Here is a 56874-nt window from a genome sequence, read left to right as displayed (position 1 = left end):
TCGGCGGCGTTCTCGGCGGCCACCACGTCGGCCTCCGCCCGCAGCAGCGCCTCGGTGGGGTCGTCCGCCAGCCGTCGCAGGTCGGGGCATTCGGGGTGCAGGGGGTACGAGTACACGGTCTTCTCCATCGGGTGCCTCACCGGAGGTGGTGCTGGGGGGACGCGAGGATCGCCCGCGCGACGGCGGTGATGGCCCCGTTGAACGTGGCGTCGACCCTCGTGCCGGCCGACACCCCGGCGACGCCGAGGATCAGGGACTTCTCCCGGGCCGTCAGCTTCTGGTGGACGAGGCGCCGGGCCAGCGCGTCCACGTACGCCCCGGCGGTGGTCGGCGGCTTGGCGACCAGCCGTTCGGGCTTCACGTAGGAGAACTCCCGGCGGTGGCCGCTCAGCACGTCGCCGACCTCGTTCCAGCCGTTGACCATGGTGCCGGCGGAGGTCCAGGCGACGTAGACGTCGGGGTAGCCGTCCGGGGTGGGCTGCCCCATCGGGTAGTGGCCCAACTCCCGCAGTCGGTCGTGGATCCGGCGCAGCCCCCGGGCGTACGGGGTGCGCCTGTCGTCGCCGGCCTGGTAATCGGCGGACGCCTCGGGCGAGACGCCGAGCACCCGGTACGTGGCGATCAGGTACTCCATCGGGCGGCGGACCTTCTGCCCGACCGACGCCCAGAACTCCGACGAGCTGAACAGGGTCATCAGCACCGGCTTGATCAGGCCCTCGTTCGCCGCGTACGTCTTGGCGAGCCGGTCCACCAGGGTCTTCGGCGGGGTGTCCGAGACGAACCGGGTGGCCAGGCTCTGCGCGACGTACCGGGCGGTGGAGGGGTGCAGCGCGAGGTACCGGAGGTACGCGTCGATCGTCGCGTCCGCCTTCTTCGGGTCCCGGGAGCTGTTGGCGTGGGTGAACCCGAGGATCCTGACCTTGCCGACGTAGTGCCGGTCCTCGCGGAAGACGTACTCCCCGTCCCGGACGCCGCGTCCGGTCTGGAGCATGGCGGCCTGCCGGACGTCGGACTCGGTGTAGCCGCCGTCGACGCCGACCGAGTACAGCTCCAGGTTCTCCCGGGCGAGGTTCTCGTTGACCGCGTCGGCGCGGGAGTCGTTCTGGTTGAGGTAGAGCAGCAGCGCGGGGTGCCGGTTCGCGGCGACCAGCATCTCCGGGTAGCTGGTCAGGGCGTACTTGCGGACCACGTCGACGTCGAAGGAGTGCCGGTGTACCTCGCCGCCGTCGAAGTCGGCGGCGACGTGCAGGAAGTCGTTCCAGAAGTCGACCATCACCTCGAACAGTTGCCGGTCGGACCAGATCTGTCGGGCGATGGTGGCGTCCACCATCTCCTTCTCCGGTTGCGCCCCGCGCTCGTTGAGCTGGTCGCGCTGTTCCCGGAGCTGCGTGGGGGTCAGCCGCAGGGTGGGCAGTTCACTGAGCTTCAGTTCCGCCCTGGTGGGAGCGATCTTCTCCGGGTCGAGCTGCCAGCGCAGCCAGGCGTCGATGCCCATCCGCTCGATGTCGGCGAGCACCTTGGGCGTCGCCCCGAAGGTGGCCCGGGTGGCGAGGTGCCGGACCGGGTCCTTGGCCAGCACCGTCTTCACGGTCACCGTGGTGGCCGCCGCGGCGGCGGCCGGACCGGAGAAGGTACGGCCCCCGGCTGGGGTGTTCCGCTTCAGCGCGGTACCGGCCCGGGAGCCCATGTAGCTCTCGTTCTGCTCGGTGTAGGTGCGCACGGTGCTCGGCTGCCGGCCACTCGGACGGTTCGGGTTGCCGTCGGTGGCCCGGGGGGCGGTCGCGTCGCCGGCTGCGGCGTCGCCGAACAAGCCCCGTACCTGCGGGGTCATCGCGAGCGCCGCGCCACCGGCGATCACCGCCGCGGTGCCGCCGAACGCGGCGAGGGCGCGACGTCGGCTCCGGCGGCGACCGTCGCCCTCGTCGTCGTCCAGGTTGGGCAGTCCCAGGTCGCCGCCGTATCCCTGGGGACCGGGGCCGGCCGGGCCGATCCACTGCGGTCCCCGTCGCCTCGGCTCGCCGGAGCCGGACCGGGTGGCTGGTCCCGGCTGCGCCTGGCCCGGCCAGGGTCCGTACGACGTCTGGGAATCGTCCGGTCGTCCGGCGTACGTGTCGTCGTGGTACTGGTCGGCCGGCGCGTGACGGGACGGGGCGTACGGCCGGGCCGGGTCGCGATACCCGTCCGGGGTCGGGTGGGGTCGTCCGTCCCAGCGGCCGTCGTCCCGTGGGTGGCGTGGTGGCACGTTCTGGTCGGCCATGTACCAATCCTGTTTCCTTGGTCGCCGGCCGGGACCGGCGCCGGGGGCGGCGGGCCGGTGCGGGCGGCGGTTGCGGAGGGGGGTGCCACGGCACGGTAATCAAGGGGTGCAGGGCCATCAAGGTGCACGAACACCGCACGGAAGGCCACTTAAGACACCGCTCAGAAGGGTCCGGGGCCCGGCCGGACATCCGCTGGTCCGGCACCGGGCGTCCGGAGCAGGGCCGACTCGGTGGCGGACGGCCCGAACGCGACGTTTTCCCACCTTGGGGCGAGATCGGACCGGCTGGGCGGCACAGTGAAACTTAAGGTCCCACTAACAGGGTGCTGAGGTGGTCGATCCGCCGACGTCCGGTGCTCGCACGCGGGGCAAAGAAGCAGCAGCAGGGGCGTGAGTCGCCGTCGCAGCGGGTATGCCGCCGGACCGCTGAACCGCGTGAGGGGAAGGCACCGCCATGCTCAGCAAAGAGGATCAGCGCAGGTTCGAGGAGATCACCCGGAACCTCCGGGAGAGTGACCCGGCGTTCTTCGCCCGGCTCGACCAGCGGGCGCGAGCTCGCCGGGGCCGCTACCTGGTGCTGTTGACGATCATGTTGTGGGCCGCGCTGCCGGCGATGACCGTGCTCGCCGGACGGGTGGTCGGCGCGGTCTGCGCCGTGGTGCTCGTGGCCAGCTCCGCCCTGCTGTGGCGGTACCGACGGCGATGGCTGTGACGTTCCGCCGACCCGGTCGGCGGACCGGCCACCGACACCGCCGGGGCACGGGTCGCCGGCACCATCGGGGAACGAGTGGCCGACGCTGTCGGGGCACGGGGCGCGGCCGGCGTCGGGAGACGGATCGACGTCACGCCCGGTCGCCGACGCCGGGAACGGTGTCGGGCGGGTCGCTGTCGGGGCTGGTCCCGACCTCGACGGAGCCGAGGTCGGCCGCGCCGAACCGCTGGTACGCCCGGCGCAGCCGCTCGGTCAGGCCCGGGCCACCGAGGGCGCTGCCGGGCGGTCCGAGCTGGCGCAGCAGCAGTTCCGGATCGGTGGCCAGGGTCGGCGGCCGCTCGGGCAGCGGCACCGGCGGCAGCCAGAACCGGTCCACCAGGTCGGCCAGGGGTGGGGTGGGCAGGTCGCCGAGCACCCGCGCGGCACCGGCCGCCCGGGTCGGGGCCGAACGCTGCGCGGCCGGCTGGGTGCTGGCCGGGGCGGCCGGCTGGGGTCCGGACGTGCCGCGCAGGGCACGCAGCCGGTCGAGCAGTTCGTCGCGCTCCCGGCCGCGCCAGTGCAGCAGCCGGAACGGGTCGGCGTCGAACGCCTCGGCCAGCAGGTAGAAGGTGGCCGCCAGGTGCTTGCAGGGCACCGCGACGTCGGGGCAGGAACAGTGCTGGGCCAGGTCGCCCACCCCGGTGGGGAAGAGGGGCGCGCCAGCGGCGGCGAAGAGTTCCTCCAGCTCGGCGGGTAGGTCACCGGCGAGCAGCCGGGCGCTGAAGAACGCCTGCGCCGCCAGGGCCTCCTCCAGGCGCGTCCAGAGTGGCTCCGGGAACCGGTCCAGCTCGATACGGACCTGGTACGGCCGGGGCCGGGAGCCCTGCACCTCGGCGGTGACCGCGCCGGCCGCGACGTCCAGGGTGAGCACCTGGCCGGCGCGGGCGTACGCGCGTCCCCGGGTCAGCCGCGTGCCCAACGCGAACGACTCCAGCACCTCCAGGAACCGCCGGGACCACCAGGACTTTCCGATCGCGCCCCGCTCGCTGCGGGCGCGCAGTCCACCGGAGACCCGGCGGGGCCGGCCGTAGTCGGCGAACCGGCCACGCGCGGCGGGGCTCACCCGGCCACCGCCTGCGGGTCGAGGGTGAACAGGTCGCGCAGGTCGGCGGTGGACAGTTCGGTGAGCCACTGTTCGCCGCTGCCCACCACCCGCGCGGCCAGGCCGCGTTTGTCGGCGATCATCGCGGCGACCCGCTCCTCCACCGTGCCGGCACAGACGAACTTGCGGACCTGGACCCGTCGGCGCTGCCCGATCCGGAACGCCCGGTCGGTGGCCTGGTCCTCCACCGCCGGGTTCCACCAACGGTCCACGTGCACGACGTGGTTGGCGGCGGTCAGGGTGAGACCGGTGCCGCCGGCCTTGAGGGAGAGTACGAACAGCGCCGGGCCGCCCAGGGCCTGGAAGCCGGTGACCATGTCGTCCCGGTCGGCCTTGCCGACCCCGCCGTGCAGGAAGAGCACCTCCCGACCGAACCGGGCCGCCAGGTGTCCGCGCAGCATGCCGCCGAACTCGGCGTACTGGCTGAACAGCAGCGCCTTCTCCCCCGCGGCGAGCACCTCGTCGAGGATCTCCTCCAGCCGGGCCAGCTTGCCGGAGCGGCCGGGCAGCGCCGAGCCGTCGCGCAGCAGGTGGGCCGGGTGGTTGCAGACCTGCTTGAGCTTGGTCATGGTGGCCAGCACCAGGCCACGCCGTTCGATCCCGTCGCTGGACTCGATCTTGGCCAGCATGTCGTCGACCACCGCCTGGTAGAGCGCGGCCTGCTCGGCGGTCAGGTTGCAGAGCACGTCCATCTCGAGCTTCTCCGGCAGGTCGGAGATGATCGAGGAGTCGGTCTTGAGTCGCCGCAACACGAACGGGCCGGTGACCCGGCGCAGCCGCCCGGCGCTCTCCTCGTCGCCGTGCCGCTCGATCGGTTCGGCGTACTTCTTGCGGAAGGTCGCAGCCGGGCCGAGCAGGCCGGGGTTGGCGAACTGCATGATCGACCAGAGGTCGGCGAGGCGGTTCTCGACCGGCGTACCGGTGACCGCGATCCGGTGCCGGGCGGGCAGCGTCCGTACCGCCTCGGCCTGCCGGGTCGCCGCGTTCTTGATCGCCTGCGCCTCGTCGACCACCACCCGGTGCCAGTCGACGCCAGCCAACGCCATCGCGTCCCGGGCGGCCACCGAGTACGTGGTGATCATCAGGTCGGTCTCGTGCACCGCCTCGGCGAACCGCTCGCCGCGCGCCCGGTCCGTCCCGTGGTGGACGTGCACCCGCAGCCCGGGGGTGAACCGGGCGGCCTCCCGCTGCCAGTTGCCGACCAACGACATCGGGCAGACCAGCAGGGTCGGCCCGGCCTCCGGCGGGTCGGCGGCGAGCAGGGCGAGCAACTGCACCGTCTTGCCGAGACCCATGTCGTCGGCGAGGATCCCGCCCAGCCCGAGGGACTGGAGGAACGCCAGCCACGCCAGCCCCCGCCGCTGGTAGGGCCGCAGCGTGCCGTGGAAGGTCGGCGGCGGGTCCAGCGGGGTGAGCCGCCGCTCGGCCTGCCCGGAGAGCAGGTCACCGAGCGCGCCGTCGGCGCTGATCTCCAGCACCGGCAGGGACGCGTCCGCCTCGTCGGCGAGGCCCAGCCGGAGCAGGTCGGCCACGGTCAGCTCGCCGGAGGAGCGGAGCAGCCGCAGCCCGGCGGCGAGCCGCTTCGGGTCCAGCTCGACCCACTGCCCGCGCAGCCGGACCAGCGGGCTCTTCCGTTCCGCCAGCGCGGCCAGTTCCTCGGCGGTCAGCGGCTGGTCGCCGAGGGCCAGCTCCCAGCGGTAGTCGACCAGCGCGTCCAGGCCAACCCCGCTCTGGGCCGCCACGGTGCCCGGGGCGGTCCGGCTGCGCGCCTGCAACCGCGCGCCGAGCCGGGCGCCGGGACGCCGCCACCAGCCGGGCAGCAGCACCCCGAAGCCAGCGGCGTGCAGTACCGGGGCGCCCTCCCGGAGGAACCGGTGGGCGCCCTCGGCATCCAGGTCCAGGGTTTCCGGTGTCGCGGTGCGCAGCGCGCCGTCCAGTTCCGGCCAGAGCCGGCTGGCCCGGCCGAGTTCGGCCAGCAGCGTCTCCTGCGGGGCGTCGAGCCGGTCGGCGAACACCGTGGCGCTGGCCGGGTCGCGCCAGATCGGGCCGGCACCGACCAGCAGGCCCGGCTCGTCGGCGGCCTGCAACCCGAACTCGACCCGCCAGGTGTCCGGGTCACCGGGGGCGTCCGGGTCGATGGGCGGTTCGGTCAGCCGGAAGCTGGCCCGCACCGGGTTGCCGACCGCGTCGCGCTGCCAGGCGTCCAGTTCGGCGCGGAGCGCGTCCCGGTCGGCCGGGACGACGGTGAATCCGGGTCGGCGGCCGGTCAGCGCGGTCAGCCAGGCCGCGGCCGGGTCGCGTCGCCCGGTACCGGGCAGCCGGAGACCGTCCAGGGCGGCCCGGGCGGCGGCGTCGGTGAGCGCGTCGAGCGCGTCGGCGACCAGGTCGGCCGGGCTCGGTCCGGCCTCGGCCGTCGACCGCCCGTTGTCCGACCCGCCCTCGGCGGCCAAGACTGCCGGGGTCGATCCGGCGGCGGCGGTCCGGACGGCGCGGGGCGGCGCGCGGTGGGCGGTGGCGTCCGGCACGGCGGCGCGCACGGACGGCGGCAGGGCCAGGGTGAGCGCGCGGACCCACCCGGCGTCCGCGCCGGTGAGCAGCGGATGCCAGACGGCGACCGCCCGTCCGGTGGCCTCGGTACCCGGTCGGGCGTCGTCGGCCACCACGGGCAGCACCCGGCCCCGGGTCACCAGGTCCGTGGCGAAGGTGGCGAGCTCGGCGAGGTGCCGCAGACCAGCCCCGCGCACCCCGGCGTGCCCGTCGACCCGGCGGAGCAGGGCGAGGGCGTCGGCTGGCGCGTACGCCAGGATGGGCACCCGCCAGCGGGCCAGGGTGACCGGCCCACGGACCGGTTCCACGGCGGCGGTGCGGACCAGTTCCGGTGAGTCGAGTGGCGCGCCGCCCCGGGTGGGCAGGGCGAGTACCACCGTGCCCGGGCTGGCGGACGTGGCGGCCGGGCCGAGCACGGCGGCCAGTACGGCGTCGTCGGCGGCGAAGGGATGCGGGCGTTCCCGGGGCGGACGGCCGGGACGGCGGGGCGGGCGCGCGGGTGCGGTGCTCTCCTCGGCCCAGAGGGCGAGCCCGACGCCGACCAGCCACACCCCGTGGATGACCAGCACACGTCCCCCCTCGTCGTCGCCCCGGCACAGGATAGTGAGCCGCCCCCGGGTAGCGTCGGGCACCGTGTCCGACCTTCTGGTGATCGGTGGCCTCGGAGTGGACGTGCGGGTACGCGTGCCCGCGCTGCCGCTGCCCCTGGCCGACTCCCTCCCCGTCGACCCCGTCGACCTGCGGATCGGCAACACCGGGTCCGGGGTGGCCCTCGCCGCGCACGCGCTCGGCCTGCCCGTGACGGTGGTCGACGTGGTCGGCGATGACCCGCCCGGCGACGTGATCCGGGCGGCACTGTCCCGCACGGATGTGACGGCGGTGCTGCGGACCGATCCCCGGGGTACCCGACGGTCGGTGAACCTGGTCGATCCGACCGGCCGACGCATGTCGCTGTACGACGCCCGCCCGTGGCAGGGGTCGCCGCCGTTCACCGCCGCCGAGCTGGCCGAACTGGTCGCACGGGCGTCCCACGTACACCTGTCGATCATGGATTGGACGCGCGACCTGCTGCCGGCCCTGCGCGCCGCCCTCCCCGAGGGGGTCACGCTCTCGACGGACCTGCACGACTGGGACGGCCACAACCCCTACCACCGGCCCTTCGCCGAGGTCGCCGACCTGGTCTTCGTCAGCGGGGTACGCCTCGGCGGGGCGGCGGCCGACCTCGCCGCCACGCTGTCTCCCCGGACCGTGGTGGTCACCCACGGGGCGGACGGCGCCGTGCTGTACCGGCCGGACCGACCGCCGGTGCGGGTGCCGGCCACGGCACCGCCCGCGCCGGTGGTGGACAGCAACGGGGCGGGCGACGCCTTCGCGGCCGGGTTCGTCGCCGTCCGGCTGCGTGGCGCCGACCCGGAACCGGCGGCCCGGTACGCGGCCGAGGTGGCGGCGGCGGCCTGCACCCACGACGGCATGGAGTACCCGTCCGGGCTGCTCCCGCCGCCACGCTGACCACGACGCGGGTCGCCCGCCGGGATCGGGTCAGAGCGCTCCGGTGGCCCCGTCGGTCAGCTCCCGCAGGATGTCGGCGTGGCCGACGTGCCGGGCGGTCTCCTCGATCAGGTGGACGTAGATCCAACGCAGGTTCACCTCGCCGAGCTGCGGCTGGGGCACCACGTGGTCGAGGGGGAACCGGGCGGCGACCTCCCGGGACCGGACGCAGGCCGCCTCGTAGTCCGCGGTCAGCTTCTCGACGGTGTCCTCCGGACCGACGGTCCAGCTCTGCCGGCTCGCCTCGACGGAGAACACGTGCTCCTCGCCGGGCTCCGGAGCGAGCAGCCACGGGAACCAGTTCGTCTCCACCAGCGTCAGGTGCTTGACCACCCCGGCGACGGTGGTGTCGGAGGGCACCAGCCGGCGGACCGCGTCGGCGTCGGTGAGGCCCGTCAGCTTCCGGAGCACCACGCCCCGGTGCAGGTCGAGGAAGGCTTCCAGCACGGCGCGCTCGTCCCCGGTGCGGGCGACCACCGGGGCGAGCGTGGGGTCGATGGACACGTCGGTCGAGGTATCGGCCATGCGCAGACGGTAACGGGGAAGACCGACATCTGCTGCCTCTTTTGCCCGGACGCGTCCCGCCGCCCCGCCCCGACAGCCGTCCGGGGTGAGCCCCGGTCGCGGAATGGTCGTGCGGGTCGACGGTGGCCGGTGCAGGATGGGGCCATGGCATCCACGGCAGAGATTTCCCTGGTGGGCGGCGCCTTCGACGGTGAGACCATCACCGTCGAACTGGACCCGAACGGCCGGCCGCCGTTGACCCACCACCACCTCGCCGCGGGCAGCCTGGCCGGCGCGGAGATCTACGAACTTGAGTCTGCTGAGGGCGAACCGGCCTGGCGCTACTGCTGGCGCGGTCCCGCCACCTGAACCTCCCGCACGCTGCCGGTGGGTCGCTCACGCGGTGACCCGGGCAAGGGTGCGGGAGCGTAGGCCCTCCAGCACCGCCCGGGTCACCCGAGAGGTACCCCGGGCCTGCTCGCACACCTCGGCGACCCGCAGGGAGACGGACTCGGCGCGGGTGTCGCGTTCGTCCCAGAGGCGGTCGACCTCGGCCAGCAGCGGCCCCTCCACCTCCCGGGCCACCCCCTTGAGCGCCGGCACCCCGAGCCGCTGGGCCAGGTCGAAAACCTTCCCGGCGTACGGCAGGGGCAGGAACGGGATGTTCGCCATCGCGGCGAAGATCAGGAAGTGCAGGCGCATCCCGACGGCGAGGTCGAAGTGGCGCATCAACCCCAGCACCTGCGACGGTGAGTAGTCACCGTGCAGAATCCGCCCCCGGTCGGCGGCGGTCATGTGGGACATCACGCCGTGCGAGTGGCGGATGTCGTCGCGTTCCATCGGCACGAAGACCACGTCGGCGTCGATCCGGTGCACCAGGAAGTCACCGACCTGGGCGAGCAGGCGGTGGTAGGCGTCCACGTCCAGCCGCTCGGCGGCCCGGCCCGGTTCCCGTACGCTCATCCCGACCAGCCGCTTGCCGGCCCGTACGCCCTCCTCGCGCAACAGGTGGATCGGGAAGTCCGCCGGTTCGAGCAGGAACGCCGGGTCGGCGGTGACCGTGATCGGGGTGAGCAGTCCCGCCTCTTCTAGGACCACCCGGGACTCCTCGTCCCGGACGGTCACCTCGGTCGCGCCGGTCAGCGTCTCCCGGACCATGCCGCAGTCCACGCTCTCGGTCAGCGGCCCGACCCCGACCGCGTACGTGAGCAGCGGCAGCCCGCGTTCCTGGGCGACCCGGACCACCCGCAGGTAGCGGCGGGCCTCCCGGTCGTAGAGAATGCCGCCACCACCGAGGATGAGCAGGTCGAGCCGGTCGAGGACGGCCGCCGAGTCGACCCGGCTGACCCCCTCCCACGGCACCGCCTCCACGTTCGGGTGGTGGGCCAGGGTGTGCGCGGGGTTGCGGGAGAAGACGACCAGGCGGGCGTGCGGCTGCTGGTCGCGCAGGTCGGCCAGGAGCGCGGTCAGGATCGCCTCGTCCCCGAGGTTGCGCCCCCCGTACGAGCCCAGCACCCCGATGGTCAGCTCCCCCATGGCCGCCCTCCCTCGCCGGTTCCCCGGGCTACCCGTCCCCGCCCCGGCCATGCCTACCGCCCTGCGTCGGTTCGCCCGGTGCGGGTGGGACGGGGTCAGCCAGGTGGGCGTGCCGGGTGGGTGAGGAAGGGGACGACGGCCGCCGCCAGGGCGGGCGAGTCGACGATGTCGTAGTGGGTGAGGCCGGGCAGGACGGCCAGCCGGGCAGCGGGCCGGTCGGTGCCGTCCCAGCCGGCGTCCCGGTGACCGCCGCCGAGCAGCCCGAAGAACTCCACCATGTGCGTGGCCCGCACCGAGTCGGCGTCGGCGAAGACCAGCAGGGTCGGCACGGTCAGGGCGGCCACCTCGGCGGACCAGTCGTAGTCCCGGCGCAGCAGGTCACCCAGCTTGGTCCAGAGCACCGGCCAGTCCCGCGGTTCCGGCGCGACCCGGGCGTAGTGCGCGTACGCCGGTGCGGAGTGGGCCCCGGCGGCGGTCTCCTCCCCCATGGTGGCCATGCCGGCGAGCACCTCGGGATACCACCCGTCACGGCGGCACGGGGTGGAGACACAGACCAGCCGGCGGACCAGCCCGGGGTACTGGATCGCGGTCCGCAACGCGACCGCGCCGCCGAGGGAGTACCCGAGCACCTCGACCCCGGTCAGTCCAAGGTGGCGGACCAAGGCGGCGACGTCGTCGGCCAGGGTCTCGTGGCGCAGCGGGCGGTCCACGTCCGGCGTACGACCGTGGGCCTGGAGGTCGACGGTGATCACCCGGCGGTGCGCGGTGAGCGCCGGCAGGATCGGGGCGAACATCTCCCCGGAGCCGACACCGCCGTGCAGCAGCACCAGCGGAGCGCCCGCCCCGTGGCTCTCGTGGTACAGGTGCACCCCGTTGACGTCGGCGTAGCTCACGGCTCCCTCCTGGCTCGCGTCCACTCGGCGCGGAGCATCGCGTAGACGTACTCGTCCCGCCATTCTCCCTTGACGAACGCGCATTCCCGGAAGTGCGCCTCCCGCCGCATACCCAACCGTTCCGCCAGTCGGGCCGACGCGGCGTTCCGGGTGGAACAGCGGGCGACGATCCGGTGCAGACCGAACTCCTCGAATCCGTACCGGAGCATCGCGGCGGCGGCTTCGGTGGCGTAGCCGTGGCCCTGGTGCCGTGGGTCGAGGACGTACCCGATCTCGCCCTGCCGATGCTCGCGGCTGCGCCACACCAGTTCCACGTGGCCGACCACCCGGTCGGTGTCCCGCCGGACGACCGCCAGGGCCAGGCAGTCGCCCTCGGCGCGGAGCCCGTCCTCGCGGACCATCTGCGCCAGGGATCGGCGGGACTGCTCGCGGTCCCGGGCGGACCAGGACATGAACCGGGCCACCTCCGGCTGGCGCTGGTAGGCCCAGACGTCGTCGAGGTCGTCCAGGGTGAAGGTACGCAGGACGAGACGCGCGGTGGAGAACGGGCCGACCACCCGGTCGAGCCTACGCGCCGATCACGCGCCCGGGCGGACCCTGGGAAACCCTTCCCATACACGGTCGCGGATCTCTGATGCGAGACTCGCTGGGTTCACCGCACCGTAAGCCGGGAAGGAAATGCATGAGGCGGAAACTTCTCAGCGTGTTCGCCGCGCTGGCAATCACCGTTGGTGGCGGGACGCTGGCCACGGCGACCCCCGCCCACGCCACGGGCACGTTCGGCCTGCTCTGCACGATCAGCTCGAACGGATGGCTGTTCGCCTCGTACGACAGCTACGGCGGGGTCGGCTACCTGCGCACACTGCACGCCGGTCGCGGGTTCCGCTACCACCTGTCGAGCATCAGGGACGTCCACGGCCGCATCTGGATCTTCGGCCACGGCGCCGAGGCGGACACTACGGACGGGTGGATCCTCGAGAGCCACGTGAGCTGCTGACGACTGACCTGCCGTAGCGGCTGGCATCCCACGCTTGGCGAGGGGCTGGCGCAGCACGCAACGGTTGCCGGTAGAACCGGCAGCGGGCTGCCGGTTCTACCGGCGGCCCGTTCCGTGTCCGGTCGTGGGACAGGCGCGGCTGACGGTGCCAGGCCGCCGCCGCAGGCCAACAAATGTTTCCGCAACCGATACGCATCGCCCATCGACACTTCATACCCCCTACTGAGACATTGATCACTTCAAATGGTTAAAAGATGCCATCAAACCCGGGCGCATCGCCGCAACAACCCGCCCGAAGAGGAAAAGCGGAGCTAGCCGCCCAACAAGGTTTGATAGCGTGCCCACTCACGGTGATCTTTCGCGCACTCTGCGCGAGAAGCGCCGTGTCACGGGAGGAGTGTGTCAATGCGGAGATGGATCGCTGCCTTTGCGGTCGCGGCGGCAGGGGCGGTAACCCTGGCGGGGAGCCCGGCACAGGCCACGATTGCCGACACGGAGGCGGCAAGCCTGGCGGAGAGCCCGGCACCGACCACAATCGCCGACAAGCGCAACGACTTCGACAGCGACGGCATCGGCGACGTGATCGGCGTCAACTACGACACGCTCTACATCTGGAAGGGCGACGGCAGCGGCGACATCCAGAGCGGCGTGACGCTGGGCGCGGGGTGGCTGCCGTACCGGGAAAGCCTTTCCACCCCGGGTGACCTCAACAGCGACGGCGACGGGGACCTGGTCGGCATCAACTACGACAACGGATGCCTGTACAGGTGGTACGGAGACGGTAGTGGCGGAATCGGCAGTGGCGTGCAGCTCGGCTGCGGCTGGAGCCCCTTCTCCTTCAGCCTGGCCGGTGCCGGCGACCTGAACAACGACGGGGACGGGGACCTCGTCGGCACCAGTGACAGCAACGGGTGCCTGTACCGCTGGAGCGGCAACGGCAACGGCGGCTTCGAGACTGCCGTTCAACTCGGCTGTAGCGGATGGGACAACTACCGCGGGAACCTGACCGGCGCGGGCGACCTGAACGGCGACGGGAACGCCGACCTCGTCGGAATTAACTCGAGCAACGGCTGCCTGTATCGCTTCAACGGCAACGGTAGCGGCGGAATCAGCAGCGGCGTGCAGCTCGGCTGCGGGTGGGCCGCCTACGCACGCAGCCTGTCCGGCCTCGGCGACTTCAACGGAGACGGCCGGGGCGACCTCGTGGCCATTCAGTACTACGCGGACGGAAACGGAGACCTCTACCGGTGGCACGGCAACGGCACCGGTGGTTACAACTCGCCGGCGGCGATCGGCAGCAGCTTCTGGAACATCGACCTGGCGCAGTAGTTGTCGACGTGACACGCGGATGCTCAGGTAGCTCCACCAGGAGTCACCTCCTTCGAGCACGAGCCACCAGCCAGCCATAGCGACTGGCAACCCACGTTTCGGCGGCGTTCGCGATGGCCGCCGGCAGGAACCAGAGCGGGCCGCCGGTCGTCCGGCGGCCCGTTCTGCCACGGCCATGCCCCCACCCCCAGCGCGTGCCGTCGCCGGTCCTCGCCATCCCACGGCCCGCGCCGGCCGGGGAGCCCAGTACGGCCGACGACACCGGCGCGACCCCGGAACGGGTCCGCCGCAGGTCGACGGCACCGGTGGCGCCTCACCCCATTCGGCGAAGGGCCACCCGACCGTGTCCTTCGCGGGGGTCAGGGCATCAGGCCGAGCTGCGCCAGGATGCCCGCCTGGTCGGGGTGGAGGCTGAGTTCCACGAACCGCCCGTCCCGCACCCGCGCGAAGTACGCGCCCCGCGCGACGATCGCCCTGCCGGTCGGCGGCACCTGCCTCGACCCCACCGTCAGGGGACCGGTGTTGGTGCCAGTGAACTCCACCTCGGCGGCGACCGTGTCGTCGGCGTCGTCCACGATGCGGCTGGTACGGCGAATCCGCATGTCCGGAAACGCGGTCAACCAGGCCCGCACGTAGTCACGCGCGGCGTCCCGGGTGGTGATCGGCGCGCTGATGGTGGTGTCCCGGATCACGAAGTCGTCGGCGAGCAGGCCGACGAAGTCATCGATCTGGTGGGTGTCCCACGCCGCGAACCGGGTGTCGTCCAGCCTCTTGAGGGCTTCCCTGTCGATCACGCACCTCCCGCTGACGACCTCGTACGCTCTCGGTACATCCTGGCCGGGCAGCGCCTGCTGGTGGGGTGGTTCAACCCCTGTCGCGACCGGAGAAGGTCTCCCGGCGGGCCATCCACTGCAGCACGTAGCTCACGACGAGGAGGGCGAACGCCAGCAGCACCTCGATCCAGGCGAGGGTCCCGCTGGCGACGGTCAGGCCGAGCAGGAGCAACACCAGCCCGCCCACGGCCAGGACGGCGGCCCACAACAGCCGGCGGCGCCGTGTCGCCTTCCGATCGCTGCCCGACACCGCCCACCCTCCCTGTGCCCTCCGGTTCAGGTTAGTCAGGTGAACCAGTCGGTGGACCGATAACCGCCAAGTGACGCCTGCCGTCGACAGCCGCCCATCGACATACGCCCGTACAGTGCCTGGCCGTGGGAGATCTTTTCGGGACCCTCGCCGCTGCGGCCGGCGTGTTCGCGGGCACGAACGTCGACGACATCATCGTCTTGACCGTGCTGTTCCTGTCGGCTCGGGCGTCGGGCCAGCCTCGGCCGTGGCAGATCTGGGTCGGCCAGTACGTCGGGGTCGCCGCCCTGGTCGCCGTCTCTGCGGTGGCTGCCCTCGGTCTGACGATCGTCCCGGACCGGTGGGTGGGGCTGCTGGGCCTGGTCCCATTCGGTCTCGGGGTGTGGGGTCTGGTCGGTGCGATCCGCAGCCGGGGCGACGAGGAACTGCCCGCTCCGGCTGTGGCTTCTGGTCTGGCTTCCGCCATCGGGGTCACGGTGGCCAACGGCGCGGACAACATCTCGGTCTACACGCCCATGTTCCGCACGATCGGCGTCACCACCAGCCTGATCACGGTCGCCGTGTTCGCCGTCGGGGTCGCGGTCTGGTGCCTGGCGGGATCCTGGCTCGGCTCCCACCGCAAGGTGGTCGACGTCGTCGAGCGGTACGGGCACTGGCTCGTGCCGGGCGTGTTCATGCTGATCGGTGCCGTGATCGTGTTCGAGTCCGGGGTGCTCGCCCGGCTGGTGTAGCACCCGCTCAGTTGGCGTGCCGCTATGCGCTCGCGCGGACGACGATCTCGAAGCCGATGTCCACCGCCCTGTTCGGCACCTGCCGACCCGACAACTGGTCGTCGAGCATGGCGGCCGCCAGGCGACCGATGAGGTCGCCGTCGATACGGACGGTCGTCATCGACGGCAGCGTGTGCGCGGCGAAGTCCAGGTCGCCCAGCCCGACGACGGCCAACTGTGTCGGCACCGCGAGCCCACGATCGAGTGCCTCGGTCAGACATCCGTTGGCGAGGGCGTCCGAGCTACAGAAGACCGCGTCAGGAAGCTGTCCTCGATCGATCATCGCCGCGAGCTCCCGCCGGCCCTGGCCCATCGAGGTGGGCGACGTGGTGGTCACGACGGTGGGGGTTTCAAGGCCGTGCCGCGCCGCCTCGGCGAGAAACCCCGCGACTCGCCGCCTGGCCCGGTCGTCGTCACCCGTCAGGCAGGTCAGGCGCCGGTGGCCCCGGTCGATCAGGTAGGCACACACGGCGGTGCCCACGTCGGCATGGTTGGCGCCCACGACCATGTCAATCGGGTCGGCGCACCAGTCCCACGCCTCGACGATCGGCACGCCAGCGCGCCGCAGCAGGGCGGCAGTAGGAGCGGAGTGATCCACACCGGTCACGGCATGCGGGAGTAGCTGGTGTCGCGCAACGCGGCCAAGCTACCGCTGCCTGATATTCGGCCGTTGCTGTCGCGGCCTGTTCCGCCAGCCCCGGCCGTAATCAATGGAGTCGAATCGACGCGGCCCGGTCTAATACGGTGGGCGAGTCAGACGTCGACCCATCGGAGGCGATTGTTTGTCCGACGTGCCAGACGCCGACGCGTACCTTCCGCAGCTATGACCCGAGGATCGCGCCCTGGTACCTGACCTGGGCGGAGGTGAACCCGACCCTGGAGCCGTTCGATCCGGACACCACCCCGGCCGTCATCCGGTCACTGCCGCCCGCCGCCGCCGTACCCACCCGGCCACCCGGCCGGTCGGGCAGGCCGGAGGTGCACAGATGGGGGCAGCAGCAGGGCACCCGGTGGGCCGATGAGATGAGCTTCGCGATCGTCGGCCACTACGGGCACTGGGCGTCGGGCTGGCGGTGGGGTGTCGGCGAGGCCGACTTCGGCGGCGGACCTGTCCATGCCTGGTGCTGCCCTGCCGACAGTATGGGTGACCCGGAACAAGCGCTCAGCGTGGTCACCGAGGCGCTGGTCGAGTGGCGGGGGTGGCTGGAGGAATTGTCCGAACGCTTCGACCGGTTCCTGCCGTTACTCCTCGCCGACCCCACCGACCCGGCCGCCTGGGAACGGGCGGCTTTGCACCTGCTCACCGTAGTGGTCGACCGGACATGCGCCGACGGCGACTGGGAATGGCACTGCCGACAGGTGTTCGGCTGGTTCCTCGGTCTGGCGGGCCTACCGTCCGAACGGCACAAGCCGCTGCTCGACCAATCGATCGACGGTCGCTTCGACGACTTCGTCACCCCGTCGAACCTACTGATTCAGGACGTCGCGGAACGATTCGGTCGCGCGGCAACCGGCCAATGATCGAGCCCACCGCCGTCGATACCTTCCACCCCACCAGTAGCCACGGAACGGCGGACGACCTGACCTGACCAGGTGGAATCTACGTACCGACCTCGCCATCCCGTGTGCCATCGACCCGCCCTCCTGGGAAGCGGGCCGCCGCTCGGCCCACCAGGAACGGCTGCCGGATGATGAGCTCATGCGGTTGTTGGTACTCGGGGGAACGTGGTTCGTGGGTCACGCGATCACCACTGCGGCTGCCGAGGCCGGCTGGGAGGTGACCACCTTCAATCGGGGCGTCTCCGGGTCGGATGTCAACGGGACACTGGCGATCCGGGGCGACCGAACGAACCTGACCGACGTCGTCGCTCTGGCTGCCGCCGGACCCTGGGATGCCGTGGTGGACACCTCCGGCTACGTACCGAGGAACACGCTCGACGTGGCGCGCACGCTGGCTCCCACCGCCGGCCGGTACGTCTTCATGTCGACGGTGAGCGTCTATCACGACTGGCCGGTGAAGCCGCTCAGCGAGGACTCCGACGTGCTCTACTGCCCGCCCGACGCCGGCCCGGAGTACGGCACGGACAGCGAAGACGGGCCGACAAGGTACGGCTACCAGAAGTCGGGCTGTGAGGCGGCGGTCGCCGCGCTCGGACCTGACCGGACCACAATCCTGCGGCCCGGCGTGGTGCTCGGTCCGCGCGAGTACGTCGGCCGCCTGCCCTGGTGGCTGCGCCGCGTTGCCGCCGGTGGCCGCGTTCTCGGCCCTGGCTCACCAGAGCGCGGCATTCAACCGGTCGACGCCCGGGACCTCGCCGCGTTCACCCTGCGGACCGTCTCCGACGGCACCTCAGGTGCCTTCAACGTCTGCGCCCCGGTGGGCGGAGCCACCTTCGGGGAGTTGCTCTCCGCATGCGCCGACGTCACCCGCACCGCAGCGGCGTTCGAGTGGGTGCCGGACGGCGTGCTTCTCGACCAGGGCGTACGCCAGTGGTCGGAGCTGCCGCTGTGGCGCACCTTCGACGGAGTCTGGCGGGTCGACTCATCCCGCGCGCATCGTGCCGGCCTGCACTGTCGACCCATCCGCGAGACCGTCGCCGACACCTGGCGGTGGATGCTGGAGAGCGGCGAGGTGAACGCCCACGACCGGGCTGACGAGATCGGGCTCAGGCCGGGACAAGGAAGACCGCGTGCTGACCGCTTGGAAGGCGTCAGGAAAGCGGGCGGGACCTCGGTCATAGCTGCGCTCCAGCACATGATCAACAAAAGGCGAGCCGCTTTGGTCGATCTGCTGCAAACACGATGTGACCCACCAGGCGACCCGACCAGTCCTTGACAAGGGAAGCCATCGGGATACTAGGAGCCATAAGGTGGATCAGAACTTGCGAGTGCTCTTCGAGCAGGCCCTCAGTAACGAGCCCACGCTCCCGACGGGAAACCTGACTCAAGAAGCTATGGTCGGGGGGGCGGGCCTGCGCCGTCGGCGCAGGCTGCTCGCGGGAGGTGGGGCAGCTGGCATGGTCGCGGTTGTCGCCACGATCGTGGCGCTGAACATGACGGCAAGGCCGGATGAGACGGCTCCACCGGTGGTGGCAGCTGCGGCGTTGATGCCGCCGGTCAACGCCGCCTGCACCTTGCCCGCCCGAGGTGAAGCGACCGACGTTCGGATCTTCCTGCGTGCTGACCTCACCGATGAGCAGCGCCTCGACCTGCACACCGCGCTGCAGTCCGATCCGCTCGTGCGACGCGCAACGTTCGAGAGCCGTGAACAGGCTTACGCCAGGTTCAGGGAGTTTCACAAGAACTCTCCCGAGCTGATCAAGGCGGTCACGGTCGACCGGTTTCCGGAGTCCTTCCACATCGAGCTCGCGGAGCCGTCGGAGTACACGACCTTCGTAGCGGGGTACAAGAGCGCGCGCGGCGTCGATGAGATCTTGGGCACCACGTGCCCGAACGGCTCCCCGTCCGGGGAGGGCAGGTGACTAACCTCCGCACCGCGGCGCCCGTCGTGTTATCCGAGGATGCTCCGCCGGGTCCGGTGGCCCGATGGGGCATCGCGCACCGCCGTGAACGGGCCGCCCGAGACGAGGAATTTACCGCGTTTGTCGCGTCTGCTGCACCCCGACTGAGACGCACGGCGTACCTAATGTGCCGGGACTGGCACCTCGCCCAGGACCTGACACAGATCACGCTCACGAAAATGTACGCCTCCTGGGGCAGGATCTGGCGCACCGCAAATCTTGAGGCGTACAGCAGACGGGTCCTCATAAACGCCGTCTTCGACCAAAAGAAGCGGCGCAGCCACTCTGAAATCGCGCTCGCCCAACTGCCCGAAGTATCCGGACAGATGCCGAGCACGGACCTGCATGTCACGCTGATGAACGCCCTGGCGACACTGCCTCTCCGCGATCAGGCCATCGTGGTGCTACGGCACTGGGAGGATCAGAGCGTCGACTCCGTTGCCGAGATTCTCGACGTGTCCGCCTCGGTGGTCAAGATGCGAAGTGCACGCGCGCTGAGCCGGCTTCGAGCGCTGCTCGGCGAGGACTTCACCAATAGCTGATATCCCAAAAGGCGAAGTCGCAGCCCGCGTGCCGGCCGCCACGCCGTCGGGATCCCGGCCCCTCTGGTTGAGGCGCGTGGAAGGCACTACTCAGGGAAACGAACCTGCGGGACGCTCGGCTTCACGACGCCTGGCACACAGCGGCCACCATGCTCCTGGTGCTCGGCGTGCCCATGCGGGCGGTCATGGCAGCGATGGGTTGGTCACAGATGGCGATGGCGACGAGGTGCCAGCACCTGGCACCTCAGCTCATCGAGGGCATCGCCGGGCAGGTCGCCGGGCTGCTCTGGAAGGCCGATTGAGACGACAACTGAGACGGGTCGGGCCGCCGGTCATTCGGCGGCCCGTTTCCGACGCTGGTCAGAGTGTGGGCGCGGCAGGTTTCGAACCTGCGACCCCTCGCTTGTAAGGCGAGTGCTCTCCCACTGAGCTACGCGCCCGGACGACCGTACGGCAGGCCGGTGGCTGGCAGCTTACCTGCCGGCCACCGACCCGGTCGAACCGTATGCCGGGTGGGACCTCAGGCGGCCACGGCCTCCGCCAGCGCCTTGCGCCAACCCTGCTGGTCACGGGCCTCGCCGGGCATGTTCATCTCGGCGAACCGGACCACGCCGGCCTTGTCGATCACGAAGGTGCCCCGGTTGGCGATGCCGGCGACCTCGTTGAAGACCCCGAACGACTGGGCGACCGCCCCGTGCGGCCAGAAGTCGGCCAGCAGCGGGAACTGGTACCCCTCCTTCTCGGCCCAGATCTTGTGCGCGTAGACCGAGTCGACGCTCACCGTGAGGACCTGGACGTCGTCGTTGACGTACTCGTTCAGGTTGTCCCGCACCTCGCAGAGTTCCCCCTGACAGATGCCGGTGAAGGCGAGCGGGTAGAAGACCAGCAGCACGGTGCGCTTGCCGCGGAAGTCCGAGAGACGCACCTCCTGGTTGTTCTGGTCCTTCAGGACGAAGTCCGGCGCCTCGGCGCCAACCTCGATCGGCATGCAAGCTCCTTGGTTAGTCACGGCTGGGACCAGCCTGCCACACCCGCTGGCGGGGATGGCTCGTCACTTCTTGCTCTTGGCCCCCCGCCGCAGGACGAGGCGGGCTCCGCTCCAGTCCCGGCCGGCGTTGACGGTGGACGTCTGCTGGAGTCCGGCGGTCGGCGCCGACTCGGCGACCTCACTCGGCTCGACGTGCCCCTCCCGCCCGGCCTTGGGCGTCAGCAGCCACACCACGCCGTTGTCGGCCAGCGGGCCGAGGGCGTCGACGAGCAGCTCGAAGAGGTCACCGTCGCCGTCCCGGTACCACACCAGCACCGCGTCGACCACCTCGTCGGTGTCCTCGTCGACCAGCTCTCCACAGCGGTCGGTCAGGGCGTCCCGGAGATCGTGGTCGACGTCCTCGTCGTACCCCATCTCCATGACGACCATCCCCGGCTCGATCCCGAACCGGTCCGCCAGGCTGCGTACCCCGTCGGCGGCCTGACCAGCGGTCGCGCTCACTGTCGCGTGCCTCCTCATCTCATCGCTGCTCCCGGCATCGCCTCCGACACCGTTAGGCAAAGTCCACACACTTCAGCCCTCCGGCGCAAGTGGCGCACCGGGTGGATCGGAATTTACCGCGCCAGCAGCGTACGGGCACCGTGGGTAATGGCTTCCTCCGACACCAGAACCTGGCGGGCAGCCGGACCTAACGGTACGAATGAGTCAACTGCCGCCACTCTCCGGGCAGACCCGACATATCCGGCGTCGACCAGGGCCGCGATCACCCCCTCGCCGACACCTCCGGACCGCCTCGTCTCGTCCACGACCAGCACTCGACCGGTTGCCGAGGCCTCCCGGATGATGTCCGGGACGGGCAGCGGCGCAAGCCAGCGGAGGTCCACCACCCGGGTGCCGATCCCCTCGGCGGCGAGGTGCGCCGCCGCTCGCAGCGATAGCCGTACGCCGTTACCGAACGTGATGATGGTGACGTCCTCGGCGGATCCGACGCCGTACACCCGGGCCCGGCCGACCGGCACGTGCGCGCCCACCCAGCCGCCCGGCCCCTGGTACGGGTCAAGCCACTCGCCGTCGCCCTCGTCGTACAGGTCCCGGGTGTGGTAGAGCGCGATCGGCTCCAGGAAGACGCAGACGCTGCCGTCCACCGCCGCGCTGGCCAGGCAGGAGCGCAGCATCGGCGCGGCGTCGTCGGCCCGCGCCGGGACCGCCACCACCAGGCCGGGCACGTCCCGGAGTACGGCCACCGAGTTGTCGTTGTGGAAGTGCCCGCCGAACCCCTCCTGGTACGCCAGCCCCGCCACCCGGACCACCATCGGGTTGCGGAACGCCCCCCGAGAGAAGAACTGCATGGTGGCGGCCTCGCCGCGCAACTGATCCTCGGCGTTGTGCAGGTACGCGAGGTACTGGATCTCGGGCACCGGCAGCATCCCGGCCGTCCCCGCGCCCAAGCCGAGCCCGAGCACCGAGGTCTCGTCGAGCAGCGTGTCGAAGACGCGGGAGGCCCCGAACCGGTCGCGCAGCCCCTTGGTCACCCCGTACACCCCGCCCTTGGCGGCGACGTCCTCGCCGAAGACCGCCATCCCGGGGTGGTCGAGCAGGCCGTCGGCGAGCGCGGCGTTGATGCTCTGCGCGAGGGTGAGTGGCCCGGCCAGTTCGGGGAGCTTCCCGTCGAAGGCGGTGGCCCGGGCGGCGGCCCCCGGACCGCCGGCCCGGGCGGCGGCGTCGGCGACCGCACGGGCCACCCGGACCGGCCGGCGGGGCGCGAGCGGGGCGACGACGTCGGCGGCCGAGGCGAGCTTCGGTTCGGCGATGATCTCCTCGGCCGTCTTGCGGATCTCCCAGCCGATCTCGTCGTAGCGGGCGACCAGTTCGGCGGGGTCGGCGAGGCCGGCGGCGACGAGCAGCCGCGCGGTGGACAGCACCGGGTCCCGCTCCAGGTCGTCGGCGATCTCGGCGGTGCCCCGGTACGCGGTCTCGGCGTCCGCGCCGGCGTGCCCCATCAGCCGTACGGTGCTCAGGTGCAGCACGGCCGGACGCCGGTGCCGGCGGACCCAGTCCACCGCCTCGGCCGCCCCCTCGTACGCCTCGACCAGGTCGCAGCCGTCGGCGTCGAAGTAGCGGATCCCCGGTCGGGAGCGCAGCATCGCCTCGACCCAGCCCTTCGGGGAGCGGACGCTGATGCCGAGCCCGTTGTCCTCGCAGACGAACAGGACGGGGACCCGCAGTCCGGTGTGGTCGCACCAGCCGGCGGTGTTCAGCGCGGCGGTGGCGCTGGCGTGGTTGACGGAGGCGTCACCGAAGGAGCAGACCACCAGCGCGTCCGACGGCCACGGCGGCCGGCTGGTCCCCGTACCGCCGCCGGCCCGGCCCCCGACCCGCCGGCCGATGCCGTCGAGCCGGCGCAGCCGTTCCAGCGCCAACCCCATGCCGACCGCCCGGGGCAGGTGGGAGGCGATGGTCGAGGTGGTGGGGATGACCGCCAGGTCGGCCCGGCCGAAGACCTTGTGCCGGCCCCCGGCGATCGGTTCCTCGGCGGAGGCGGTCATGCCGCGCAGCACGTCCCGGATCGCGCCGGCGTACGGGTCCGGCGTGGACTCGTCGGCGTCGTCCCCGGGCCGGGTGTCCGGGCCGGTCTCCTCGGCGGCGGCCTGGGCGGCGCGGACGCAGTAGAACGCGCCGGAGCGGTAGTGCAGCAGCGCCGGGTCGGTCGGCCGGAGCGCGGCGGCCACGGCGGCGTTGCCCTCGTGCCCGGCGGAGCCGATCGTGTAGAAACCCTCGCCGAAGCTGCGCAGCCAGCGCGCCGCCAGGTCGAGCTGTCGGCTGGTGACCTGCGCGTCGAAGAGTTCCAGGGCCCGCGTCCCGGTCAGCGTGGCGCCGTCCCGGACGGGTTGATCCGGGTCCCGTCGCTGTGCCGCACCGGCCAGCGCGGCCAGGCTCTCCCGGAACCGGTCGTCGAGATCTTGCGGGGTGGTCACGTCCGACAGCATTACCGACGACGGCCAGCCCTGCCCACTCGGACACGGATCCGACCGGCAGTGACCGCCCCGCCGGGCGTGCCCGGCCCGCTACCCTCGCCCCCCGTTCAGGGGTGCCCGGCAGCGCCGGGGCAGCCCGCCTCCGGTGCCGGTCGGCCAGCGTCAGTCGAGGCCGCACTCCGCCGGGGAGCAGTCGCCGGAGACCTTCCAGACGAGCTGGCGCAGCGCGGCCAGTTCGTCGGCGCCGAGCGCGGCGAGGAGTCGGGAGTCGGACAACGCCTGGTGCACCCGGGTACGCATCTCGCGGCCCGCCTCGGTCACCACCAGTGTCTTCAGTCGCCGGTCGGCGGGGTCGACCCGACGTTCGACCAGCCCGGCCCGTTCCAGCTTGTCGACCAGGGCGGTCACGTTGGAACGGTCGCAGCGGAGCTGCTCGGCGAGGTCCCGGGCGGGTACGGGGTGGTCGGGGTCGAGTTCGTGCAGGGCGCGGGCGACCGCCGGAGTGAGTCCGAGTTCGGCGATCTCGACGTCCTGGTAGTGGCGGATCGCGGAGGCGAGGTGCATGATCCGGCGCACCGTGTCCCCGGCGAGCCCCGCGCGGTCGCCCGCCCCGGTGGTGGCGGGCGTCACAGTGCCCTGAGTCATGTCTTACATCCTACGGGTCAATCATCCATCGGCATCTCTCCCGAAGGACGAAATACGAGGCAGGGGCCCCGGTCGCCATCCCGAAGCCCCTGCCGAACGCTCCCGAGGACGGTCAGTCGCGCCAGCCGGCGAGGTCGACCCCCTTGGCCATTTCCACCCGGAAGCCCAGGGCGACCTCACCGGTCCCGCCGGGTGCGAGCCGCAGCCGCCAGGTCAGCTCACCCAGCTCCGTACGCTCGTCCGGGGTCGGGTCGAGCCGCGACTCGCGTACCACCACCCCCTCGTCGCGGGAGACGGGCAGTTGGTCCAGCACGGTCACCGTCGTCACCCGGGGGGTGTGGTTGGCGACGGTGACCACGTACTCCACGTCCCGTCGCCGCGTCGAGCCCAGCGTGGCGCGGGTGTCGCTGCGTCGGGTCAGCTTCCGTTCCACCCGTACCCGGTCGTCCAGGCCGAGCGCCAACTCCGTCTCCTCCCCCGGCGCCCAGGCCCGCAACCGGGTGCTGCCGACGAAGTCGGCGCCGTGGAAGATCGCCGCCGGGCCGGGCAGGAGGGTGTGCGTGGAGGTGTTGCGCACGGTGGCGCGGAGGTGGGCCACCGGCTCGCGGACCGGCGCGGTCACGTGGTCCAGGCTCGCCGGCAGGTCCAGCACCGCGACCGTCGCGCGGTGCGCGGTGCCGTCGGCCGGTACGGCGACCGGTCGGGCCGGCCGGTACGTCGCGGCGGCGAGCCCCTGCTCCACCTCGGCGACGCTCTCCTGCACCAGGACGGGTCGGGCGCCACGGGCGCGGGCGGGCGCCGCCGCACCGTACGCGGCCGGGGCGGCGGCCATCGGGACCGCGCCGCCGGGTGCCGGCATCGGCATGGGCGGGGGCAGCGGCCGGACGCGGTCCAGATACCAGGGCGACAGCTCGGGCACCGTCGCCGTCACCGCCGGCCGGGCGGTGGAGAGTTCCAACCGGCACTCCGGCCAGTCCTCGCCGGTCTCCTGGCTGACCAGCCCGAACCAGGTCAGCGTCACGACCTCGTCGACCAGCCGCAGGTCGTACGAGGGCTGCCAGCGGGCGCCGTCCACCACGTACGTCAGCTCCAGCTCCAGCTCGACGGCGGGCGCGGTGGCAGCCGGGTCGGCGGTCGGGGCGGGGGTGGCGGCCTCGGCGGTCGGGGCGGGGGTGGCGGCCTCGGCGGTGACCAGGACGGTCACCTCGGCGAACAGCCGGTCCGGGGCCCGCTTGCCGCGCACCGCCTGGAGCTGTCGGTCGACGGCGGCGAGCGACTCCGTCAGGTCGGTCCGCCGCCGGGCCAGCTCCCGCTTCCGGTCGTGACCGGCCGCGAGCTGCCCGGCGACCGAGTCGGCGAAGGCGGCCACGTCAGCCGGCGCGGCGTCGCCGGCGGCCAGCGCCCGGGCGTACGTCCCACCGGCGCGCTGGGCGAGCAGGGTGAGGAACTCGGCGCGCTGCGCCTCGACGGCGTCCGCGTCGTCCAGCGTGGCCAGTTCGTCGGCGAGCGCCCGGCGGCGCTGCTCCAGTTCGCGGGCCTGCTCGTCGGTGCTGTGCGGCTGGCGCGAAGTCACCAGGTCGACTCCGAGCACCGTGGCCGGCCCTCGACCGCCGACCCGCAACGAGTCGCGGCGCAGGCCGAGCGGGAGCGGCCCGATCCGCAGCCGGTGTTCACCGGCGACCAGCGGGACGGTGCCGCACCGGGTCACCCGGGCCCGGTCGGCGTAGACGGTTACCGCGACGATGGGTGCGTCGACGTTCTCTGCGTTCACCGCCGCGAGGGTAGTCCCGCCCCGCACCACCCGCCGCCCACCGTCGGATGCCGCTGCCGGCTGCCGTCGTCTCTCGGGCGGATCGGCCCGCGTAAGCGGGGGCGCTGTCAGGCGGGGAGGAAGGAGAGTCGGACCTGGCGGGTGGGGTTGTCGCCGTTGGTGTCGACCAGGCAGATCGACTGCCAGGTGCCGAGGGCGAGCCGACCGCCCAGTACCGGCACGGTCGCGTACGGCGGGACGAACGCGGGGAGCACGTGGTCCCGGCCGTGGCCGGGCGACCCGTGCCGGTGCCGCCATCGGTCGTCGGTGGGTAACAGTTCGTCGAGCGCGGTGAGCAGGTCGTCGTCGGAACCCGAGCCGGTCTCGATGATCGCCAGTCCGGCGGTGGCATGCGGCACGAAGACGTGCAGCAGGCCGTCGCCCTGATCGGAGACGAACCGCTCGGCCTCGGCGGTGATGTCCCGGACGGTCGGCCGGGAACCGGTCTGGACGGTGATCACCTCACTGCGCATACGCCGCATTCTGCCGCAGGCCGTCTCGCCACGCGGCCGTGGCGGGGTTCGTGGCGGACGGGGGCGGTGGCTGGTTGGGGCGCCGCGGCGGGCGGTGGCGGATCGGTGGCGTCAGTAGCTGCTGCCGCTGTCGCCGCCGCTGGACCAACCGCCGCTGTCGCTTCCGCCCGACCAGCCACCGCCCGAGGAGCCGCTGTCGAAGCCGCCCTGCTGGCCAGGATCTGAGCCGCCCTGATAGCCACTGTCGGAACCACGCTGGTGGCCAGGGTCCGAGCCGCCCTGGTAGCTGCCGTCGGAGCCACCTGGGTGTCCGCCGGAGGAGCCCCGGTGATGGTGACCGACGTCGGTCCCGGCCGGGCCGTACCATCCGGCGTCCGGGGCTGGGGCGGCGTACGCGTGGTGGGCAGCCACCGCGTCCCCACCGCGCGGCCGGCGGGCACCGGACCGGGCGTGACGGGGACCGGTCAGCAGCCGGAAGCCCGCCGCGGACAGCACCAGCCCGAGCAGCGCGAAGGGCGCCAGGGCCCCGTTGCCGGCGAGCAGGCCGAGGACCGCCAGCAGCAGGATGAGCCCGCCGGCCAGGACGAGGGCGCCACCCAGGACGCGCCGGATCATCATGTGCGGCAGCGTAGGGGCGACGGACCAGTCGACGTGCCCGGCGCCGACCCGTCGCGGCGGCTGCGGTCCGCGTACGGACGGTGAACCGGGCGGGCGGCCCGGACGCGGGCAGGGAAGGTCCGGACGCGCTGGGACACCGGTCGTAACCTGGTCGAAAGTTACTGGTCAGTACCTGTGTTGAGCGTCGCGTCTGGGGGAGGGAGACGTGACGCGGGGTGCCACCAGAGGGCAGGATGACGCTAGAGACCTATCCCACACACAATCGAGGGAACGCCTGTGGCCACGGAACGCAAGCGCCCGGTGATCACCGCCGGTCTGCCGAGCCAGCTTCCGGACATCGACCCTGAAGAGACCAGCGAATGGGTCGAGTCGCTCGACGGTGTCATCGACGAGCGCGGAACCAAGCGCGCACGTTACGTCATGCTGCGCCTGCTGGAGCGGGCCCGCGAGCGCCAGGTCGGGGTGCCGTCGCTGACCACCACCGACTACATCAACACCATCGCGCCGGAGCGCGAGCCGTGGTTCCCCGGTGACGAGCACGTCGAGCGGCGGATCCGGGCGTACATCCGGTGGAACGCGGCGATGCTGGTGCACCGCGCGCAGCGTCCCGAGATCGGGGTCGGCGGCCACATCTCCACCTTCGCCAGCTCGGCGTCCCTCTACGAGGTGGGCTTCAACCACTTCTTCCGGGGGAAGGAGCACCCGGGCGGCGGCGACCACATCTTCTACCAGGGGCACGCCTCCCCCGGCATGTACGCGCGGGCGTTCCTCGAGGGCCGGCTGAGCGAGGACCAGCTCGACGGTTTCCGGCAGGAGCTGTCCCACCCGGGCGGCGGCCTGCCGTCGTACCCGCACCCGCGGCTGATGCCGGACTTCTGGGAGTTCCCGACGGTCTCCATGGGCCTCGGCCCGATGAACGCGATCTACCAGGCCCGGTTCAACCGCTACCTGCACCACCGGGGCATCAAGGACACCAGCCAGCAGCACGTCTGGGCGTTCCTCGGTGACGGTGAGATGGACGAGGTCGAGTCGCTCGGCGCGATCGGCGTGGCCGCCCGCGAGGAGCTGGACAACCTCACCTTCGTGATCAACTGCAACCTCCAGCGGCTGGACGGCCCGGTCCGGGGCAACGGCAAGGTCATGCAGGAGTTGGAGGCGTTCTTCCGGGGCGCCGGCTGGAACGTCATCAAGGTGGTCTGGGGCCGGGAGTGGGACCCGCTGCTCGCCGCCGACACCGACGGCGCGCTGGTCAACCTGATGAACAGCACCCCGGACGGCGACTACCAGACCTACAAGGCGGAGTCCGGGGCGTACGTGCGGGAGCACTTCTTCGGCCGCGACCAGCGGACCCGCAAGATGGTCGAGCACCTCTCCGACGACGAGATCTGGAACCTGAAGCGCGGCGGGCACGACTACCGCAAGCTCTACGCGGCGTACAAGGCGGCGATGGAGCACACCGGGCAGCCGACGGTCATCCTGGCCAAGACGATCAAGGGCTGGACGCTCGGGTCGCACTTCGAGGCGCGTAACGCCACTCACCAGATGAAGAAGCTGACGCTGGAGGACCTGAAGACCTTCCGCGACCGGCTCTACCTGGACATCCCGGACAAGGCGCTGGAGGAGAACCCGTACCTCCCGCCGTACTTCCACCCGGGTGAGTCCTCCGAGGAGATGGCGTACCTCCGCGAGCGGCGGCAGCAGCTCGGCGGGTACCTCCCCTCCCGGCGGACGGAGCAGAAGTCCCTGTCGATCCCCGGCAGCGAGCGGTTCGCCGACGTCAAGCGTGGGTCCGGCAAGCAGAAGGTGGCCACCACGATGGCCTTCGTCCGCCTGCTCAAGGACATCATGAAGGACAAGGAGTTCGGCAAGCGCTGGGTGCCGATCATCCCGGACGAGGCCCGTACCTTCGGGATGGACTCCCTCTTCCCGACGCAGAAGATCTACTCGCCGCACGGCCAGAAGTACACCTCGGTCGACCGGGAGCTGTTCCTGTCGTACAAGGAGTCGACCACCGGGCAGATCCTGCACGAGGGGATCAACGAGGCCGGTTCGGTGGCCTCGTTCACCGCGGCCGGCTCCGCGTACGCCACGCACGGCGAGCCGATGATCCCGCTGTACATCTTCTACTCGATGTTCGGCTTCCAGCGCACCGGTGACGGTTTCTGGGCGGCGGCCGACCAGATGGCCCGGGGCTTCGTGCTCGGCGCCACCGCCGGCCGGACCACGCTCAACGGTGAGGGTCTCCAGCACGAGGACGGGCACTCGCACCTGATCGCCGCCACCAACCCGGCGGTGGTCGCGTACGACCCGGCGTTCGCGTTCGAGATCGCGCACATCGTCGAGAACGGCCTGCACCGGATGTACGGCGAGGCGCAGGAGAACATCTTCTACTACCTGACGATCTACAACGAGCCGATCCTCCAGCCGGCCGAGCCGGCCGAGGTGGACGTCGACGGACTGCTCAAGGGGATCTACCGCTACTCCCCCGCCCCGCCGGTGAACTCCTCCAGCGACGTGCCGAAGGCGCAGATCCTGGCCTCCGGCACCGGCATGCAGTGGGCGCTCAAGGCCCAGCAACTGCTCGCCCAGGACTGGGGCGTGGCCGCCGACGTCTGGTCGGTGACCTCCTGGACGGAGCTGCGCCGGGACGCGGTGGAGTGCGAGGAGCACAACCTGCTCAACCCGGGCGAGGAGCAGCGGGTGCCGTACATCCAGCAGAAGCTGGCCGATGCCGACGGGCCGAAGGTCGCGGTCAGCGACTGGATGCGCGCGGTACCGGACCTGATCTCCCGCTGGGTACCGGGCGACTACACCTCGCTGGGCACCGACGGGTTCGGCATGTCGGACACCCGGCACGCGCTGCGCCGGCACTTCCACGTCGACGCCGAGTCGGTGGCGGTCGCGACGCTGCGGCAGCTCGCGCTGCGCGGCGTGGTGCCGGCGCAGGTGCCGGCCGAGGCGGCCCGCAAGTACGCCATCCAGGACGTCAACGCCGCGCCGGTCGGTGAGACCGGCGGCGATTCCTGATCCAGCGATACACGAGGGCCCGGCGCGGTCGCGCCGGGCCCTCGTCGTGTCCGGAGAAGCTGTGCCGAAGTCTTGGGCTGCTCCGGCCTCGTGCCGTCGTCCGGACTGTGGCGGTGGCTCGCAGGTCCCTGGCGGGAACCTGCGGGCCACCGCCCGTCGCGGGTGACGCCGGGCTCGCGACCCGATTCAGCCGACGGCGGCCAGGTCGGTCAGCCGGGCGAGCGAGTCCTCCAGGTCGGCGCCGACCCGACGCAGGCCGAGCCGGAGCAGGGCCGCCTTGACCGGACCGGCCGGCCAGCGAACGACGATGAGGCGGACGACGGTGCCGCCCTCCTCCTCCTCGTCAGCGGTGAGTTGGACGTAGATCTCGGTGCGCGCCTCCGCCCGGGCACCGGCCCCCTTGGCACGCTCCCGCCAACCGATGAGGTTGGGTTCCTGGAAGGCGATCACCTCCGCCTCGTGCGCCGCGCCGCGCCCGGCCTGGACCAGTTGCCGCCGACCGTAGCCCTCTCCCGAGAGCACCTCGGCCGCCCGTACGCCGGCCAGCCAGGCTGGCAACTGCTCAGCCCGCTGCACCACGTCCCAGACCGCTTCCACCGGCGCCGCCACGTGCGCACTGCGTTCCACGAGGATCATCTCTGTCTTTCCCCCACTGAGGACATCCGCGATATTCCGCACTCTATGCGTCAAAACGGACAGAAAGGGACGTGTTTGGAAAAGACACGCCGAAATCCCTTGACGAAGCGTCAACGACCCGTAGCGCGCCGCCACCTAAGGGATCTAGAGTCCTGAATGCGTTTCACATCGCATGGAGGGTGCATGACGACGCCGACGCCCGTGTTCCCCACCGGATTCCGCTGGGGCGTGTCCACCTCGGCCTACCAGGTCGAGGGCGCCGCCGGCACGGACGGTCGCGGTCCGTCGGTCTGGGACACCTTCGCCCACCAACCAGGACGGATCGCCGACGGCAGCACCGGCGACGTCGCCTGCGACCACTACCACCGGTACGCCGAGGACGTCGCGCTGATGGCCGGGCTCGGCGTCGACGCGTACCGGTTCTCGGTGGCCTGGCCCCGGGTCCAGCCGGCGGGGTCCGGCCCGGCCGAGCCGCGTGGCTTGGACTTCTACGACCGTCTGGTGGACGCGCTGCTGGCCCGGAACATCGACCCGGTCGCCACCCTCTACCACTGGGACCTGCCGCAGCCCCTTGAGGACGCCGGCGGCTGGCTCGTCCGGGACACCGCCCACCGCTTCGCCGAGTACGCCGACCTGGTGGCCGCCCGCCTCGGTGACCGGGTACGGCTCTGGATCACCCTCAACGAGCCGTTCGTGCACCTGAGCTTCGGCCACGGCCTGGGCACCCACGCCCCCGGCCGGCAACTCCTCTTCGACGCTGTCCCGGTCGCCCACCACCAGCTCCTCGGGCACGGGCTGGCGGTCGCCGCGCTGCGGGCCCGGACGAGCAGCCCGGTGGCGATCACCAACAACTACTCCCCGGTGCGGATCCTCGGCCACACCGGCACCGACACCGACACCGGCAGCGGCAGCGGCAGCGGCAGCGGCAGCGACGCCGACCGGGCCGCCGGGGCGGCGTACGACGCTCTGCACAACCGGCTCTTCACCGACCCGGTGCTCGGCCTCGGCTACCCGCCCGGTCTCGGGCCCGCCCCGGAACTCGTCCGCGACGGGGACCTGGCCACCATCGCCGCGCCGATCGACGTGCTGGGCGTGAACTACTACAACCCCACCGGCGTCCGCGCTCCGGAGGAGGGTTCGCCGCTGCCGTTCGAGCTGGTCGAGCTGGACGGGTACCCGCGCACCGCCTTCGACTGGCCGGTGGTCCCGGACGGGTTGCGCGAACTGCTGGTCGGCCTGCGCGACCGGTACGGCGACGCGCTGCCGCCGATCGAGATCACCGAGAGCGGCTGCGCGTACGACGACGAACCCGACGCCGACGGCCGGGTGCACGACCCGGAACGGATCACCTACCTGGACGGTCACCTGCGCGCGGTGCGGGCGGCCGTCGACGAGGGCGTGGACGTGCGCGGCTACTTCGTCTGGTCCGTGCTGGACAACTGGGAGTGGGCGGAGGGCTTCACCAAGCGGTTCGGCCTGGTACACGTCGATTTCGACACCCTGGCCCGTACCCCCAAGTCGTCGTACGCCTGGTACCGGGACGTGATCGCCCGCAGCCGCCAGGACAGCGCGTGAGTCCCCGCGGGTCCGGCGGTGCGCGGCGGGCCACGGTGAGCACTGTCGACCCGGCCCCCGGCGTGCTGCCGGCCGCGCTCGCCGAACCGACCGCGCCGGTCCGGCGCGGCTGGATCGCCCTGCTCGTCGCCGCCAACCTCGGCCTCTGGATGGCCTTCTTCACCCCACTCCAGGTGCTCCTGCCGCAGCAGGTCGAGCGGATCGCCCCGGACGCCAAGGAGACGATGCTCGCGGTGGTCACCGGGTTCGGGGCGCTCGCCGCCGTCCTGGCCAACCCGCTGGCCGGCGCGCTGTCGGACCGTACCGTCGCCCGGATCGCCGGCCGGCGTCTCGGCCGCCGGCACCTGTGGACGGCGGGCGGCGCGGTGCTCGGCGCCCTGGCCCTGATCCTGCTGGCCCGGCAGCGGACCATCCTCGGGGTGACGGTGGCCTGGGTCGCCGCCCAGGTCTGCTTCAACGCGATGCTGGCCAGCCTGACCGCGGCCGTGCCGGACCGGGTGCCGGTCGCCCAGCGGGGCGCGGTCTCCGGCTGGGTCGGGATTCCCCAGCCGGTCGGCCTGGTGTGCGGGGTCCTGCTGGTCACCACGTTGGCCACCGGCGGCACCGCCGGCTACCTCGTGGTCGCGGCGGCCGTGCTGGTGCTCGCCCTGCCCTTCGCCCTGTTCACCCCGGACGACGCGCTGCCCCGCGCGCACCGGCCGGCGGTACGGCCCCGCGCACTGCTGGCCGCCGTCGACCCGCGCCGGCACCCCGACTTCGGCTGGGCCTGGATCACCCGGTTCCTGATCCAGCTCGGCAACGCGCTGGGCACGCTCTACCTGCTGTACTTCCTCACCGACGGGGTGCGTCACCCCGACCCGGGCGGCGCGCTGCTGGTGCTGATCCTGATCTACTCGGCCGGGCTGGTCACCACCACCGTGCTCGCCGGCTGGCTGTCGGACCGCACCGGGCGGCGGCGGGTCTTCGTGGTCGTCGCCGGGGTGGTGATCGCGGGGGCGGCGCTGCTGCTCGCCGCCGCGCCGGTCTGGTCGGTCGTGGTCGTCGCCGCGCTGCTGCTCGGCGCGGGCTACGGCGTCTACCTGTCGGTGGACGCCGCGCTGATCACCCAGGTGCTGCCCGCCGCCACCGACCGGGCCCGGGACCTCGGCGTGATCAACATCGCCAACTCGGCGCCGCAGGTGCTCGGTCCGGCGATCTCGGCCCCGATCGTGGTGCACCTCGGCGGGTACCCGGCGCTCTACGGGGCGACCGCCCTGCTGACCCTGCTCGGCAGCGTCCTGGTCCTGAAGATCCGCACCGTCCGCTAGCCCGGGCTGGGGTGGTAGCAGGGACGGGCTGGGGCGGGCTGGGGTGGTAGCAGGGGGCCCCTGCACGACAAAAAGCGGTAACAAGGGCCCCCTCCTACCACCAAGACGCAGCAGCCGTACGCTGGAAGGCGTGACGGTACGTGTGCGTTTCGCCCCCTCCCCGACCGGTATGTTCCACGTCGGCGGTGCCCGCTCGGCCCTGCAGAACTGGATCTACGCCAAGCAACAGGGCGGGGTGTTCGTGCTCCGCATCGAGGACACCGACGCGGCGCGGAACAAGCCGGAGTGGACCGAGGGCATCCTGTCCGCGCTGGACTGGATCGGCATCGCGCGCGGCAGCTACGAGGGGCCGTACTTCCAGTCGCAGAACGCCGGTGAGCACCGGGCCGCCGCCGCGCGCCTGTACGAGTCGGGCCGGGCGTACTACTGCGACTGCACCCGGGAGGCGGTGCAGGCCCGCAGCGGCTCGCAGTACGCCGGCTACGACAGCTTCTGCCGGGACCGGGGCCTCGGGCCCGGCGAGGGGCGGGCGCTGCGCTTCCGTACGCCGGACGAGGGCGCGACCGTGGTGGTCGACCTGATCCGGGGTGAGCCGACCTTCGAGAACAAGCTGATCGAGGACTTCGTTATCGCCCGGGGCGACGGATCCCCGGTCTTCCTGCTGGCCAACGTGGTCGACGACATGACCATGGGGATCACCCACGTGATCCGGGCCGAGGAGCACCTGCCGAACACCCCCAAGCAGCAGCTCCTCTGGGACGCCCTCGGCGTGAAGCCGCCGGTCTGGGCGCACGTGCCGGTGGTGGTCAACGAGAAGCGGCAGAAGCTCTCCAAGCGCCGCGACAAGGTCGCCCTGGAGGCGTACCGGGACGAGGGCTACCTCGCTGACGCGATGCGCAACTACCTGATGCTGCTCGGCTGGGCGCCGTCCAACGACCGGGAGATCGTCCCGTGGTCGGTGATCGAGGAGGAGTTCCGGCTGGCGGAGGTCAACCCCTCCCCCGCCTTCTTCGACGAGAAGAAGCTGCGCGCGTTCAACGGCGAGTACATCCGCGCGCTGCCGGTGGCGGAGTTCGTCGCCGCCTGCCAGCCGTGGCTGACCGGCACCGGGACGATCCCGCCGCCGCCGTGGCAGCCCGAGGAGTTCGACGCGGACGCGTTCGCGGCGGTCGCCCCGCTGGCCCAGACCCGGATCGCGCTGCTCAGCGAGATCGTGCCGAACGTGGACTTCCTCTTCCTCGCCTCGCCGCTGGTTGACGAGGCGGCCTGGGCGAAGGCGATGAAGGAGGGCGCGGGCGAGCTGCTGGACGCCGCGACCGCCGCCTTCGAGGCGCTGGAGTCCTGGGACGCGGAGACGCTCAAGTCGACCCTGGAGGCGGTCGGCACGGAGCGTGGCCTCAAGCTCGGCAAGACCCAGGCCCCGGTCCGGGTCGCGGTGACCGGACGCAGCGTCGGGCTGCCGCTGTTCGAGTCGATGGAGGTCCTCGGCCGCGAGCGCACCCTGGCCCGGTTGCGCGCCGCCCGGGTCCGGCTTCCCTGACCGTACGCCTCCCGACAGCCGCCGCGCGGGCGTGACCCGCCCGGCGGCTGTTCGCGTCGGCCCCCGGTGTGCCTCCGGCGGATACTGATCAAGAGGTTCGCGTCACCGGGGCAGGGGAAGTCTCTTGACCAACGCGGGTGGGGGGCGGGTCAGTCGGTCGGGCGGGGACGGCGGCGGAGCAGCAGGACGGCGACGAGCGCCGCGAGCACGGTGAGCGCGCCGACTCCCCAGAACCAGGCGGACGTACCGTTGTCGGTGTCGGCGGCCGGTTGGGCGGCCGGCGGGGCGGAACTGCCGGCGGCCGTCGGGTCAGCCGGGGCCGGCGTGGGTGACGCGGCGACGGGCGACGGGGACGGGTCGGCCGGGGTGCCGGTGGTCATGGTGAAGCGGACCTCGCCGTCGATCGGGTGGCCGTCCGCCGAGGCGACCTCGTACTCGACGATGTAGAGCCCGGCCCCGCCCGGTACGAAGGGCACGCTCACCCGGGACCCATTGATCGTCGGGGTACCCCGGGACGCGGGCACGTTGTCCGGTCCGGTTACTGTGATCTTCGTCGTGTTCGGATCGAGCCGGGCGAGGAAACGTAGCTCGATCCTGGTCGGAGCCTCTGCCAGTCGCGCGCCGTCAGCGGGAACGCTGCCGGTCAGTGAGTTGTGCGCGGCGGCCGGTGCCGCCGACCAGAGCGACATGCCGAGCGCCACGGCGACCGTGACCAGCCACCCTGTCAGCCGTAGGACTCTGCCCCCATGCTTCCTCCCCTAAAGGTACGATCCGCCCACCGATCAGACGTCCAGTCATTAGTCGGGACGAGATCGCAGATAGTTCAAAATACTGTTCTGAAAGCTGCAACCGAACGACGGCCGGCGGAGTCTGAGAAGAGTGTCCCCGGCCCTGACCGGCGTGGTCGTGCCAGCTCCATCCAGCGTGACCAGCAGCAGAGCCATCCATCGATACGGGGCGAGGAGGCGGCAGTGGTCCGAAGGGTGAGTCGGCTGCTCGTCGCGGTGGTCGGGGCGGCGTTGGCGGCGGTCATGTCGGTCGGCACGGCGCACGCCGCGCCCACGCTGGCAGCCGCGCCCAAGCCGGCACCGGCCGGGGTGGACATCACCGGGGAGGGGCTGGCCGAGCCGCTGCGGTTGCGGGCCGACACCGACGCGGCCCACGTGACCGCGGTCATCGACCAGGTCAACTGGTTCGGTACGAGCGGCGCGGCCTCGGGTCCGAAGGCGGCCGACCTCGGTCCGAAGTACACGGTCGTGGTGCTGGCCGGCGACCAGCCCAAGCAGACCTTCGATCTCTACCCGCTCGCCAAGGGCGGCCCTCGGGCGTTCCGTCCGGCCAAGCAGCCGGTCGCGACGAAGGTCCGGGCCGGCTGGTTCCTCGGCCGGCTCAACATGTCCGAGACGCTGCGGACGGCCGGAGTTCCCCTGCCCCGACAGGTCGAGACGGTCAGCGGCGGGGTCGGCGGCGGCGAGCGGATGATCCCGGAAGAGACCCTCGACCCGGGCCGGGACATCGACCAGGCCTTCGGCGAGCTGCGGCGCCTGCTGCTGTTGAACGCGGGCGTGGTGATCGTCATCACGATGGGACTCGCCGGGATCGCGCTGTTGATCCGGCGCCGCACCCGCTGACGACGGCCGCCGCACCGGACACGTCGGACGCCGGGCACTCCTCGCTGGGGGTGCCCGGCGTCGTGTGTCGTACCGGTCGGTGGCGTCAGCGGCGCGTCGTACGGGTGGTCAGCACCAGCGGCGCGGCGGGCGCTCCCGACGGGTGGCGCGCTGACTCGGCCGGACCGGCCCGTGCCGGTGCGCGCCGGCCCAGCCGGGCAGGTCGCTGCGGCAGGACGACTGGCCGGCCGGTTCCGGCTCGACGCAGTCGGCGACCCGTTGCCGGGGCACCGGTGGGTCCTCCTCGGCGGGTCGGCTGACCGGCTCGGTCACCGGCGGTATTCCCATCGACGACCGCCGGTGGGTGTGGTGCTTGCCGGACCCCTGGTGGTCGTGGTGGCCCGGCCGGCAGGCGTCGCCCTGGGCGCAGCCGTGCTCGGCCTCCCCGTGCGCCATGTCCGGTCTCCTCACGCTCGCCGTGACCCCTCGTCGCGCCGCCGCCGGATGGTGTCCGGTGCCGCGCGGTCGCGTCCGTGGAAGTTCCACGCGCCGCACCTTGCCCTGTCACCGTACTGGCCGGGCGCGTCCAGCGGTACGTCGCATGCGTAACTCCGTCGCCAGGCGGTCGGATGGCAGCGGCCGGCGGCTGGACAAGCACGGTGGTCGATCCGATGGGACGGTCAGCCGGTCCGGGCCGAGGGCCGGCCGGGTCGTAGCGTACGCGCGACGAACGGCACGAGCGTCAGGTCCGGGCGGGGATCCGGCCCGGCGCAGCGAGCGGCGCGACCCTCAGGTCAGGCCGGCCGCGGCGAGCGGCGTGACGGTCAGGTCCGGGCGGGGATCCGGCCTCGGGCAGCGTACGCGGCGAGCGGCACGACGGTCAGCGCCAGCAGCCAGCCGCCGAGGACGTCCGTGGGCCAGTGGGCCAGCAGCGCCACCCGGGTCAGGCTGACGAACAGCGCGAACGCCGTGGCCACCGACACCACCACGAGCCGCCCGGTCCGGGCCAGCCGGGGCCAGGTGAGCAGCACGACGGCCAGCGCCGCGGCGACCGCGTTGCTGGTGTGCCCGCTCGGGAAGCCGTTGCTGGTGACGACGACGAAGCCGTCCAGCGGGCGGGGGTTGTACAGCAACCAGTGGGCCAGTCCCCAGAGCACCGGCACGGTCACGGTCACCGTGGCGCAGAACACCGCCGCCGGGCGGTCGCACCGGACGGCCAGCAGGATCGCGGCGAGCAGACCGGCGGCCATGAACGGGACGGTGGCGGCCACGTCGGTGAGGATCCGCAGCGCCGAGACGAGGTCGGGACGCGGCTGGCCGTACGCCCGGAACGCCTCGCTGAGCGCGTGGTCGGCGCGGTCCAGCGGCGCCCAGTCGGTGAGGACCGGAACCGCCAGCGCGAGCAGGGCGGCCAGGGCGAACAGCGGTACGGGGAGCGACGGGCGCGCGATCATCGCCAATCATGGCACGTCGTGGGGCTCGGGCTGGGTGCCCGACGGTGTGCGTGTCAGGCTAGGGCGGTGACCGAGCCGGGGGGTACGCAACTGGCCGCCACGCTGCGTCGGATCGAACGCGCGGCGGGGGCCCTGGCCACGGCGAGCGTGGCCCGGATGGACGAGACCCTGCCCTGGTTCCGGGCGCTCCCGGCCGACCAGCGGTCCTGGGTGATGCTGGTCGCCCAGGCCGGCGTCCGGTCGCTGGTGCAGTGGCTGCGCGACGGCGGCGGGCGGGCGGACAGCACCCAGGAGGTCTCCGACGAGGTCTTCGCCATCGCCCCGCAGGCCCTCGCCCAGTCGATCAGCCTCCAGCAGACCGTCGCGCTGATCAAGGTGACCATCGACGTGGTCGAGGAGCAGGTCCCGCACCTGGCCGCCGAGGGCGAGGAACAGCAACTGCGGGAGGTCGTACTGCGCTTCTCCCGGGAGATCGCCTTCGCCTCCGCGCGGGCGTACGCGCGGGCCGCCGAGGTGCGGGGTTCCTGGGACGCCCGGCTCCAGGCCCTGTTGGTGGACGCGCTACTGCGCGGTGACTCCTCGGACGTGCTGGCCAGCCGGGCCGCCGCGCTGGGCTGGGCGGACGCGCCGCCGGTGGCGGTGGCGGTGGGACGCTCGCCGGGCGGCGAGGTGGCCGCGGTGCTGCACACCGTCTACCGGCTGGCCCGCCGGATCCGGGTCGGGGTGATCGGCGGGGTGCACGGCGACCGGTTGGTGGTGGTGCTGGGCGGCGCACCCGACCCGCTGGCCGCCACCGAGAAGCTGCTGCCGGCGTTCGGTGAGGGGCCGGTGGTGGTCGGTCCGGCCGTACCGAGCCTGGACGAGGCGACCGAGTCCGCGCGGTCGGCGCTGGCCGGGTACCGGGCGGCCCCGGCCTGGCCGGCCGCGCCGCGTCCGGTGGAGGCCGCCGCCCTGCTGCCGGAGCGGGCGCTGGCCGGGGATGCCGAGGCCCGTCGGCGGTTGCGGCAGGACTACTACGCCACCCTGGTCCGGTCCGGGGGTGAGCTGCTGGAGACCCTGGACGCGTTCTTCGCCGCCGGTGGGGTGTTGGAGAGCACCGCCCGGGCCCTCTTCGTGCATCCGAACACGGTGCGGTACCGACTGCGCCGGATCGCCGAGGTGAGCGGTCTGTCCCCGTTGGTCCCCCGGGACGCTTTCGCCCTCCAGGTGGCGCTGACCGTCGGCCGGTTGGACCCGGTCACGCCGGTACTGCCCGCACCGTTGAGCGGTGGGCGCGGGGACGAACGCTGACGGTGATCTTTTGTAGGATCCCCACAAAGGTTCTAGTGTGGTTTGGTACCTGTCGACAACGCACCACCGCCAAGATTCAGCCACAGTCATAGACGTGCTCGCCGTACTCTCTCCCGGCCAGGGTTCGCAGAAACCCGGCTTCCTGACCCCGTGGCTCGACCTCACCGGCACCGAGACACGGCTCCGGTGGTGGTCGGCGCTGGCCGGTGTCGACCTGCTGCACCTGGGCACCGCCGCCGACGCGGACGAGATCAAGGACACCGCCCGCACCCAACCGCTGCTGGTCGCGGCGTCCCTGCTCGCCGCAGAACACCTGCCGATGGGGGACGTCGGGCTCACCGCCGGCCACAGCGTCGGCGAACTGGGTGCCACCGCGCTGGCCGGGGCGCTCTCCGCCGAGGCCGCAATCGCCCTGGCCGGCGTGCGCGGTCGGGAGATGGCAGCGGCCTGCGCGCTGGAGCCGACCAGCATGGCGGCCGTGCTCGGCGGAGACGCCGACGAGGTGCTCGCCGTCGTCGAGAAGCACGGGCTGCACCCGGCTAACCGGAACGCCACCGGCCAGGTGGTCGCCGCCGGCTCCACCGAGGGGATCGACAAGCTCGCCGCCGAACCGCCGGCCGGCGCCCGGATCATGCGGCTGAAGGTGGCCGGGGCGTTCCACACCCCGTACATGGCCCCGGCCGAGGCCGCGCTCACCGCCGTCGCCGCCGGGATCACCGTCCAGGACCCGGCCCGGATCCTGCTGTCCAACCTCGACGGCACCGCCGTGCCGCACGGCCGGGAGATGGTGCAGCGCCTCGTCCGGCAGGTCACCGCCCCGGTCCGCTGGGACCTCTGCATGGCGACCCTGGTCGACCTCGGAGTGACCGGCGTGATCGAGCTGCCCCCGGCCGGCACCCTGAGCAACCTCATCAAGCGGGAGTACAAGGGCTCCGACGCGCTGCCGGAGATCGTCACCCTGAACACCCCGGCAGACCTGCCGGCCGCCCGCGACCTGATCGCCCGGCACGGCTCGATCGGAGGACACTAGCTGTGAGCGGAAGCCGGATCATTTCCCTCGGCCACTACCAGCCCTCGCGGGTGGTGACCAACGACGAGATCGCCCAGCTCGTGGAGACCAACGACGAGTGGATCCGGGACCGGGTGGGCATCGCCAGCCGGCGGATCGCCGACGGTGAGACGGTGGCCGACATGGCCGCCGCCGCCGCGGACAAGGCGCTGGCCAACTCCGGGCTGACCGCCGCCGACATCGACCTCGTGGTGGTGGCCACCTGCACCTCGGTCGACCGTAGCCCGAACGTCGCCTGCCGGGTCGCCGCCAAGCTGGGCATCAACGCGCCGGGCGCGTTCGACCTGAACACCGCCTGCTCGGGCTTCGCGTACGCGCTAGGCACCGTCGACCACGCCATCCGGGCCGGGGCCTCCCGCAACGCGCTGGTCATCGGTGCGGAGAAGCTCTCCGACTTCATCGACTGGACCGACCGCTCGACCTGCATCATCTTCGGCGACGGGGCGGGCGCGGCGGTGGTCACGGCCACCGCCGAGGACGAGCCGACCGGGGTCGGCCCGGTAGTGTGGGGCTCGGTCCCGGAGAAGAGCGACGCGGTCCGGATCGAGGGCTGGCGGCCGTACATCCAGCAGGAGGGGCAGGCGGTCTTCCGCTGGGCCACCACCGAGCTGGCCCCGCTGGCCCTCCAGGCCTGCGAGCGGGCCGGTGTGCGTCCGGAGGAACTGGCCGCGTTCGTGCCGCACCAGGCCAACGGCCGGATCATCGACGGCATCGCCCGCCGGCTCGGCATCCCGGACGCTGTCATCGCCAAGGACATCGTCGAGTCCGGCAACACCTCGGCGGCGAGCGTGCCGATGGCCCTCTCCAAGCTGGTCGAACGGCGGGAGGTGCCCTCCGGCGCACCGGTGCTGCTGTTCGGGTTCGGTGGTGGCCTGACCTACGCCGGCCAGGTCGTCCGCTGCCCCTGAGGCCCCGGCGCGGATCCGTCCGCGCGGGTGCCCCCGATGTCGGCGCGGGTCCGCCCGCACTGATGTCCCCTGATGTCCCGGCGCGGGTCCGCCCGCGCCGCCGCCCCTGAGGTCGACGCGGATCCGCGCCGACCGCTGATGTCCGGCGTGGTTCCGCCACGCCGTTCCCGCCCGGCCGTACCGCCGCCGGGTGCGTACAACCCTTTATGAGAGGAAACACAGCGCAATGACCCGTGAAGAGATCACCGCCGGACTCGCCGAGATCCTCGACGAGGTGGCCGGGGTGAACAAGGACGAGGTCGCCGAGGAGAAGTCGTTCACCGACGACCTCGACGTCGACTCGCTCTCCATGGTCGAGGTCGTGGTGGCGGCGGAGGAGAAGTTCGGCGTCAAGATCCCGGACAACGAGGTGCAGAACCTGAAGACCGTCGGCGACGCGGTCACCTACATCGAGGCGCAGTCCTGATCATGAGTCGCACCGACGTCGTCGTCACCGGGCTCGGCGCGACGACCCCGCTGGGCGGGGACGTCACGTCGACCTGGGACGCCATGCTCGCCGGCCGCTCCGGGGTGAGTGCGCTCACCCTGGAGTGGGCCGGCCAGCTCCCGGTCCGGATCGCCGCGCAGCTCGCGGTGGACCCGTCCGGGCTGCTGGACAGGGTGAAGCTGCGCCGGCTCGACCGGTCCGAGGCGATCGCCCTGATCGCCGCGCACCAGGCCTGGGCGGACGCCGGCCTGGCCGACTCCGGGCTCGACCCGGAGCGGCTGGGGGTGAGCATCGGCTCCGGCATCGGCGGTGCGGTGACGCTGCTCAACCAGGACGACATCCTGGAGGCCTCCGGTCCCCGCCGGGTCTCCCCGCACACCGTGCCGATGCTCATGCCGAACGGCCCCGCCGCCTGGGTGGGGCTGGAGCTGGGCGCCCAGGCGGGCGTCCACGCGGTCGCCAGCGCCTGCGCCACCGGCGCGGAGGCGATCGCGCTCGGCTTGGACATGATCCGCGCCGGCCGGGCCGACGTGGTGGTGGCCGGCGGCACCGAGGCGGTCATCCACCCGCTGCCGATGGCCGGTTTCGCCTCCATGCGGGCGATGTCCACCCGCAACGACGATCCGGAACGCGCCTCCCGGCCATGGGACAAGGGCCGCGACGGCTTCGTCCTCGGCGAGGGCTCCGGGGTGGTGGTGCTGGAACGCGCCGACCACGCCGCGGCCCGGGGCGCGCGGGTCTACGCCCGGCTCGCCGGGGCCGGCATCACCAGTGACGGGTACGACATCGTCCAGCCGCACCCGGAGGGGGCGGGCGCGATCCGGGCCATCACGAAGGCGATCGCCGACGCGGACGTGGCCCGGCAGGACATCGTCCACGTCAACGCGCACGCCACGTCCACGCCGGTCGGGGACCTGGCCGAGGTCGTGGCCCTGCACAAGGCGCTCGGTGACCACCCCGTGGTGACCGCGACCAAGTCGATGACCGGGCACCTGCTCGGTGCGGCCGGCGCGCTGGAGTCGATCGCCACCATCCTGGCGATCCGCGACAGCGTCGTGCCGCCGACCATCAACCTGGACGACCCGGACGACGGTCTCGACCTCGAGGTGGCCGCCAACAAGGCACGCCACCTGGAGATCCCCGCCGCGCTGAACAACTCGTTCGGCTTCGGCGGACACAACGTGGCGCTCGTCTTCACGCGCGCCTGAGACCGCCGCTCCGCCCGGGGGACGGGACCGCCACCGTCGTACGTACGACCGGCGTCCGTCCCCCGCGGTCTGCGCGCAGGGGCCCCTGTCACCGGCCGGTGTGCCGAGGCAGCGGGCCCCTGCGCACGCCCGGCACCGCACCGAGGCCGAGGGTGTCCGGGACCGGGTTGACTCGCCGGTGCCGGTTCACTGGCCCGTGCCGGATCTCACCAGCCGGTGCCGGTCGCGGACGGGGCGAACACGACGCTCCAGGGCCGCGCCGCCTCCGCCTGCGGAACGGCCAACGGCTCCGGGGCTCCCTCGTCCAGGGTCGCCGCGGCGACCTCCGCGAACCGCTCCGCCGCCGGGTGCGGCGACTGGGCCGGCCAGGCAGCGGACATGGTCGTACGCAGCGGACGACCGGTGACGGGACGCCAGACCACCCGCGGCTCCCGGCGGGCGACGCTTTCCGGTTGGAACGCCACGCCGTGGCCGGCGAGCACCAGTCCCAGCAGGAACTCCGGGTTCCGCGCGTGCCGGATCCGCGCCGGCGTGAAGCCGTGCTGTCGGCACACGTCGAGGACGTGGTCGTGCCAGCCCGAGGCGGTGACCCGTGGCGGCAGGACGAGGCCGTGACCAGCGAGGTCCGCCAGCGCCAGTTCCGGCAGCCGGGCCAGCGGTGACCCACGCGGCAGGAGCACCCCGAGCGGTACCCGTACCGTCGGGCCGAATCGCAGGTCGGGGGCGTCGACCGGGTGGTGGACCAGGCCGACGTCGAGCCGGGCGTCGGCGAGCATCCGCAACTGTTCGCCGGTGGTCAGCTCCTGAAGGTCGACGTCGAGTCCGGGCACCTGCTCGGCGAGGTGGCGCAGGAGGGCCTGGAGCGTGACGGCGGGCGTCTCCGGGGGTACCCCGGCGCGCAGCGTACCCAGCTTGCCGTCGCGCACCAGGTGCATGAGCGCGCGCATGCGCTCCTCGCCGGCGAGGAGGCCGCGCGCCTCGTCGCGGAGCAGCCGGCCGGCGGCGGTGAGTGCGACCTGACGCCGGGAGCGGTCGAACAGGTCGACGCCCAACTCCCGTTCCAGCCGTTGGATCGACTGGCTGAGCGGGGGCTGGGCGATGCCGAGCAGTTCGGCGGCCCGGCCGAAGTGCAGTTCCTCCGCCGCCACCGCGAAGTGGCGCAGGTGCCGGAGGAGATCCACGCCCCGACGATAGGCGACCGGCTGCCCGCTACCGTGGCGGGATGCCGGCTGGGGACATCTTCGAGAGGGTGGGCGTCGAGGCCCGCCTGCACGTGGTCGACGTGGACAGCGGCCGGGAGGTCGGAATCCGCGCGGACGAGCAGGTCGTGATCGCGTCCGTGTTCAAGATCCTGCTCGTGCTGGAGTTCGCCCGGCAGGCAGTGGCCGGGCAGGTCGACCCCACCGAGCGGGTGCTCGTACGCGCCGAGGACCGGCTGGGTGGCTGGGGTACGGCCGGCTGCGCCGACGACGTGGAGCTGTCCCTGCGCGACCTGGCGTACCTGACCATGTCGGTCAGTGACAACACGGCCGCCGACCTGCTGATGCGCCGCGTCGGCCCGGACGTGGTACCGCTGCTCGCCGCCGAGTTGGGGCTCGCCCGTACCCGGGTGGTCGGCGGGCCGCGCCAGGTGCTGGAGTCGATGTTCGCCGACGTGGGGGCGCGGGACGCCGGCGAGTTCGCCCGGATCTTCGCCACCCTGCCCGAGGATCGGGTACGGGCCCTGCGGGTCTTCGATCCCGCGCACACCACCTCCAGTACCGCCCGGGAGATCACCCGGCTGCTGACCCTGATCTGGCGGAACGAGGCCGGCCCGGCCACCGCCTGCGCGATGGTGCGGGAGCTGATGGCCCGGCAGATGTTCTGGACCCGGCTCGCGTCCGGTTTCCCGCCCGACGTACGGGTGGCCGGCAAGACCGGCACGCTGCCCGGTCTGCACATCGAAGCCGGCGTGGTGGAGTACCCGGACGGCGGCCGGTACGCGGTCGCGGTCTTCGCGCAGACCCAGCGGTTGACCGCCCGCCGGATCGACGTCGACCTCGCCATGGGTGAGGCGGCCCGGACCGCGGTCGAGGCCCTGCGCGCGGCCTGAGCCGCGACCTGCCTGCCCCGCGAGATGGGCTCCCACGACGTGAGCAATACCTCAGCCGGCACTCGGCCGAGCCCCGCTGGGCAGGGCCGATACGCGACCCGATATGGCACCTGCGACCGGATCGTCTTGGACGCGCCGCGTCGGGCGGTGCTTCGCTGCCAGCCATGACCGATTCCCGACTCGGCCGCCGACGGTTCCTGGGCACCGCCGCCAGCGCGGCCGTGGCCACCGTCGCCACCACCGCAGCGACCCCCTCCGCCGTCTCCGCCGCGCCGGCCACGCGGCCCCGCGAGACGAGCGGTCCCGCCGCCACGTTCCGCTGGCTGGGCACCTCCGGCTGGCGGATCGACATCGGCGCGCGGACCGTGCTGGTGGATCCGTACCTCAGCCGCTTCGACACCGGGCTGTTCAACCCGCCGTTCAACCCAGCGACCCCGTTGACCGTCGACGTCTCGCGGATCGCGGACCACCCCGGCACTCCGCAGACGATCCTGGTCACCCACACCCACTGGGACCACTACAACGACGTACCGCACATCGCGGCGCAGTCCGGCGCCCGGGTGTTCGGCACGCTGACCGCGTACCACCTCGGGTTGGCCTACGGCCTGCCCACCGCCCAGCTCAGCCCGGTGAAGGGCGGCGAGGTGCTCGACTTCGGCGACTACACCGTCGAGGTGGTGTCGTCGCTGCACAGCCGCAACGGCTCGTACTCGATGGCCTTCCCCGGCGTCCGCCCCACCGTCCCGGCCAAGCCGGCGACGATCGCCGACCTGCCGGAGGGCGACACGCTCGCGTTCCAGGTGACCCCGCGCGGGGGGCCGTCGGTGTTCTTCATGGGCGCGAGCGACTTCGCCGAGCGCAACCTCGCCGGCCTGGCCCCCGACGTCGCGATGATCGCGGTGCCGAACACCGACTCCACCCACGAGTACGTGCCGCGCCTGCTGGCCGCGCTCGACTGGCCGGCCACCGTGGTGCCGGTGCACTGGGACAACTTCGAGACGGAGCTGACGAACCCGCCCCCGGTCACCGGGAACGACCAGCAGCGGCTCGACGCGTTCCTCGCCGACGTACGCCGGGTCGCGCCGCGTACCCGGATCCTGCTGCCGGAGTACCTGACGCCGTACACGTTCGCCTAAGTGGGCCGGGCGGCGTCGCGGGCCGGACGGCGCGCGACGCCGCCCAGGGTCAGCGCATGACGAGGCCGCCGTCGATCATGACGGACTGGCCGGTCATGTAGTCCGAGTCGGGGCTGGCCAGGTAGGAGACGAAGGCAGCGACGTCCTCCGGGGTCTCGACCCGGCCGAGGGGGATTCCGCCCGCGTACTTCTTGAGCGCCTCGCCCTGCTTCAGGCCGAGGTAGCCGCTGAGCTTCTGGTCGATGGCATCCCACATGTCGGTGCCGACGATCCCGGGACAGTAGGCGTTGACCGTGATGCCGAACTGCGCCAGTTCCTTCGCCGCAGCCTGGGTGAACCCGTTCACCGCGAACTTCGTCGCCGAGTACGCGCCGAGGTAGTCGAACGCGTCGTGCCCGGCGATCGAGGCGGCGTTGATGATCTTTCCGCCCCCGCCCTGCTTCTGCATCTGCGCCACGGCGGCCTGTAGGCAGTAGAGGACGCCGAAGACGTTCAGCCGGAACAGGGGTTCCAGTTCCTGGGGTGTCACCTCGGTCAGCGGCTTGATCTGGGCCATGCCGGCGTTGGAGACCATGATGTCGACCCGGCCGAGGTCGTCGGCGACCTTCGCCACCATGCCGAAGACGGCGTCCCGGTCGCTGACGTCGGCCGGCACCGCGACGGCCCGTCGACCTCGGGCCCGGATCTCCTCGGCCACCTTCTCGGCGCCCTCGGCCCGGACGTCGTTCACGGCCACGTCGGCACCGTCGTCCGCCAACCGCAGGGCGATCGCCCGGCCGATCCCCCGACCCGCTCCCGTAACGACCGCCACTTTGCCCTGAATGCCCATAATCGCCCCCTTTACGCCTCGGAGCGTATCGCCGGCAGCTGACTGGTGAGCGGCTTTTCCTGGATGGGGTTCCTGCACACCGCAGGGCTGGCGGACTGGCCGGTCCTCCGCCATCCCCGTCGCGGCGTTGCGGCGTCGCGGCGGATCCCGGCTGATTCTTGGACAGTTACCGTCCAATCGCGACGGTAACTGTCCAAGATCTGCGACGACGGGGAGCGGGTAGCGGGGCCAAGCGGTTCAACGCACGGTGACTGGGCTCCGGGCGACGTCTGGGGCGCTCCGCCTGTCGCGGCGGGACTCCCGGGCGACGATCGACAGCGCGGCGGCCACGACACACAGCGCTGCCCCACCCCACCAGGCATAGGTGTAGGTATCGAAGACGTCCCGGACGACGCCGGCGCCGAACGCCGCGGCGGCCGCACCGAGCTGATGGGCGGTGAAGACCCAGCCGAACACGATGGTGCCGCGCGCGCCGAAGATCGTGCGGCACAGCGTCGCCGTGGGCGGGACGGTGGCCACCCAGTCGAGGCCGTAGACGACCACGAACAGGATCATGCTCGGGGGCACCTGGTCCGCCAACAGCCAGGGCAGTACGAGCAGGCCCACCCCTCGGAAGGCGTAGTACGCGACCAGGAGCTTGCGCGGGTCGAACTTGTCGGTCAGCCAACCGGACGCGATGGTGCCGGCGATGTCGAAGACGCCCACCGCCGCCAGCAGACCCGCCGCGGTGGTGGCGGGCATGCCGTGGTCGTGGGCGGAGGGGATGAAGTGGATGCCGACGAGCCCGTTCGTGGTCGCGCCGCAGATCGCGAAGGCGACCGCCAGCGCCCAGAACGCGCGGTGCCGGGCCGCGAAGGCCAGCCCCTCGACGGCACGCCGGAAGGCACCGCCCACCGCACGCGGTGGCGCGCTGTAACGCTGCGGATCAGCGCCGTACGGCAGCACACCACGGTCCTCGGGGTGGTCGCGGATGATCCACCACACCAGCGGTACGGCGACAAGCGCCGACCCGGCGATGACCAGCGACGCCGCCCGCCACCCCACACTCTCGGCCAGGGCGGCCACCGGCGGCAGGATCACCAACTGACCGGTCGCCGCCCCGGCGGTCAGCACACCCATCACGAGGCCGCGACGTGCGACGAACCACCGGTTGGCGATGGTCGCCGCGAACACCAGCGCCATCGCTCCGGTGCCGGTGCCGATCAGCAGGCCCCAGAAGACCAGTAGCTGCCACGAGGCCGTCATCAGGACGCTGCCGCCCGCGCCGAGCGCCACGAGCGACAGGGCGCCCGAGACCACCTGGCGCATGCCGAGGCGGTCCATCAGCGCGGCGGCGAAGGGTGCGACGAGCCCGTAGAGCACCAGGTTGATGCTCACGGCCAGCGACATCACGCTCGTCGACCAGCCGAACTCGTGGTGCAGCGGCACCAGCAACGCGCCCGGCGCGCCGCGGAAGCCGGCGGCCCCCAGCAACGCCAGGAACGCGACGACCGCGACCCACCAGGCCGGGTGGATACGTGACCGACGGGGTGTACGGGCGCGCTCAGCGGATCGTGGTGACATGAGTGCTGGCTTTCTTGAGCGAAGTTATATCCTGGTGATCACCGTACCCGAGACGTGAGGTGACCGAAAAGGCGATGCCGCTACGATCCGACTGGTCCGACGACCTGTGCCCGATCCGCCGCTCACTCGATGTGCTCGGGGACGGATGGGTGCTGCTGATCATCCGCGACGTGCTGCACGGCCGGGGCAAGTTCGACTCGTTGCGTCAGAGTCTCGGCATCTCGGAGGCGGTGCTCAGCCGCCGACTGCATGCCATGGTCGACGCCGGCCTGCTGGTACGCGTCGACTACGACAGCGGCGGACGTACCCGTCAGGGGTACGCGGCCACCGAGGCGGCGGCAGAACTGCTACCGGTGCTGCAACAGCTCGCGCTGTGGGGCGAACGGCACACACCGATGCCGGCGGACGGCGGGCACATGGCCATGATCCATCAGACGTGCGGCAACGAGACCACGCACGGGGAGGTGTGCAGCGCCTGCGGCGAAGCCCTCGTACCCGAGCACATGACCTGGGTGAAACCCTGGAAGAACGCGCGGGACAGGCTGGTCCCCCCAGGCGTCCTGGCCGACCCTGACGGCACGCGCGCCGGCACGGCCGACGCCACACCGCCGCCCCAGACCTGACCGGAACCTGACCGGGGCCTCACCCCGCCCCGCCTCCCGGCCCCGCGCCCCCGGCCCCGCGCCCCCTGACCCGCCCCGCGCCTCTGACCCGCCCCGCCCCCGACCCGCGTGCCTGGCCCGCGCGCCCGACCCGCCCCGGCCCGCACCTGGCCCACCCCGGCCACCGGCCCGATGATCCACTCCTCTTGCGGCATGTTGGGGTCTCCGAGGACCGAAACACCCCAACATGCCGCATGTCGTGTCGATCATCGGGCCGGGGACGCGGGGAGGGCCCCGCGCGGGGAGGGCCCCGCGCGGGGAGGGCCCTGGCGGGGACGGGCCTGGCGGGGGCAGCCCTGGCGCAGGGCGGGCTGGATAGGGTGAGGGCGCCCGGACTACGAGGAGTACGCGTGGAAGCGACCGAGATCCGCAAGCTCGCCGCGCTCGAGGACACCCACTGGTGGTACCGCGAGCGTCGGACGCTGCTGGGGCGGGCGCTGCGCCGGCTCGCGGCCTCGGGTCAGCGCCCCGGCCGGGCGTTGGACGTCGGCGCGGCCGGCGGCGGCAACACCCGCGTGCTGCGGGCGTACGGCTGGCAGCCGGTGGCGCTGGAGTTCAGCGTGGAGGGCGCGGAGGTGGCCCGGGAACGCGGGCTGAACGTGATCCGGGCCGACGCCCGGCGCCTGCCGGTCGCCTCGGCCGGACTGGACCTGGTGGTCGCCTTCGACATCCTCGAACACGTCGACGAGGATCATCTCGCCGCCGCCGAGATCCGCCGCACGCTGCGGCCGGGCGGTACGGCGCTGATCGCCGTACCGTGCGACATGCGGCTCTGGTCGGCGCACGACGTGGCGGTCGGGCACGTCCGCCGCTACGACCGGGAGTCGCTGCGGGCGACGGTGGAGAAGGCCGGACTGGTCGTCGACGAGCTGTGGAGCTGGAACGTACTGCTGCGGCCGGTCGCCGCGTGGCGCCGGCGTACCTCCACCGGCAGCGACCTGGGCGACCTGCCCGCTGTGGTCAACCTCGGGCTCCAGGCGGTCGTCGCCGCCGAACGGTACCTGCCGGTGAAGGGGCTGCCCGGGGTATCCCTGATGCTGCGCGCCCACCGCCCGCCCGCCTGACGACTTGAGTCTCCAGCCGCTGGAGGGTGCACGCTGTTGGCCGTGGACGACCGAACCGAGCTGTTCACCATCGGACAGCTCTCCGATCGCACCGGCCTGACCGTACGCACCATCCGGTTCTGGTCGGACGAGGGGCTGCTGCCGCCGACCGCCCGGTCCGGTGGCGGGTACCGCCTCTACGACGCCGCCGCTGTGGCCCGGTTGGAGCTGCTGCGGACCCTGCGTGACCTGGGTGTCGGCCTGGACGACGCCCGGCGGATCCTGGACCGGCAGGCCGGCGTCACGGACGTGGCACGGGCGCACGTCCGGGCGCTGGACGCCGAGATCCGGACGCTGCGGCTGCGTCGGGCGGTGCTGCGGTCGGTCGTCCGTCGCGGAAGCACGACCGAGGAGTTGAGACTCATGCACGACCTGGCCCGCCTCTCCGCCCGGGAGCGGCAGCAGATCATCGACGACTTCGTGGCGGAGGTGTTCATCGGCGTCGACCCGGACTCCCCCGCCGGCGGTATCGCCTCGGCGATGCGGTGCGCGGTCCCGGCGGACCTGCCCGACAATCCCACCGACGAGGAGGTGGACGCCTGGGTGGAGCTGGCCGAACTGGTCGCCGACCCGGCGTTCCGCCAGCGGACCCGGGAGATGGCGGTGGCCGGGGCGTCCGGCGGGGACACCCCGCCGGAGCCGATGCCCGACGCGACGCCGGCCCGGGACGCCCTCGCCGCCGGGATCGCCCCGGACTCCCCCACCGCCCGGGAGGTTGTCGACCGGATCATCGACCCGGCGCTCTCCGCTCAGGATCGGGTCGCGCTGGCCGACCGGATGGCCACCTTCACCGACCGACGGGTGGAGCGGTACTGGGAGCTGGTCGGGGTGCTGAACCGTCGGCCACCGTTCCCGCCGATGGTGCCGGCGGTGGAGTGGCTGATCGAGGCCCTACGCGCCACCCGCTGACCGCGCTCCCGCCCGCCACGACTCTGGCCGGATCCCCATCCAAGCTGGACAATGGGGCCATGAGAGGACGTATCTGGCCGGTCGCGCTCGCCCTGGGCATGGTCCTGACGGCGTACGGGCTGGTCGACGGCTTCAGAGCGGGGAGCGAGTACCAGGTCAACTTCGTCCGCAGCGGGGACGAGTGCACCAGCCGGGCCGACATCAACATCAACGCGAAGACCGGTCAGCGCATGATCTGCTTCGGCACCGTGCCCGAGGGGGATTCTCCCTTCACCCGGGCGGAGCGGGACCATGTGGTCGCGCTGGCCGAGCATCTCGGCGCGAACGCGGACGGTTTCACCGACGCCGACCGGCGGCAGGTCGAGGATCTCGTCCGCTCGATCGGCGCCGCGAACGGCGACCCCGACGAGACGGTGGACTGGGGATGGTCTCCGGGACGTGTCGCGTACCTGCTCGGGGTGCCGCTGTTGCTGGTCGGCGGGCTTGCCGTCCTGCTCGGCTGGTCGGACAAGCTGGCACGTTGACCGGTGCGCCCGGTGCCTCCCACTGACCGGTCCGGTCTCCGGATGCCGACGCCCCCGTCGGCATCCGGAGGCGGTCAGCGGGACGCGGGGATCGCCTCGTGGGCGAGGATCACCGCGCCGTGCAGGGCGGCGTCGTCGGCGAACCGGGAGAGCACCACCTCCGGCCGGTACGGCAGCACCGCGCCGAGCCGTTCGGTCAGCAGGCCCCGGATCAGGTCGCTGCCGGCCACCCCGCCCACCAGCACCACCCGCTGCGGGTCCAGCAGCAGGCAGCAGGTGACCAGGTGCCGGGCGAACTCGTCGACCCGGGCGGTGAGCGCGTCCCGGGCCGGGCCGGGACGCGCGGCCGCGGTGGCCAGCCCGGCCGCGCCGCCCGGTACGCCCAGTTCGTCGGCGAGCCGGTCCAGCGCCCGGCCGGAGAAGTCGAGTTCCAGCATGGTGCCCGGCCAGGGTCCACCGGCGACGGCGTACCCGATCTCGCCGGCCGCGCCCCGGTGGCCGGCGACGACCCGGCCGCCCACGGTGACCGCCGCCGCGACGCCGGTGCCGAGGCCGACCACCAGCCCGGGGTCGGCGTCGCGCAGCGCGCCGAGGCGTACCTCGGCCAGGGCGGCGGCGTTCAGGTCGTTGTCCACCGCGACGGCGGTCACCCCGAACCGGTCACGGACCGCGTCGGCCAGCCGCAGCCGGTCCCAACCGGGCACGTTCGGGGCCAGGTCGATGCCGTCCGGCCGGACCACGCCGGGCGAGGCCACGCCGGCCGCCGCGACCGGAGCGCCGACCTGCCCCAGCAGTTTCGCGGCCAACGCCAGCGCCCGGTCCAGTGCCTGCGGGGCGCCCTGTTCGGCGTGCGTGGGGACCCGTTCGCGGACCAGCAGCCGGCCCTGCCCGTCGGCCACCCCGACCGCCATCTTGGTGCCGCCGAAGTCGATGCCGAGCAGCACCGGCCGGTCACCGGCCACCGGCGCGGGCTGGGCCGCCCGGCCGGTCAGTCCGACGCTCACCGGTCGCGCCTACCGGTCGAGCGGGCGGGCGCGCTCACCCGGCTGCCCATTGCGCGGGCGGGCGCGTTCACCGGGCCGCCCGTTCGGCGGCGACGGCGTCGAGGGCCGCGTCGGCGCGGGCCAGCCGGTCGCGAACCGCGTCGAGCCGGCCGGTGACCCCGTCGAAGGCGACGCGCAGGGTCGCCACCTGGGCCCGTACCGCGTTCGCGCCGGGACCGTCGACCTGGACCCGGTCGAGCACCCGCTCGGGACGGACGGCGGCGGCGATTAGGCCGTCGATCGCGGCGTCGTCGAGTCCGTCGGCGATCCCCTCGGCCGCCGCGCGTACGTCTGCGGCGGTCCAGGTGTCCGGGGCACCGCCCCGGACCAGCCGGCCGACCACCGAGTGGGCGGCCCGGAACGGCACGCCGTGCCGGGTCAACGCGTCCGCGGCGGCGGTGGTGGTCGCCCCGGAGGCGACGATCTCCTCCGCCGACGGCGGCGCCAACGGTTCGATCTCGGCGAGGAAGCCGCCGAGCAGGGCGAAGAACCGGTTCGTCCGGTCGTTGCTCTCCCAGAGCCGGACCTGCACGTCGGTGGTGGCGTTGTTGGAGTCCTCCCACCAGGCCGCGCCGACGTTGTTGAGCACGCTGGCGGCGTCGGCGGCGGTCGCCCCGGCCATCGAGACCAGGTGTTCCAGCACCACCGGGTTGCGCTTCTGCGGCATGATGCTGCTGCCCTGGGTGAAGTCGCCGGGGGTGGTCACCCAGCGCCAGGTCAGCCAGTCCATCAGGGTGCGGGCCAGCCGCGCGCCGGTGGCGAGGGCCTGCGCGTTGAGCGTGCCCACCCGGACCAGGTGGTCGGCCCCGGCCACCGCCTCGTACGAGTTGGTGACCAGGGCGGCGAAGCCGAGCAGCTCGGCCACCCGGGCGGGGGCGATGTCCAGGTCGGTGCCGGCGAACGCGCAGGAGCCCAGCGGCGAGGTGTTGAGCAAGTCGATCAGGTCGGTGTACGCGACGGCCTCGCCGGCCAGCGCTTCGGCGTACCCGGCGAGGGCGTGCCCGATGGTGGTGGGCTGGGCGGGCCGGCGGTGCGTGTAGCCGGTGATCACCACGTCGGCGTACCGGTGCGCGGCGTCCAGCACGGTCGCCCCGGTGGCGAGCACCCGGTCGAGCACACCGACGAGCTGGTCGCGTAGGAGCATCCGGAACACCCCGGCGTCCAGGTCGTTGCGGCTACGGGCCATCTGCACGTCCAGTTCGGACGCGGGAATGCCGCACGCCTCGGCGAGCCGCTTCTCCAGCAGGTAGTAGGTGTCCTCGAAGGTGCCGTCGAACTCCGGCGCGGGCGTGGCGTCGGCGCGCAGTTCGGCGAGGCCGCGCAGCAGCCGGGCGCCCCGTTCGGCGGGGACGAGCCCCTGCTCGGTCAGCATCACCACGTGTGCCTGGCTGGCCCGCACCATCGCCGGAAACAGGTACCCGACGTGGTGGTCGTACGTGGGCCGCAGGTGGTGCCGCTGGTAGGTGGTCAGCGGGGGTGTGCTCATGACGGGTGTCTTCTTCCTTCCAGGCCGGACGCGTCGCTCGCCGCGCCCGACGTCAGCCGGTCAGTCGTCGAGGCCGAGCAGCCGCTCGGCGTTCCCGGCGAAGATCGCGCGCAGGTGGTCGTCGGGCAGTCCCAGCTCCCGGCAGATGCGGAGCTGGTCGTCGAGGTAGCGGGTGACGTAACCGCGCGGGAACCACGACGAGTCGCTGCCGAACACGATCCGGTGCGGGCCGATGGTCTCGTAACAGCGCCGGAAGAGGTCCTCCAGGGTCAGTTTGTACGGCATCCAACGCACCCACTGGTTGGAGCCGGAGGTGTCGACGTGGATGTTCGGGCAGCCCCACGCGGCGAAGAAGAGGTCCTGCACGTGCTGGACGCCGAAGTGCGGCACCACCACGGCCAGCTCCGGGAAGCGCCGGGCCATCCGGGCCAGCTCGTCCGGGCCACCGTGCCGGCCGTGGGAGAGCCCGCCGGCGCTCCCGTAGTGCCCGATGTGGACCAGCACCGGCACGCCGAGCCGCTGGGCGGTGCCCCAGAGCGGGTCGAGGTCGGCGTGGTCGAGGGGGCCGCGCAGCAGCGGGGCGAAGAGCTTCAGCCCGCGCAGGCCGCGTTCGACCACCGCGCGTTCCAGTTCGGCGGCGGCCCCGGGGGCGTACGGGTCGTGGTGGGCGAAGCCGAGCAGCAGGTCGGGGTGGCGGTCGACGACGTCGGCGAGGGTGTCGTTGCCGCCGCCGGTGACGAAGACCGCCCGCCGGACGTGCACCGCCCGCAGTTCGTCGGCCCACCGGTCCGCCTCGTCCTGCCAGCGCTCGGCCGGCGGCTCCGGGTCGGGGAAGCCCCACGCCTGCCGCCACTGCGCCGCGTACGGGGCGGAGCCGGCGGCCCGGACGGCCCGCTCGTGCTCCCCGCCGGGGTGCATGCCGGCGGCGTCCTCGCAGCACCGGATCGTCTGGTCCGTGCCGATGCGGAAGTGCAGGTGGAAGTCGACGACGTCGAGTCCCCGGTCGACGGTCACGAGTCCTCCCCGGGGGACGGATTCAGCCGGGAGTCGGCGGTGGGCACGTCGGCCGGGGTGCCGGCCGGCCGCGCACCGGCCGGGGCCGGACCCGGCAGCGGGTCGGCGGTGGGGGCGGCCGGGGGTTCGGCGGCCACCCAGGCGGCGATGATCTCGCGCAGCCGCCCGCCGGCCAGTTCCCGGACCCGTCGGCCGATCGTCTCGTCGGCCAGCGAGATGTGCCCGGACCAGCCCTGCCACGGGTCGGGCCGGGACTCCACGAGCACGTACGGGTGCGGGACCGGCAGCTTGGGCTTCGGCGGCAGGTCGTCGACCGCGCCGAGGCGGACCGCGTCCGGGTCGAAGCCGAGCACACCGGAGGTCTCGTACGCCCCGCCGTGCCCGCGCGCCGGCAGCGGCCCGTACAGCGCGGTGGTCTCCTCCGGGGTGACCAGTTGGAACCAGTTGACCAGCAGCAGGCTGGCCCTACGCCGCCCGGAGACCCACTCCATCGCGGCCCGGACGGTGGACATGTTGGCGTCGTGCCCGTTGACGATCAGCAGTCGGGGGAAGCCGGCCGCCACGATCCCCTCGATCACGTCGGCGAGGTAGCCGACGGCGATCTCCGGGCGGATCGCCACGGTGCCCGGCCAGGGGCGGGTCTGTCCGGGGCAGGCCGCGTACGGCACGGCGGGAAAGAGCACCCCACGCGGACCGGCGCCGCCGGTGGCGCTTCCGGCGGCCGGCGCGTGGTCGCCCGCCGGCACGTCCGCCGACGCGTCGGCGGCGCTCTCGCGGGCGAAGCCCTCGGCGAGGATCAGGTCGGTGCCGAGCGGCAGGTGCGGACCGTGCCACTCGACCGCGCCGACCGGCAGCACCGCGAAGTCGGCTGCCGCGGCGACCGCGGCCAGTTCGCCGCCGGGGATCCGGGTGGCGGGGATCAGCCCGCCCCCGGCCGGCCAGGTCGTCACGCCGTCCACCGGGCCGCCTCCCGGGTGGAGCGCCGGCCGCCCTCCAGCCGGCCGGAGAGCACCATCACCACGAAGATCAGCACGACCTGGAGCATGCCGTACGCGGCGGCGGTGCCGACCTCGAACGAGTACATCCGGTTGTTGATCTCCACCGAGATCGGCGCGGTGTCCGAGGTGTAGATCAGCACCGAGGCGACGAACTCGCCGACCCCGTGCACGAAGGCGAGCAGCGCGCCGGCCAGCACACCGGGCAGCATCAGCCGCAGGGTCACCGACCCGAACGCCCGCCACCAGGACGCGCCCAGGTTGCGGGCAGCCTCCTCGAGCGACGGGTCGAGCTGGGCCAGGCTGGCCGAGCTGGAGCGGAACACCAGCGGCAGGAACCGGACGAAGTACGCCAGCGGCATGATCCAGAAGGTGCCGATCAGCACCTGCCCGAAGCTGAACGCGTTGCCGGTGCTGAACGCCGAGATCAGGTTGATCGCGACCACCGTGCCGGGCAGCGCCCAGGCCAGCATGACCGCCACGTCCAGCAGGCCCCGGCCCCGGAAGTCCAGCCGGCG

The 56874-nt window shown here is 72.6% G+C and carries 55 protein-coding genes, 1 tRNA gene and 2 pseudogenes (2 of these 58 running past the window's edge); 27 read left to right on the top strand and 31 right to left on the bottom strand.

Features of this window, described 5'->3' with window-relative positions:
• Positions 1-128 carry the beginning of a DUF1501 domain-containing protein gene (locus GA0074692_RS00970; RefSeq protein ID WP_091638616.1) on the bottom strand. 1252 nt of this gene lie to the left of the window's left edge, so the window shows 128 of its 1380 coding nt (coding positions 1-128); its start codon is at positions 126-128; its stop codon lies beyond the left edge, outside the window.
• 8 nt (positions 129-136) lie between these two features.
• Positions 137-2257 carry a DUF1800 domain-containing protein gene (locus tag GA0074692_RS00965; protein ID WP_091638615.1) on the bottom strand — a complete coding sequence of 707 codons (2121 nt, stop codon included), beginning with the start codon at positions 2255-2257 and terminating at the stop codon, positions 137-139.
• 454 nt (positions 2258-2711) lie between these two features.
• Between GA0074692_RS00965 and GA0074692_RS00960 the strand changes: the two genes are divergently transcribed.
• Complete coding sequence (locus tag GA0074692_RS00960; RefSeq protein WP_091638614.1) at positions 2712-2969, top strand: DUF3040 domain-containing protein; 258 nt, start codon at positions 2712-2714, stop codon at positions 2967-2969.
• A 130-nt stretch (positions 2970-3099) separates the two neighbouring features.
• Here GA0074692_RS00960 and GA0074692_RS00955 read toward each other — a convergent pair whose 3' ends face one another.
• Positions 3100-4071, bottom strand: coding sequence for an SWIM zinc finger family protein (locus tag GA0074692_RS00955; RefSeq protein ID WP_141725105.1), 972 nt, complete (start codon positions 4069-4071; stop codon positions 3100-3102).
• Positions 4068-7226, bottom strand: coding sequence for a DEAD/DEAH box helicase (locus GA0074692_RS00950; RefSeq protein ID WP_091638613.1), 3159 nt, complete (start codon positions 7224-7226; stop codon positions 4068-4070). The genes GA0074692_RS00955 and GA0074692_RS00950 overlap by 4 nt, the downstream gene beginning before the upstream one ends.
• A 64-nt stretch (positions 7227-7290) precedes the next feature.
• Between GA0074692_RS00950 and GA0074692_RS00945 the strand changes: the two genes are divergently transcribed.
• On the top strand, positions 7291-8166 hold the full coding sequence (locus GA0074692_RS00945) for a carbohydrate kinase family protein (protein ID WP_091638612.1): 876 nt from the start codon (positions 7291-7293) through the stop codon (positions 8164-8166).
• A 30-nt stretch (positions 8167-8196) separates the two neighbouring features.
• On the opposite strand, the gene GA0074692_RS00940 is transcribed toward GA0074692_RS00945, so the two are convergent.
• The gene (locus tag GA0074692_RS00940) at positions 8197-8730 is read right to left on the bottom strand and encodes a DinB family protein (protein ID WP_091638611.1); all 534 of its coding nucleotides are present in this window, start codon (positions 8728-8730) and stop codon (positions 8197-8199) included.
• 144 nt (positions 8731-8874) lie between these two features.
• Here GA0074692_RS00940 and GA0074692_RS00935 point away from each other — a divergent pair, with 144 nt between their 5' ends.
• The gene (locus GA0074692_RS00935) at positions 8875-9078 is read left to right on the top strand and encodes a hypothetical protein (protein ID WP_091638610.1); all 204 of its coding nucleotides are present in this window, start codon (positions 8875-8877) and stop codon (positions 9076-9078) included.
• A gap of 27 nt (positions 9079-9105) precedes the next feature.
• Here GA0074692_RS00935 and GA0074692_RS00930 read toward each other — a convergent pair whose 3' ends face one another.
• From GA0074692_RS00930 to GA0074692_RS00920, 3 genes are all read right to left on the bottom strand, one after another.
• Positions 9106-10245, bottom strand: a complete 1140-nt coding sequence (locus GA0074692_RS00930) for a polysaccharide pyruvyl transferase family protein (RefSeq protein ID WP_091638609.1) — start codon at positions 10243-10245, stop codon at positions 9106-9108.
• A gap of 95 nt (positions 10246-10340) precedes the next feature.
• Entirely contained in the window at positions 10341-11138 is a 798-nt protein-coding gene (locus tag GA0074692_RS00925) for an alpha/beta fold hydrolase (RefSeq protein ID WP_091652273.1), read from the bottom strand.
• Positions 11135-11695, bottom strand: coding sequence for a GNAT family N-acetyltransferase (locus GA0074692_RS00920; protein WP_091638608.1), 561 nt, complete (start codon positions 11693-11695; stop codon positions 11135-11137). Before GA0074692_RS00920 ends, GA0074692_RS00925 begins: the two co-directional genes overlap by 4 nt.
• 125 nt (positions 11696-11820) lie before the next feature.
• Between GA0074692_RS00920 and GA0074692_RS00915 the strand changes: the two genes are divergently transcribed.
• Positions 11821-12135, top strand: a complete 315-nt coding sequence (locus GA0074692_RS00915; protein WP_141725104.1) for a hypothetical protein — start codon at positions 11821-11823, stop codon at positions 12133-12135.
• Between the two features lie 405 nt (positions 12136-12540).
• Positions 12541-13464, top strand: coding sequence for an FG-GAP repeat domain-containing protein (locus GA0074692_RS00910; RefSeq protein WP_091638606.1), 924 nt, complete (start codon positions 12541-12543; stop codon positions 13462-13464).
• A 359-nt stretch (positions 13465-13823) separates the two neighbouring features.
• On the opposite strand, the gene GA0074692_RS00905 is transcribed toward GA0074692_RS00910, so the two are convergent.
• Both GA0074692_RS00905 and GA0074692_RS00900 read right to left on the bottom strand, forming a co-directional pair.
• Positions 13824-14258: an ester cyclase gene (locus tag GA0074692_RS00905; RefSeq protein WP_176738249.1), complete on the bottom strand. Its 435-nt coding sequence runs from the start codon at positions 14256-14258 to the stop codon at positions 13824-13826.
• 70 nt (positions 14259-14328) lie between these two features.
• Positions 14329-14547 carry a hypothetical protein gene (locus GA0074692_RS00900; protein ID WP_091638604.1) on the bottom strand — a complete coding sequence of 73 codons (219 nt, stop codon included), beginning with the start codon at positions 14545-14547 and terminating at the stop codon, positions 14329-14331.
• Between the two features lie 125 nt (positions 14548-14672).
• On the opposite strand from GA0074692_RS00900, the gene GA0074692_RS00895 reads away from it, so the two are divergent.
• Entirely contained in the window at positions 14673-15278 is a 606-nt protein-coding gene (locus tag GA0074692_RS00895; protein WP_091638603.1) for a cadmium resistance transporter, read from the top strand.
• Between the two features lie 22 nt (positions 15279-15300).
• On the opposite strand, the gene GA0074692_RS00890 is transcribed toward GA0074692_RS00895, so the two are convergent.
• Positions 15301-15915: a substrate-binding domain-containing protein gene (locus tag GA0074692_RS00890; protein WP_176738248.1), complete on the bottom strand. Its 615-nt coding sequence runs from the start codon at positions 15913-15915 to the stop codon at positions 15301-15303.
• Between the two features lie 266 nt (positions 15916-16181).
• Here GA0074692_RS00890 and GA0074692_RS00885 point away from each other — a divergent pair, with 266 nt between their 5' ends.
• The 5 genes and pseudogenes from GA0074692_RS00885 to GA0074692_RS00865 all read left to right on the top strand — a co-directional run.
• Complete coding sequence (locus GA0074692_RS00885; RefSeq protein WP_091638601.1) at positions 16182-16838, top strand: hypothetical protein; 657 nt, start codon at positions 16182-16184, stop codon at positions 16836-16838.
• A gap of 178 nt (positions 16839-17016) precedes the next feature.
• A complete protein-coding gene (locus GA0074692_RS00880) occupies positions 17017-18153 on the top strand; it encodes an NAD-dependent epimerase/dehydratase family protein (RefSeq protein ID WP_245730054.1) in 1137 nt (378 codons plus the stop codon).
• Between the two features lie 34 nt (positions 18154-18187).
• Positions 18188-18799: a permease-like cell division protein FtsX gene (locus GA0074692_RS00875; protein ID WP_141725103.1), complete on the top strand. Its 612-nt coding sequence runs from the start codon at positions 18188-18190 to the stop codon at positions 18797-18799.
• Complete coding sequence (locus GA0074692_RS00870) at positions 18796-19380, top strand: SigE family RNA polymerase sigma factor (protein WP_245730052.1); 585 nt, start codon at positions 18796-18798, stop codon at positions 19378-19380. Before GA0074692_RS00875 ends, GA0074692_RS00870 begins: the two co-directional genes overlap by 4 nt.
• An 86-nt stretch (positions 19381-19466) precedes the next feature.
• A pseudogene (locus tag GA0074692_RS00865) lies at positions 19467-19682 on the top strand (tyrosine-type recombinase/integrase); the annotation flags it as partial.
• A 66-nt stretch (positions 19683-19748) separates the two neighbouring features.
• Here GA0074692_RS00865 and GA0074692_RS00860 read toward each other — a convergent pair.
• From GA0074692_RS00860 to GA0074692_RS33710, 8 genes are all read right to left on the bottom strand, one after another.
• Positions 19749-19820 (bottom strand) — tRNA-Val (locus tag GA0074692_RS00860).
• Between the two features lie 80 nt (positions 19821-19900).
• Complete coding sequence (locus GA0074692_RS00855) at positions 19901-20368, bottom strand: peroxiredoxin (protein ID WP_091638597.1); 468 nt, start codon at positions 20366-20368, stop codon at positions 19901-19903.
• Between the two features lie 63 nt (positions 20369-20431).
• Entirely contained in the window at positions 20432-20869 is a 438-nt protein-coding gene (locus GA0074692_RS00850; protein WP_091638596.1) for a DUF3052 domain-containing protein, read from the bottom strand.
• 113 nt (positions 20870-20982) lie between these two features.
• Entirely contained in the window at positions 20983-23355 is a 2373-nt protein-coding gene (locus tag GA0074692_RS00845; RefSeq protein WP_091638595.1) for a transketolase C-terminal domain-containing protein, read from the bottom strand.
• Between the two features lie 150 nt (positions 23356-23505).
• Positions 23506-23988, bottom strand: coding sequence for a MarR family winged helix-turn-helix transcriptional regulator (locus GA0074692_RS00840; protein WP_091638594.1), 483 nt, complete (start codon positions 23986-23988; stop codon positions 23506-23508).
• 112 nt (positions 23989-24100) lie between these two features.
• Positions 24101-25759: a DUF4139 domain-containing protein gene (locus GA0074692_RS00835; protein ID WP_091652269.1), complete on the bottom strand. Its 1659-nt coding sequence runs from the start codon at positions 25757-25759 to the stop codon at positions 24101-24103.
• Positions 25760-25866: 107 nt separating this feature from the next.
• Entirely contained in the window at positions 25867-26271 is a 405-nt protein-coding gene (locus GA0074692_RS00830) for a secondary thiamine-phosphate synthase enzyme YjbQ (protein WP_176738247.1), read from the bottom strand.
• Positions 26272-26382: 111 nt separating this feature from the next.
• A complete protein-coding gene (locus GA0074692_RS33710) occupies positions 26383-26889 on the bottom strand; it encodes a hypothetical protein (protein WP_141725102.1) in 507 nt (168 codons plus the stop codon).
• A gap of 276 nt (positions 26890-27165) precedes the next feature.
• On the opposite strand from GA0074692_RS33710, the gene aceE reads away from it, so the two are divergent.
• The gene (gene aceE, locus GA0074692_RS00820) at positions 27166-29916 is read left to right on the top strand and encodes a pyruvate dehydrogenase (acetyl-transferring), homodimeric type (RefSeq protein ID WP_091638591.1); all 2751 of its coding nucleotides are present in this window, start codon (positions 27166-27168) and stop codon (positions 29914-29916) included.
• A gap of 186 nt (positions 29917-30102) precedes the next feature.
• Here aceE and GA0074692_RS00815 read toward each other — a convergent pair whose 3' ends face one another.
• Positions 30103-30552 carry an SRPBCC family protein gene (locus tag GA0074692_RS00815; protein ID WP_091638590.1) on the bottom strand — a complete coding sequence of 150 codons (450 nt, stop codon included), beginning with the start codon at positions 30550-30552 and terminating at the stop codon, positions 30103-30105.
• 183 nt (positions 30553-30735) lie between these two features.
• On the opposite strand from GA0074692_RS00815, the gene GA0074692_RS00810 reads away from it, so the two are divergent.
• The 3 genes from GA0074692_RS00810 to gltX all read left to right on the top strand — a co-directional run bounded on the left by GA0074692_RS00810 (position 30736) and on the right by gltX (position 34974).
• Positions 30736-32127 (top strand): GH1 family beta-glucosidase, encoded by a 1392-nt coding sequence (locus tag GA0074692_RS00810; RefSeq protein ID WP_091638589.1) that lies wholly within the window; start codon positions 30736-30738, stop codon positions 32125-32127.
• 35 nt (positions 32128-32162) lie between these two features.
• On the top strand, positions 32163-33434 hold the full coding sequence (locus GA0074692_RS00805; protein ID WP_091652266.1) for an MFS transporter: 1272 nt from the start codon (positions 32163-32165) through the stop codon (positions 33432-33434).
• A gap of 130 nt (positions 33435-33564) precedes the next feature.
• Positions 33565-34974 (top strand): glutamate--tRNA ligase, encoded by a 1410-nt coding sequence (gene gltX, locus GA0074692_RS00800; protein ID WP_091638588.1) that lies wholly within the window; start codon positions 33565-33567, stop codon positions 34972-34974.
• A gap of 149 nt (positions 34975-35123) precedes the next feature.
• Here gltX and GA0074692_RS00795 read toward each other — a convergent pair whose 3' ends face one another.
• Positions 35124-35675, bottom strand: coding sequence for a copper resistance CopC family protein (locus GA0074692_RS00795; RefSeq protein WP_245730050.1), 552 nt, complete (start codon positions 35673-35675; stop codon positions 35124-35126).
• A gap of 270 nt (positions 35676-35945) precedes the next feature.
• On the opposite strand from GA0074692_RS00795, the gene GA0074692_RS00790 reads away from it, so the two are divergent.
• Positions 35946-36605 carry a hypothetical protein gene (locus GA0074692_RS00790; protein ID WP_091638587.1) on the top strand — a complete coding sequence of 220 codons (660 nt, stop codon included), beginning with the start codon at positions 35946-35948 and terminating at the stop codon, positions 36603-36605.
• Positions 36606-36713: 108 nt separating this feature from the next.
• On the opposite strand, the gene GA0074692_RS00785 is transcribed toward GA0074692_RS00790, so the two are convergent.
• The gene (locus tag GA0074692_RS00785; protein ID WP_091638586.1) at positions 36714-37040 is read right to left on the bottom strand and encodes a hypothetical protein; all 327 of its coding nucleotides are present in this window, start codon (positions 37038-37040) and stop codon (positions 36714-36716) included.
• A 368-nt stretch (positions 37041-37408) separates the two neighbouring features.
• The gene (locus GA0074692_RS00780) at positions 37409-38038 is read right to left on the bottom strand and encodes a phosphatase PAP2 family protein (protein WP_091652260.1); all 630 of its coding nucleotides are present in this window, start codon (positions 38036-38038) and stop codon (positions 37409-37411) included.
• Between the two features lie 18 nt (positions 38039-38056).
• Here GA0074692_RS00780 and GA0074692_RS00775 point away from each other — a divergent pair, with 18 nt between their 5' ends.
• The 5 genes and pseudogenes from GA0074692_RS00775 (at position 38057) to fabF (ending at position 43000) form a co-directional block, all read left to right on the top strand.
• The gene (locus GA0074692_RS00775; protein WP_176738246.1) at positions 38057-39328 is read left to right on the top strand and encodes a PucR family transcriptional regulator; all 1272 of its coding nucleotides are present in this window, start codon (positions 38057-38059) and stop codon (positions 39326-39328) included.
• A 94-nt stretch (positions 39329-39422) separates the two neighbouring features.
• Positions 39423-40355, top strand: a pseudogene (locus tag GA0074692_RS00770) (ACP S-malonyltransferase); the annotation flags it as partial.
• Between the two features lie 5 nt (positions 40356-40360).
• Positions 40361-41305 carry a beta-ketoacyl-ACP synthase III gene (locus tag GA0074692_RS00765; RefSeq protein WP_091638584.1) on the top strand — a complete coding sequence of 315 codons (945 nt, stop codon included), beginning with the start codon at positions 40361-40363 and terminating at the stop codon, positions 41303-41305.
• Between the two features lie 226 nt (positions 41306-41531).
• Positions 41532-41771, top strand: a complete 240-nt coding sequence (locus GA0074692_RS00760; protein ID WP_091638583.1) for an acyl carrier protein — start codon at positions 41532-41534, stop codon at positions 41769-41771.
• 2 nt (positions 41772-41773) lie between these two features.
• Entirely contained in the window at positions 41774-43000 is a 1227-nt protein-coding gene (fabF, locus tag GA0074692_RS00755) for a beta-ketoacyl-ACP synthase II (RefSeq protein WP_091638582.1), read from the top strand.
• A gap of 206 nt (positions 43001-43206) precedes the next feature.
• Here fabF and GA0074692_RS00750 read toward each other — a convergent pair whose 3' ends face one another.
• Complete coding sequence (locus tag GA0074692_RS00750) at positions 43207-44181, bottom strand: LysR family transcriptional regulator (protein ID WP_091638581.1); 975 nt, start codon at positions 44179-44181, stop codon at positions 43207-43209.
• Positions 44182-44222: 41 nt separating this feature from the next.
• On the opposite strand from GA0074692_RS00750, the gene GA0074692_RS00745 reads away from it, so the two are divergent.
• Both GA0074692_RS00745 and GA0074692_RS00740 read left to right on the top strand, forming a co-directional pair.
• Positions 44223-45092 (top strand): serine hydrolase, encoded by an 870-nt coding sequence (locus GA0074692_RS00745; protein WP_091638580.1) that lies wholly within the window; start codon positions 44223-44225, stop codon positions 45090-45092.
• Positions 45093-45256: 164 nt separating this feature from the next.
• Complete coding sequence (locus tag GA0074692_RS00740; protein ID WP_091638579.1) at positions 45257-46228, top strand: MBL fold metallo-hydrolase; 972 nt, start codon at positions 45257-45259, stop codon at positions 46226-46228.
• 49 nt (positions 46229-46277) lie between these two features.
• Here GA0074692_RS00740 and GA0074692_RS00735 read toward each other — a convergent pair whose 3' ends face one another.
• On the bottom strand, positions 46278-47039 hold the full coding sequence (locus tag GA0074692_RS00735) for an acetoin reductase (protein ID WP_218106510.1): 762 nt from the start codon (positions 47037-47039) through the stop codon (positions 46278-46280).
• Positions 47040-47294: 255 nt separating this feature from the next.
• On the bottom strand, positions 47295-48620 hold the full coding sequence (locus tag GA0074692_RS00730; protein ID WP_091638577.1) for an MFS transporter: 1326 nt from the start codon (positions 48618-48620) through the stop codon (positions 47295-47297).
• 74 nt (positions 48621-48694) lie between these two features.
• Between GA0074692_RS00730 and GA0074692_RS00725 the strand changes: the two genes are divergently transcribed.
• The 4 genes from GA0074692_RS00725 (at position 48695) to GA0074692_RS00710 (ending at position 51818) form a co-directional block, all read left to right on the top strand.
• Positions 48695-49243, top strand: coding sequence for a winged helix-turn-helix transcriptional regulator (locus tag GA0074692_RS00725; RefSeq protein ID WP_091652251.1), 549 nt, complete (start codon positions 48695-48697; stop codon positions 49241-49243).
• Between the two features lie 389 nt (positions 49244-49632).
• A complete protein-coding gene (locus GA0074692_RS00720; protein WP_091638576.1) occupies positions 49633-50346 on the top strand; it encodes a class I SAM-dependent methyltransferase in 714 nt (237 codons plus the stop codon).
• Between the two features lie 42 nt (positions 50347-50388).
• Positions 50389-51294, top strand: a complete 906-nt coding sequence (locus GA0074692_RS00715) for a helix-turn-helix domain-containing protein (RefSeq protein WP_091638575.1) — start codon at positions 50389-50391, stop codon at positions 51292-51294.
• Positions 51295-51353: 59 nt separating this feature from the next.
• Complete coding sequence (locus tag GA0074692_RS00710) at positions 51354-51818, top strand: hypothetical protein (RefSeq protein WP_141725101.1); 465 nt, start codon at positions 51354-51356, stop codon at positions 51816-51818.
• A gap of 74 nt (positions 51819-51892) precedes the next feature.
• Here GA0074692_RS00710 and GA0074692_RS00705 read toward each other — a convergent pair whose 3' ends face one another.
• The 5 genes from GA0074692_RS00705 to GA0074692_RS00685 all read right to left on the bottom strand — a co-directional run.
• On the bottom strand, positions 51893-52822 hold the full coding sequence (locus tag GA0074692_RS00705; protein WP_245730046.1) for an ROK family protein: 930 nt from the start codon (positions 52820-52822) through the stop codon (positions 51893-51895).
• Between the two features lie 67 nt (positions 52823-52889).
• Complete coding sequence (locus GA0074692_RS00700) at positions 52890-54347, bottom strand: argininosuccinate lyase (RefSeq protein WP_091638573.1); 1458 nt, start codon at positions 54345-54347, stop codon at positions 52890-52892.
• 60 nt (positions 54348-54407) lie between these two features.
• Positions 54408-55361, bottom strand: coding sequence for an amidohydrolase family protein (locus GA0074692_RS00695; protein ID WP_091638572.1), 954 nt, complete (start codon positions 55359-55361; stop codon positions 54408-54410).
• Positions 55358-56320 (bottom strand): creatininase family protein, encoded by a 963-nt coding sequence (locus GA0074692_RS00690; protein ID WP_091638571.1) that lies wholly within the window; start codon positions 56318-56320, stop codon positions 55358-55360. The genes GA0074692_RS00695 and GA0074692_RS00690 overlap by 4 nt, the downstream gene beginning before the upstream one ends.
• Positions 56308-56874, bottom strand: the final stretch of a protein-coding gene (locus tag GA0074692_RS00685) for an ABC transporter permease (protein WP_245730045.1). Its footprint extends 1227 nt past the window's final position; the window shows 567 of its 1794 coding nt (coding positions 1228-1794); the start codon falls outside the window, past its right edge — the gene reads right to left on this strand; the stop codon is at positions 56308-56310. The genes GA0074692_RS00690 and GA0074692_RS00685 overlap by 13 nt, the downstream gene beginning before the upstream one ends.

Source organism: Micromonospora pallida (genome assembly GCF_900090325.1).
GTDB classification, from domain to species: domain Bacteria; phylum Actinomycetota; class Actinomycetes; order Mycobacteriales; family Micromonosporaceae; genus Micromonospora; species Micromonospora pallida.
The sequence above is the reverse complement of the archived record's forward strand: the minus strand, read 5'-3'. Positions and strand labels throughout refer to the sequence as shown.

What these genes read in the sequence shown, in the direction of transcription:
- GA0074692_RS00965 (WP_091638615.1), bottom strand. Translation starts at nt 2,257, where the DNA reads ATGGCCGACCAGAACGTGCCACCACGCCACCCACGGGACGACGGCCGC.
- GA0074692_RS00960 (WP_091638614.1), top strand. Translation starts at nt 2,712, where the DNA reads ATGCTCAGCAAAGAGGATCAGCGCAGGTTCGAGGAGATCACCCGGAAC.
- GA0074692_RS00940 (WP_091638611.1), bottom strand. Translation starts at nt 8,730, where the DNA reads ATGGCCGATACCTCGACCGACGTGTCCATCGACCCCACGCTCGCCCCG.
- GA0074692_RS00935 (WP_091638610.1), top strand. Translation starts at nt 8,875, where the DNA reads ATGGCATCCACGGCAGAGATTTCCCTGGTGGGCGGCGCCTTCGACGGT.
- GA0074692_RS00930 (WP_091638609.1), bottom strand. Translation starts at nt 10,245, where the DNA reads ATGGGGGAGCTGACCATCGGGGTGCTGGGCTCGTACGGGGGGCGCAAC.
- GA0074692_RS00915 (WP_141725104.1), top strand. Translation starts at nt 11,821, where the DNA reads ATGAGGCGGAAACTTCTCAGCGTGTTCGCCGCGCTGGCAATCACCGTT.
- GA0074692_RS00910 (WP_091638606.1), top strand. Translation starts at nt 12,541, where the DNA reads ATGCGGAGATGGATCGCTGCCTTTGCGGTCGCGGCGGCAGGGGCGGTA.
- GA0074692_RS00880 (WP_245730054.1), top strand. Translation starts at nt 17,017, where the DNA reads ATGCGGTTGTTGGTACTCGGGGGAACGTGGTTCGTGGGTCACGCGATC.
- GA0074692_RS00855 (WP_091638597.1), bottom strand. Translation starts at nt 20,368, where the DNA reads ATGCCGATCGAGGTTGGCGCCGAGGCGCCGGACTTCGTCCTGAAGGAC.
- GA0074692_RS00845 (WP_091638595.1), bottom strand. Translation starts at nt 23,355, where the DNA reads ATGCTGTCGGACGTGACCACCCCGCAAGATCTCGACGACCGGTTCCGG.
- GA0074692_RS00840 (WP_091638594.1), bottom strand. Translation starts at nt 23,988, where the DNA reads ATGACTCAGGGCACTGTGACGCCCGCCACCACCGGGGCGGGCGACCGC.
- GA0074692_RS00830 (WP_176738247.1), bottom strand. Translation starts at nt 26,271, where the DNA reads ATGCGCAGTGAGGTGATCACCGTCCAGACCGGTTCCCGGCCGACCGTC.
- GA0074692_RS33710 (WP_141725102.1), bottom strand. Translation starts at nt 26,889, where the DNA reads ATGATGATCCGGCGCGTCCTGGGTGGCGCCCTCGTCCTGGCCGGCGGG.
- GA0074692_RS00815 (WP_091638590.1), bottom strand. Translation starts at nt 30,552, where the DNA reads ATGATCCTCGTGGAACGCAGTGCGCACGTGGCGGCGCCGGTGGAAGCG.
- GA0074692_RS00810 (WP_091638589.1), top strand. Translation starts at nt 30,736, where the DNA reads ATGACGACGCCGACGCCCGTGTTCCCCACCGGATTCCGCTGGGGCGTG.
- GA0074692_RS00785 (WP_091638586.1), bottom strand. Translation starts at nt 37,040, where the DNA reads ATGGCGCACGGGGAGGCCGAGCACGGCTGCGCCCAGGGCGACGCCTGC.
- GA0074692_RS00780 (WP_091652260.1), bottom strand. Translation starts at nt 38,038, where the DNA reads ATGATCGCGCGCCCGTCGCTCCCCGTACCGCTGTTCGCCCTGGCCGCC.
- GA0074692_RS00760 (WP_091638583.1), top strand. Translation starts at nt 41,532, where the DNA reads ATGACCCGTGAAGAGATCACCGCCGGACTCGCCGAGATCCTCGACGAG.
- fabF (WP_091638582.1), top strand. Translation starts at nt 41,774, where the DNA reads ATGAGTCGCACCGACGTCGTCGTCACCGGGCTCGGCGCGACGACCCCG.
- GA0074692_RS00745 (WP_091638580.1), top strand. Translation starts at nt 44,223, where the DNA reads ATGCCGGCTGGGGACATCTTCGAGAGGGTGGGCGTCGAGGCCCGCCTG.
- GA0074692_RS00740 (WP_091638579.1), top strand. Translation starts at nt 45,257, where the DNA reads ATGACCGATTCCCGACTCGGCCGCCGACGGTTCCTGGGCACCGCCGCC.
- GA0074692_RS00730 (WP_091638577.1), bottom strand. Translation starts at nt 48,620, where the DNA reads ATGTCACCACGATCCGCTGAGCGCGCCCGTACACCCCGTCGGTCACGT.
- GA0074692_RS00725 (WP_091652251.1), top strand. Translation starts at nt 48,695, where the DNA reads ATGCCGCTACGATCCGACTGGTCCGACGACCTGTGCCCGATCCGCCGC.
- GA0074692_RS00710 (WP_141725101.1), top strand. Translation starts at nt 51,354, where the DNA reads ATGAGAGGACGTATCTGGCCGGTCGCGCTCGCCCTGGGCATGGTCCTG.
- GA0074692_RS00700 (WP_091638573.1), bottom strand. Translation starts at nt 54,347, where the DNA reads ATGAGCACACCCCCGCTGACCACCTACCAGCGGCACCACCTGCGGCCC.